The organism is Bacillus sp. EKM420B (genome assembly GCF_011065565.1).
Taxonomy (GTDB): Bacteria; Bacillota; Bacilli; order Bacillales; family Bacillaceae; genus Bacillus; species Bacillus velezensis.
Genome location: NZ_JAAMNX010000008.1, coordinates 1 through 55,529, shown reverse-complemented (window position 1 = coordinate 55,529; position 55,529 = coordinate 1). Strand labels below are relative to the sequence as shown.

Annotated in this window: 73 protein-coding genes, 1 pseudogene and 2 other annotated features (1 of these 76 running past the window's edge); of the genes and pseudogenes, 71 read left to right on the top strand and 3 right to left on the bottom strand. The window is 44.7% G+C overall.

The window, feature by feature from the left end; genetic code table 11:
• The 67 genes and pseudogenes from clpC to G9F48_RS18360 form a co-directional block, all read left to right on the top strand.
• Positions 1-595, top strand: partial view of an ATP-dependent protease ATP-binding subunit ClpC gene (gene clpC, locus G9F48_RS18690; protein ID WP_007410388.1) — the end only. The gene continues 1,838 nt to the left of window position 1, outside the view; the window shows 595 of its 2,433 coding nt (coding positions 1,839-2,433); the start codon falls outside the window, past its left edge; the stop codon is at positions 593-595.
• 93 nt (positions 596-688) lie between these two features.
• The gene (gene radA, locus G9F48_RS18685; protein ID WP_014304212.1) at positions 689-2,068 is read left to right on the top strand and encodes a DNA repair protein RadA; all 1,380 of its coding nucleotides are present in this window, start codon (positions 689-691) and stop codon (positions 2,066-2,068) included.
• A 3-nt stretch (positions 2,069-2,071) separates the two neighbouring features.
• The gene (gene disA / locus G9F48_RS18680; RefSeq protein WP_003156401.1) at positions 2,072-3,154 is read left to right on the top strand and encodes a DNA integrity scanning diadenylate cyclase DisA; all 1,083 of its coding nucleotides are present in this window, start codon (positions 2,072-2,074) and stop codon (positions 3,152-3,154) included.
• Positions 3,155-3,267: 113 nt separating this feature from the next.
• Positions 3,268-4,368, top strand: a complete 1,101-nt coding sequence (locus G9F48_RS18675; RefSeq protein ID WP_003156403.1) for a PIN/TRAM domain-containing protein — start codon at positions 3,268-3,270, stop codon at positions 4,366-4,368.
• 12 nt (positions 4,369-4,380) lie between these two features.
• Positions 4,381-5,079 carry a 2-C-methyl-D-erythritol 4-phosphate cytidylyltransferase gene (gene ispD, locus G9F48_RS18670; protein ID WP_015239038.1) on the top strand — a complete coding sequence of 233 codons (699 nt, stop codon included), beginning with the start codon at positions 4,381-4,383 and terminating at the stop codon, positions 5,077-5,079.
• Positions 5,072-5,548 (top strand): 2-C-methyl-D-erythritol 2,4-cyclodiphosphate synthase, encoded by a 477-nt coding sequence (ispF, locus tag G9F48_RS18665; protein ID WP_003156407.1) that lies wholly within the window; start codon positions 5,072-5,074, stop codon positions 5,546-5,548. The genes ispD and ispF overlap by 8 nt, the downstream gene beginning before the upstream one ends.
• A gap of 91 nt (positions 5,549-5,639) precedes the next feature.
• Positions 5,640-7,091 carry a glutamate--tRNA ligase gene (gltX, locus tag G9F48_RS18660; protein ID WP_015388783.1) on the top strand — a complete coding sequence of 484 codons (1,452 nt, stop codon included), beginning with the start codon at positions 5,640-5,642 and terminating at the stop codon, positions 7,089-7,091.
• 2 nt (positions 7,092-7,093) lie between these two features.
• Positions 7,094-7,327, top strand: a binding site (T-box leader).
• A gap of 75 nt (positions 7,328-7,402) precedes the next feature.
• Positions 7,403-8,056 carry a serine O-acetyltransferase gene (gene cysE, locus G9F48_RS18655; RefSeq protein ID WP_003156410.1) on the top strand — a complete coding sequence of 218 codons (654 nt, stop codon included), beginning with the start codon at positions 7,403-7,405 and terminating at the stop codon, positions 8,054-8,056.
• Entirely contained in the window at positions 8,053-9,453 is a 1,401-nt protein-coding gene (gene cysS / locus G9F48_RS18650) for a cysteine--tRNA ligase (RefSeq protein ID WP_003156411.1), read from the top strand. Before cysE ends, cysS begins: the two co-directional genes overlap by 4 nt.
• A 4-nt stretch (positions 9,454-9,457) precedes the next feature.
• Positions 9,458-9,889, top strand: coding sequence for a Mini-ribonuclease 3 (locus tag G9F48_RS18645; RefSeq protein ID WP_003156412.1), 432 nt, complete (start codon positions 9,458-9,460; stop codon positions 9,887-9,889).
• A complete protein-coding gene (rlmB, locus tag G9F48_RS18640; RefSeq protein WP_003156413.1) occupies positions 9,873-10,622 on the top strand; it encodes a 23S rRNA (guanosine(2251)-2'-O)-methyltransferase RlmB in 750 nt (249 codons plus the stop codon). Before G9F48_RS18645 ends, rlmB begins: the two co-directional genes overlap by 17 nt.
• Before the next feature lie 6 nt (positions 10,623-10,628).
• A complete protein-coding gene (rae1, locus tag G9F48_RS18635; protein ID WP_003156414.1) occupies positions 10,629-11,141 on the top strand; it encodes a ribosome-dependent mRNA decay endonuclease Rae1/YacP in 513 nt (170 codons plus the stop codon).
• A gap of 62 nt (positions 11,142-11,203) precedes the next feature.
• Positions 11,204-11,860 carry an RNA polymerase sporulation sigma factor SigH gene (gene sigH, locus G9F48_RS18630; protein ID WP_003156415.1) on the top strand — a complete coding sequence of 219 codons (657 nt, stop codon included), beginning with the start codon at positions 11,204-11,206 and terminating at the stop codon, positions 11,858-11,860.
• A gap of 85 nt (positions 11,861-11,945) precedes the next feature.
• Positions 11,946-12,095 carry a 50S ribosomal protein L33 gene (gene rpmG / locus G9F48_RS18625; RefSeq protein WP_003156421.1) on the top strand — a complete coding sequence of 50 codons (150 nt, stop codon included), beginning with the start codon at positions 11,946-11,948 and terminating at the stop codon, positions 12,093-12,095.
• A gap of 32 nt (positions 12,096-12,127) precedes the next feature.
• The gene (secE, locus tag G9F48_RS18620; protein WP_003156422.1) at positions 12,128-12,307 is read left to right on the top strand and encodes a preprotein translocase subunit SecE; all 180 of its coding nucleotides are present in this window, start codon (positions 12,128-12,130) and stop codon (positions 12,305-12,307) included.
• A gap of 164 nt (positions 12,308-12,471) precedes the next feature.
• On the top strand, positions 12,472-13,005 hold the full coding sequence (gene nusG, locus G9F48_RS18615; RefSeq protein WP_003156423.1) for a transcription termination/antitermination protein NusG: 534 nt from the start codon (positions 12,472-12,474) through the stop codon (positions 13,003-13,005).
• 167 nt (positions 13,006-13,172) lie between these two features.
• Entirely contained in the window at positions 13,173-13,598 is a 426-nt protein-coding gene (gene rplK, locus G9F48_RS18610) for a 50S ribosomal protein L11 (protein ID WP_003156430.1), read from the top strand.
• Between the two features lie 94 nt (positions 13,599-13,692).
• Entirely contained in the window at positions 13,693-14,391 is a 699-nt protein-coding gene (gene rplA, locus G9F48_RS18605) for a 50S ribosomal protein L1 (RefSeq protein ID WP_003156431.1), read from the top strand.
• Positions 14,392-14,439: 48 nt separating this feature from the next.
• Positions 14,440-14,582, top strand: a sequence feature (ribosomal protein L10 leader region).
• 63 nt (positions 14,583-14,645) lie between these two features.
• A complete protein-coding gene (gene rplJ, locus G9F48_RS18600) occupies positions 14,646-15,146 on the top strand; it encodes a 50S ribosomal protein L10 (RefSeq protein ID WP_003156433.1) in 501 nt (166 codons plus the stop codon).
• 41 nt (positions 15,147-15,187) lie between these two features.
• A complete protein-coding gene (gene rplL, locus G9F48_RS18595; protein ID WP_003156436.1) occupies positions 15,188-15,559 on the top strand; it encodes a 50S ribosomal protein L7/L12 in 372 nt (123 codons plus the stop codon).
• 91 nt (positions 15,560-15,650) lie between these two features.
• The gene (locus tag G9F48_RS18590) at positions 15,651-16,256 is read left to right on the top strand and encodes a class I SAM-dependent methyltransferase (protein ID WP_165409943.1); all 606 of its coding nucleotides are present in this window, start codon (positions 15,651-15,653) and stop codon (positions 16,254-16,256) included.
• 244 nt (positions 16,257-16,500) lie between these two features.
• On the top strand, positions 16,501-20,082 hold the full coding sequence (gene rpoB / locus G9F48_RS18585) for a DNA-directed RNA polymerase subunit beta (protein WP_003156440.1): 3,582 nt from the start codon (positions 16,501-16,503) through the stop codon (positions 20,080-20,082).
• 62 nt (positions 20,083-20,144) lie between these two features.
• Entirely contained in the window at positions 20,145-23,744 is a 3,600-nt protein-coding gene (gene rpoC / locus G9F48_RS18580; RefSeq protein WP_007410398.1) for a DNA-directed RNA polymerase subunit beta', read from the top strand.
• A 168-nt stretch (positions 23,745-23,912) separates the two neighbouring features.
• A complete protein-coding gene (locus G9F48_RS18575; RefSeq protein WP_003156443.1) occupies positions 23,913-24,161 on the top strand; it encodes a 50S ribosomal protein L7ae-like protein in 249 nt (82 codons plus the stop codon).
• A gap of 115 nt (positions 24,162-24,276) precedes the next feature.
• The gene (gene rpsL / locus G9F48_RS18570; protein ID WP_003156445.1) at positions 24,277-24,693 is read left to right on the top strand and encodes a 30S ribosomal protein S12; all 417 of its coding nucleotides are present in this window, start codon (positions 24,277-24,279) and stop codon (positions 24,691-24,693) included.
• A gap of 40 nt (positions 24,694-24,733) precedes the next feature.
• Positions 24,734-25,204, top strand: coding sequence for a 30S ribosomal protein S7 (gene rpsG, locus G9F48_RS18565; protein WP_003156447.1), 471 nt, complete (start codon positions 24,734-24,736; stop codon positions 25,202-25,204).
• Between the two features lie 52 nt (positions 25,205-25,256).
• On the top strand, positions 25,257-27,335 hold the full coding sequence (gene fusA, locus G9F48_RS18560) for an elongation factor G (protein WP_007410399.1): 2,079 nt from the start codon (positions 25,257-25,259) through the stop codon (positions 27,333-27,335).
• Positions 27,336-27,454: 119 nt separating this feature from the next.
• Positions 27,455-28,645: an elongation factor Tu gene (tuf, locus tag G9F48_RS18555; protein ID WP_003156451.1), complete on the top strand. Its 1,191-nt coding sequence runs from the start codon at positions 27,455-27,457 to the stop codon at positions 28,643-28,645.
• Between the two features lie 103 nt (positions 28,646-28,748).
• Positions 28,749-29,714 (top strand): alpha/beta fold hydrolase, encoded by a 966-nt coding sequence (locus G9F48_RS18550; protein WP_165409942.1) that lies wholly within the window; start codon positions 28,749-28,751, stop codon positions 29,712-29,714.
• 248 nt (positions 29,715-29,962) lie between these two features.
• Positions 29,963-30,271 carry a 30S ribosomal protein S10 gene (gene rpsJ, locus G9F48_RS18545; protein WP_003156464.1) on the top strand — a complete coding sequence of 103 codons (309 nt, stop codon included), beginning with the start codon at positions 29,963-29,965 and terminating at the stop codon, positions 30,269-30,271.
• Positions 30,272-30,310: 39 nt separating this feature from the next.
• Positions 30,311-30,940 carry a 50S ribosomal protein L3 gene (gene rplC, locus G9F48_RS18540; RefSeq protein ID WP_003156465.1) on the top strand — a complete coding sequence of 210 codons (630 nt, stop codon included), beginning with the start codon at positions 30,311-30,313 and terminating at the stop codon, positions 30,938-30,940.
• Between the two features lie 27 nt (positions 30,941-30,967).
• Complete coding sequence (gene rplD / locus G9F48_RS18535) at positions 30,968-31,591, top strand: 50S ribosomal protein L4 (RefSeq protein ID WP_003156466.1); 624 nt, start codon at positions 30,968-30,970, stop codon at positions 31,589-31,591.
• Positions 31,591-31,878, top strand: coding sequence for a 50S ribosomal protein L23 (rplW, locus tag G9F48_RS18530; RefSeq protein ID WP_003156467.1), 288 nt, complete (start codon positions 31,591-31,593; stop codon positions 31,876-31,878). The genes rplD and rplW overlap by 1 nt, the downstream gene beginning before the upstream one ends.
• A 31-nt stretch (positions 31,879-31,909) precedes the next feature.
• Entirely contained in the window at positions 31,910-32,743 is an 834-nt protein-coding gene (gene rplB, locus G9F48_RS18525) for a 50S ribosomal protein L2 (protein WP_003156470.1), read from the top strand.
• 57 nt (positions 32,744-32,800) lie between these two features.
• Positions 32,801-33,079 carry a 30S ribosomal protein S19 gene (gene rpsS, locus G9F48_RS18520; RefSeq protein WP_003156472.1) on the top strand — a complete coding sequence of 93 codons (279 nt, stop codon included), beginning with the start codon at positions 32,801-32,803 and terminating at the stop codon, positions 33,077-33,079.
• Positions 33,080-33,095: 16 nt separating this feature from the next.
• Positions 33,096-33,437, top strand: a complete 342-nt coding sequence (rplV, locus tag G9F48_RS18515; protein WP_003156475.1) for a 50S ribosomal protein L22 — start codon at positions 33,096-33,098, stop codon at positions 33,435-33,437.
• 3 nt (positions 33,438-33,440) lie between these two features.
• The gene (gene rpsC / locus G9F48_RS18510; RefSeq protein WP_003156476.1) at positions 33,441-34,097 is read left to right on the top strand and encodes a 30S ribosomal protein S3; all 657 of its coding nucleotides are present in this window, start codon (positions 33,441-33,443) and stop codon (positions 34,095-34,097) included.
• Position 34,098: 1 nt separating this feature from the next.
• Positions 34,099-34,533 (top strand): 50S ribosomal protein L16, encoded by a 435-nt coding sequence (rplP, locus tag G9F48_RS18505; protein WP_003156478.1) that lies wholly within the window; start codon positions 34,099-34,101, stop codon positions 34,531-34,533.
• The gene (gene rpmC, locus G9F48_RS18500; protein WP_003156482.1) at positions 34,523-34,723 is read left to right on the top strand and encodes a 50S ribosomal protein L29; all 201 of its coding nucleotides are present in this window, start codon (positions 34,523-34,525) and stop codon (positions 34,721-34,723) included. Before rplP ends, rpmC begins: the two co-directional genes overlap by 11 nt.
• 22 nt (positions 34,724-34,745) lie before the next feature.
• On the top strand, positions 34,746-35,009 hold the full coding sequence (gene rpsQ, locus G9F48_RS18495; RefSeq protein WP_003156484.1) for a 30S ribosomal protein S17: 264 nt from the start codon (positions 34,746-34,748) through the stop codon (positions 35,007-35,009).
• A gap of 40 nt (positions 35,010-35,049) precedes the next feature.
• Positions 35,050-35,418 carry a 50S ribosomal protein L14 gene (gene rplN / locus G9F48_RS18490; RefSeq protein WP_007410404.1) on the top strand — a complete coding sequence of 123 codons (369 nt, stop codon included), beginning with the start codon at positions 35,050-35,052 and terminating at the stop codon, positions 35,416-35,418.
• Between the two features lie 36 nt (positions 35,419-35,454).
• Complete coding sequence (gene rplX, locus G9F48_RS18485; RefSeq protein WP_003156486.1) at positions 35,455-35,766, top strand: 50S ribosomal protein L24; 312 nt, start codon at positions 35,455-35,457, stop codon at positions 35,764-35,766.
• A 26-nt stretch (positions 35,767-35,792) separates the two neighbouring features.
• Positions 35,793-36,332 (top strand): 50S ribosomal protein L5, encoded by a 540-nt coding sequence (gene rplE / locus G9F48_RS18480; RefSeq protein ID WP_003156487.1) that lies wholly within the window; start codon positions 35,793-35,795, stop codon positions 36,330-36,332.
• A 22-nt stretch (positions 36,333-36,354) separates the two neighbouring features.
• Positions 36,355-36,540 carry a 30S ribosomal protein S14 gene (gene rpsN, locus G9F48_RS18475; RefSeq protein WP_003156488.1) on the top strand — a complete coding sequence of 62 codons (186 nt, stop codon included), beginning with the start codon at positions 36,355-36,357 and terminating at the stop codon, positions 36,538-36,540.
• A gap of 31 nt (positions 36,541-36,571) precedes the next feature.
• Positions 36,572-36,970: a 30S ribosomal protein S8 gene (rpsH, locus tag G9F48_RS18470; protein WP_003156489.1), complete on the top strand. Its 399-nt coding sequence runs from the start codon at positions 36,572-36,574 to the stop codon at positions 36,968-36,970.
• 30 nt (positions 36,971-37,000) lie between these two features.
• Positions 37,001-37,540, top strand: a complete 540-nt coding sequence (gene rplF, locus G9F48_RS18465; RefSeq protein ID WP_003156490.1) for a 50S ribosomal protein L6 — start codon at positions 37,001-37,003, stop codon at positions 37,538-37,540.
• 34 nt (positions 37,541-37,574) lie between these two features.
• Entirely contained in the window at positions 37,575-37,937 is a 363-nt protein-coding gene (gene rplR / locus G9F48_RS18460; protein ID WP_003156492.1) for a 50S ribosomal protein L18, read from the top strand.
• Between the two features lie 24 nt (positions 37,938-37,961).
• Positions 37,962-38,462 (top strand): 30S ribosomal protein S5, encoded by a 501-nt coding sequence (gene rpsE, locus G9F48_RS18455; protein ID WP_003328273.1) that lies wholly within the window; start codon positions 37,962-37,964, stop codon positions 38,460-38,462.
• A 13-nt stretch (positions 38,463-38,475) separates the two neighbouring features.
• A complete protein-coding gene (gene rpmD / locus G9F48_RS18450) occupies positions 38,476-38,655 on the top strand; it encodes a 50S ribosomal protein L30 (protein ID WP_003156497.1) in 180 nt (59 codons plus the stop codon).
• A gap of 30 nt (positions 38,656-38,685) precedes the next feature.
• Positions 38,686-39,126, top strand: coding sequence for a 50S ribosomal protein L15 (gene rplO, locus G9F48_RS18445; RefSeq protein ID WP_003156499.1), 441 nt, complete (start codon positions 38,686-38,688; stop codon positions 39,124-39,126).
• A 1-nt stretch (position 39,127) separates the two neighbouring features.
• Entirely contained in the window at positions 39,128-40,423 is a 1,296-nt protein-coding gene (gene secY, locus G9F48_RS18440; protein WP_003156501.1) for a preprotein translocase subunit SecY, read from the top strand.
• A gap of 51 nt (positions 40,424-40,474) precedes the next feature.
• Positions 40,475-41,128 carry an adenylate kinase gene (locus tag G9F48_RS18435; RefSeq protein WP_007410407.1) on the top strand — a complete coding sequence of 218 codons (654 nt, stop codon included), beginning with the start codon at positions 40,475-40,477 and terminating at the stop codon, positions 41,126-41,128.
• Positions 41,125-41,871, top strand: a complete 747-nt coding sequence (map, locus tag G9F48_RS18430; RefSeq protein ID WP_003156505.1) for a type I methionyl aminopeptidase — start codon at positions 41,125-41,127, stop codon at positions 41,869-41,871. The genes G9F48_RS18435 and map overlap by 4 nt, the downstream gene beginning before the upstream one ends.
• A gap of 64 nt (positions 41,872-41,935) precedes the next feature.
• Positions 41,936-42,218, top strand: a pseudogene (locus G9F48_RS19865) (KOW domain-containing RNA-binding protein).
• A complete protein-coding gene (infA, locus tag G9F48_RS18420) occupies positions 42,196-42,414 on the top strand; it encodes a translation initiation factor IF-1 (protein WP_003156508.1) in 219 nt (72 codons plus the stop codon). The pseudogene G9F48_RS19865 and the gene infA overlap by 23 nt, the downstream one beginning before the upstream one ends.
• 33 nt (positions 42,415-42,447) lie before the next feature.
• Positions 42,448-42,561 (top strand): 50S ribosomal protein L36, encoded by a 114-nt coding sequence (gene rpmJ / locus G9F48_RS18415; protein WP_003156543.1) that lies wholly within the window; start codon positions 42,448-42,450, stop codon positions 42,559-42,561.
• Positions 42,562-42,583: 22 nt separating this feature from the next.
• Positions 42,584-42,949 carry a 30S ribosomal protein S13 gene (rpsM, locus tag G9F48_RS18410; RefSeq protein ID WP_003156545.1) on the top strand — a complete coding sequence of 122 codons (366 nt, stop codon included), beginning with the start codon at positions 42,584-42,586 and terminating at the stop codon, positions 42,947-42,949.
• A gap of 20 nt (positions 42,950-42,969) precedes the next feature.
• Positions 42,970-43,365, top strand: a complete 396-nt coding sequence (gene rpsK / locus G9F48_RS18405; protein WP_003156547.1) for a 30S ribosomal protein S11 — start codon at positions 42,970-42,972, stop codon at positions 43,363-43,365.
• Between the two features lie 176 nt (positions 43,366-43,541).
• Positions 43,542-44,486, top strand: coding sequence for a DNA-directed RNA polymerase subunit alpha (locus G9F48_RS18400; protein ID WP_003156549.1), 945 nt, complete (start codon positions 43,542-43,544; stop codon positions 44,484-44,486).
• Positions 44,487-44,563: 77 nt separating this feature from the next.
• Positions 44,564-44,926, top strand: coding sequence for a 50S ribosomal protein L17 (gene rplQ / locus G9F48_RS18395; protein WP_003156550.1), 363 nt, complete (start codon positions 44,564-44,566; stop codon positions 44,924-44,926).
• Positions 44,927-45,057: 131 nt separating this feature from the next.
• On the top strand, positions 45,058-45,903 hold the full coding sequence (locus G9F48_RS18390) for an energy-coupling factor ABC transporter ATP-binding protein (protein ID WP_156736123.1): 846 nt from the start codon (positions 45,058-45,060) through the stop codon (positions 45,901-45,903).
• The gene (locus G9F48_RS18385; protein WP_165409941.1) at positions 45,879-46,748 is read left to right on the top strand and encodes an energy-coupling factor ABC transporter ATP-binding protein; all 870 of its coding nucleotides are present in this window, start codon (positions 45,879-45,881) and stop codon (positions 46,746-46,748) included. Before G9F48_RS18390 ends, G9F48_RS18385 begins: the two co-directional genes overlap by 25 nt.
• Positions 46,745-47,542: an energy-coupling factor transporter transmembrane component T family protein gene (locus G9F48_RS18380; protein WP_014304219.1), complete on the top strand. Its 798-nt coding sequence runs from the start codon at positions 46,745-46,747 to the stop codon at positions 47,540-47,542. The genes G9F48_RS18385 and G9F48_RS18380 overlap by 4 nt, the downstream gene beginning before the upstream one ends.
• A gap of 12 nt (positions 47,543-47,554) precedes the next feature.
• Positions 47,555-48,298, top strand: coding sequence for a tRNA pseudouridine(38-40) synthase TruA (gene truA, locus G9F48_RS18375; RefSeq protein ID WP_071392197.1), 744 nt, complete (start codon positions 47,555-47,557; stop codon positions 48,296-48,298).
• A 159-nt stretch (positions 48,299-48,457) separates the two neighbouring features.
• Positions 48,458-48,895: a 50S ribosomal protein L13 gene (gene rplM / locus G9F48_RS18370; protein ID WP_003156556.1), complete on the top strand. Its 438-nt coding sequence runs from the start codon at positions 48,458-48,460 to the stop codon at positions 48,893-48,895.
• Between the two features lie 20 nt (positions 48,896-48,915).
• Positions 48,916-49,308 carry a 30S ribosomal protein S9 gene (gene rpsI / locus G9F48_RS18365; protein WP_003225846.1) on the top strand — a complete coding sequence of 131 codons (393 nt, stop codon included), beginning with the start codon at positions 48,916-48,918 and terminating at the stop codon, positions 49,306-49,308.
• 138 nt (positions 49,309-49,446) lie between these two features.
• Entirely contained in the window at positions 49,447-50,214 is a 768-nt protein-coding gene (locus G9F48_RS18360) for a class I SAM-dependent methyltransferase (protein ID WP_146276005.1), read from the top strand.
• Positions 50,215-50,227: 13 nt separating this feature from the next.
• On the opposite strand, the gene G9F48_RS18355 is transcribed toward G9F48_RS18360, so the two are convergent.
• Positions 50,228-50,701 (bottom strand): DinB family protein, encoded by a 474-nt coding sequence (locus G9F48_RS18355; RefSeq protein WP_015388778.1) that lies wholly within the window; start codon positions 50,699-50,701, stop codon positions 50,228-50,230.
• A 130-nt stretch (positions 50,702-50,831) separates the two neighbouring features.
• On the opposite strand from G9F48_RS18355, the gene G9F48_RS18350 reads away from it, so the two are divergent.
• From G9F48_RS18350 to G9F48_RS18340, 3 genes are all read left to right on the top strand, one after another.
• On the top strand, positions 50,832-51,275 hold the full coding sequence (locus G9F48_RS18350; RefSeq protein WP_165409940.1) for a DUF2521 family protein: 444 nt from the start codon (positions 50,832-50,834) through the stop codon (positions 51,273-51,275).
• Positions 51,276-51,335: 60 nt separating this feature from the next.
• Entirely contained in the window at positions 51,336-52,049 is a 714-nt protein-coding gene (cwlD, locus tag G9F48_RS18345; protein WP_070081277.1) for an N-acetylmuramoyl-L-alanine amidase CwlD, read from the top strand.
• Between the two features lie 79 nt (positions 52,050-52,128).
• On the top strand, positions 52,129-53,181 hold the full coding sequence (locus G9F48_RS18340) for an Mrp/NBP35 family ATP-binding protein (protein ID WP_003156567.1): 1,053 nt from the start codon (positions 52,129-52,131) through the stop codon (positions 53,179-53,181).
• A 32-nt stretch (positions 53,182-53,213) separates the two neighbouring features.
• Here the strand turns inward: G9F48_RS18340 and gerD are convergent, their stop codons facing one another.
• Positions 53,214-53,771: a spore germination lipoprotein GerD gene (gerD, locus tag G9F48_RS18335; protein ID WP_007615280.1), complete on the bottom strand. Its 558-nt coding sequence runs from the start codon at positions 53,769-53,771 to the stop codon at positions 53,214-53,216.
• Positions 53,772-53,878: 107 nt separating this feature from the next.
• Here gerD and kbaA point away from each other — a divergent pair, with 107 nt between their 5' ends.
• Positions 53,879-54,475: a KinB-signaling pathway activation protein gene (gene kbaA, locus G9F48_RS18330; protein ID WP_165409939.1), complete on the top strand. Its 597-nt coding sequence runs from the start codon at positions 53,879-53,881 to the stop codon at positions 54,473-54,475.
• On the opposite strand, the gene pdaB is transcribed toward kbaA, so the two are convergent.
• Positions 54,476-55,240, bottom strand: a complete 765-nt coding sequence (gene pdaB / locus G9F48_RS18325) for a polysaccharide deacetylase family sporulation protein PdaB (protein WP_015388776.1) — start codon at positions 55,238-55,240, stop codon at positions 54,476-54,478.
• Positions 55,241-55,529 lie beyond the last annotated feature (289 nt).

Genomic DNA, 55,529 nt, shown 5'->3' with positions numbered 1-55,529 from the left:
CGTATTGCTTGATGAAATTGAAAAAGCGCACCCTGATGTGTTTAACATTCTCCTGCAAGTGCTTGAAGACGGACGCTTGACTGATTCAAAAGGACGCACTGTGGATTTCCGCAACACGATCCTGATTATGACGTCAAACGTCGGGGCGAGCGAGCTGAAGCGCAACAAATATGTGGGCTTCAATGTCCAGGATGAATCACAAAACCATAAAGATATGAAAGACAAAGTCATGGGAGAGCTGAAGCGTGCCTTCAGACCTGAGTTTATCAACCGGATTGACGAAATTATCGTCTTCCACTCCCTTGAGAAAAAACATCTTACAGACATCGTGTCGCTTATGTCTGATCAGTTAACAAAACGTCTGAAAGAACAAGATCTCTCTATCGAGCTGACGGATGCTGCAAAAGCAAAAGTAGCAGAAGAGGGCGTCGATTTGGAATACGGCGCACGTCCGTTAAGAAGAGCGATTCAAAAGCATGTGGAGGACCGGTTATCAGAAGAACTCCTCAGAGGCAATATTGATAAAGGGCAGCACATTGTTCTTGATGTTGAGGACGGCGAATTTGTCGTAAAAACAACTGCTAAAACGAACTAATATAGTGACAAACATGAGGCATACGTAAGCGAGTGTATGCCTCACTTTGTTATATAGAGAAATATTCGATAAGGAAGAGGTCTTACAACATATATGGCTAAATCAAAAACAAAATTCATCTGCCACTCATGCGGTTATGAATCCGCAAAGTGGATGGGAAAGTGCCCGGGCTGCGGGGCTTGGAATACAATGGTGGAAGAAACCATAAAAAAAGCGCCGGCGAATCGGCGGGCGGCTTTCTCCCACTCCGTTCAAACCGTCCAGAAACCATCACCCATTACATCAATTGAAACATCAGAAGAACCCCGCGTTCAAACAAAGCTCGAAGAATTCAACAGAGTGCTTGGCGGCGGCGTTGTGAAAGGCTCGCTAGTATTGATCGGCGGCGATCCCGGGATCGGAAAATCAACGCTCCTTCTCCAAGTATCCGCACAATTAGCAGATACGGCCGGCAGCGTGCTTTACATTTCAGGGGAAGAATCCGTGAAGCAAACGAAGCTGCGCGCCGACAGACTTGGAATCAACAGCCAAATGTTACATGTTTTATCTGAAACCGATATGGAGTATATTTCGTCTGCTATACAAGAGATGAAACCCGCATTTGTTGTCGTAGACTCCATTCAGACCGTTTACCAAAGTGATATCACCTCGGCTCCCGGCAGTGTATCACAAGTAAGAGAGTGTACGGCCGAATTGATGAAAATTGCGAAAACAAACGGCATACCTATTTTTATCGTCGGACACGTCACAAAAGAAGGATCGATCGCAGGGCCGAGATTGCTTGAGCACATGGTCGATACCGTTCTATACTTTGAAGGAGAGCGGCACCATACATTCCGTATTTTGCGGGCCGTAAAAAACCGTTTCGGCTCAACAAATGAAATGGGCATCTTTGAAATGCGGGAAGAGGGGCTTACGGAAGTGCTGAACCCTTCTGAAATTTTCTTGGAAGAGCGTTCTGCCGGGGCATCGGGCTCGAGTATCGTTGCGTCAATGGAAGGAACGAGACCGATCCTGGTTGAAATCCAGGCGCTCATATCACCGACCAGTTTTGGAAACCCGCGCCGTATGGCTACAGGCATTGACCACAACAGGGTATCGTTAATTATGGCTGTGCTTGAGAAGCGGGTGGGTCTTTTGCTTCAAAATCAAGATGCATATTTAAAAGTCGCCGGCGGGGTCAAACTGGATGAACCGGCGATTGATTTGGCAGTAGCCGTCAGCATTGCCTCAAGCTTCAGAGATACACCGCCGAATCCCGCAGATTGCTTTATCGGTGAAGTGGGACTGACAGGAGAAGTCCGCAGGGTGTCAAGAATCGAACAGCGCGTAAAAGAAGCGGCAAAACTCGGCTTCAAGCGCATGATCATACCTGAGGCGAATGCAGACGGGTGGACAATACCAAAAGGGATTGAGGTTGTCGGAGTAGCAAATGTTGCAGAAGCGCTTCGTACTTCATTAGGAGGATCATAATAGATGGAAAAAGAGAAAAAAGGGGCGAAACAAGAGCTTGACCTGTCTGCAATTCTGCAGTTCGTTGCACCGGGCACCCCGCTCAGAGCCGGGATAGAGAATGTACTTCGGGCAAATACAGGCGGCCTGATTGTTGTCGGATACAATGATAAGGTAAAGCAAGTCGTGGATGGCGGTTTTCATATTAATACATCATTTGCGCCCGCTCACTTATACGAGCTGGCCAAAATGGACGGTGCCATTATTTTAAGTGATTCCGGCCAGAAAATTCTTTATGCGAATACGCAGCTTATGCCGGAGGCGACCATTTCTTCTTCAGAAACGGGAATGAGGCACCGTACGGCGGAACGGGTGGCGAAGCAGACCGGCTGTCTCGTCATCGCCATTTCTGAGCGCAGAAATGTCATTACGTTATATCAGGACAGCATGAAGTACACACTAAAGGACATAGGTTTTATTTTAACAAAGGCAAATCAGGCGATTCAAACGCTCGAGAAGTATAAAACCATTTTAGACAAAACGATTACGGCTTTAAACGCATTAGAGTTTGAGGAGCTTGTGACATTCAGTGACGTGCTGTCTGTCATGCATCGGTATGAAATGGTGCTCCGAATAAAAAATGAAATCAATATGTATATTAAAGAACTCGGAACGGAAGGCCACTTAATCCGTCTGCAGGTGATTGAACTGATTACGGACATGGAAGAAGAGGCGGCACTTTTCATCAAAGACTATGTCAAAGAAAAAATCAAAGATCCGTTCGTGCTGTTAAAAGAGCTTCAGGATATGTCCAGCTATGATCTGCTTGATGATTCCATTCTGTTTAAACTGCTTGGATATCCGGCTTCTACGAATCTTGATGATTATGTGCTCCCGAGAGGCTACAGGCTGCTGAACAAAATTCCGCGTCTGCCGATGCCGATTGTTGAAAATGTGGTTGAGGCGTTCGGGTTTTTGCCAAGCATAACGGAAGCCACTGTAGAAGAGCTTGATGATGTCGAGGGTATCGGCGAAGTGCGCGCCCAAAAAATCAAAAAAGGCTTAAAACGCCTTCAGGAAAAACACTATATAGATAGACAGCTTTAAGTATCGCTTAAACCTGTCGGAATCTGGGTATATTATTGTTAGTTTTTGTTTATTCTGAATTTGTAGGCTCTGACAGTCTGCTGAAAAAATGTTACTTAAAAGGAGGTGGAGGTATGTTAAAACGAATAGTTCAGGCGTTCTTCATTATTGTGGGCGGCGTTGTCGGTATCTTTTTAATACCTGAATTGTTTGTGCTGTCAAATATACAGGACATACCTTTAATAACAAACGCATATACGTCTGCTGCAATTGGTGCTATTATCTTTTTTCTCATCAGTATATGGACGACAGAATATGTGATTAATTGGGTAAAATGGATTGAAGATTCTTTGCTGAGAGCTCCGGTGCCGGATCTGTTATTCGGGAGTCTCGGATTGGTTTTTGGACTTATCATCGCATATCTCATTGTAAACGTGATTCCGCTGGACAATATTCCGTACCGTATATTCAGCACCATCATTCCGGTCTTTCTGGCTTTCTTTCTCGGTTATCTGGGCTTCCAAGTCGGATTTAAGAAAAAGGATGAACTGATCAGTCTTTTCTCCATTTCTGCCAGAATGCAGAAGAAAAAGGGAAGTGCTGATGAGGAGCAGGAAGAACAGGATAAAAGGCTGAAAATCTTGGATACAAGTGTTATTATTGATGGGAGAATTGCAGATATTTGTCAGACGGGCTTTTTAGAAGGCGTCATTGTCATTCCTCAATTTGTGCTGGAGGAATTACAGCATATCGCTGATTCTTCAGATGTTTTAAAACGTAACAGAGGACGCCGCGGACTGGATATCTTGAATCGCATTCAAAAGGAACTGGATATTACGGTTGAAATTTATGAAGGCGACTTCGAAGACATTCAGGAGGTTGACAGCAAGCTTGTCAAACTTGCGAAGCTGACATCCGGTGTCGTTGTGACGAATGATTTTAATTTAAATAAAGTATGCGAGCTTCAAAAGGTTGCGGTACTGAATATTAATGACCTTGCAAACGCGGTGAAGCCGGTTGTGCTTCCGGGCGAAGAGATGAATGTGCAGGTGATTAAGGACGGGAAAGAGCATAATCAAGGTGTGGCTTACTTGGATGACGGCACGATGATTGTTGTGGAAGAAGGCCGCAATTATATAGGGAAACATATTGATGTGCTCGTAACCAGCGTACTGCAGACAGCGGCGGGACGAATGATTTTTGCCAAGCCCAAGCTGCTTGAGAAAGCTCTTTAAGAGGGAGTTCATATGGAGTATGTTGTCGTTATTCCGGCTGCCGGACAAGGAAAAAGGATGAAGGCCGGGAAAAATAAGCTGTTCATCAGCTTAAAAGGTGCGCCTGTTATTATACACACACTGCGGGTTTTTGAAAGCCACGCACCCTGTCAGAAAATAATCCTGGTGATAAATGAGAGTGAACGGGAAGATTTTCGCCAGCTGCTGGCCCAATTTCCGATTCAGACGGAAATTGAGCTTGTTACCGGAGGTGCGGAGCGTCAGCACAGTGTATACGAAGGACTGAAAGTGATTGATAAGGAATCGGTCGTCCTTGTTCATGACGGAGCGCGCCCGTTTGTCACACATCAGCATATCGATAAGCTCGTTGAAACAGCAGAGGAGGCAGGAGCGGCTGTCCTGGCTGTTCCTGTGAAAGACACGATAAAACGGGCGGAAGGCTCCCGGGTTGCGGAGACCTTTGACCGTTCAAGCTTGTGGGCCGTTCAAACGCCGCAAGCTTTTCGTCTTTCTTTATTGAAGACGGCGCATATGGAAGCGGAAAACAAAGGCTTCTTAGGTACGGATGACGCCAGCCTCGTCGAGCGTCTTGATGGATATCAGGTGAGTATCGTTGAAGGCAGCTATACCAATATTAAGCTGACAACGCCGGATGACCTGATATTTGCGGAAGCAATCATGAAAGCGGAAAGTGGGAATCATAATGTTTAGAATCGGACAAGGATTTGATGTGCATCAATTAACGGAAGGCCGTCCGCTCATCATCGGCGGAATTGAAATTCCTTATGAAAAGGGACTGCTCGGACATTCAGATGCTGATGTATTGCTGCATACAGTCGCAGACGCGTGTCTCGGAGCGGCAGGTGAAGGAGATATCGGCAAACATTTCCCGGATACTGATCCGGAATTCAAGGATGCGGATTCTTTTAAGCTGCTTCAGCATGTCTGGAACATTGTAAAAGAAAAAGGGTACGTACTCGGAAATATAGACTGCACGATTATTGCGCAAAAGCCGAAAATGGCGCCGCATATTGATGCTATGAGAAAACGGATAGCGGAAGGCCTTGAGGCGGACGTCTCTCAAGTAAACGTAAAAGCGACGACGACCGAAAAGCTCGGGTTTACCGGAAGAGCCGAAGGAATTGCCGCTCAGGCAACCGTTCTGATCCAAAAAGCCTGATCATTGTTTTGATGCCGGGTCTATTTGGTGGTAGAATAGATACATATATTCGGCTAGAGGCTACAGACGAGATGAAAGGAAGTATTTGAACATGGGAAATGAAGTACGCGTTCGTTATGCACCGAGTCCGACCGGACATTTGCATATCGGGAACGCCAGAACGGCGCTTTTTAACTATTTATTTGCCCGCAGCCAAGGCGGAAAGTTTATTATCCGGATTGAGGATACGGACAAAAAGAGAAATATTGAAGGCGGAGAGCAAAGTCAGCTCAACTATTTGAAATGGCTCGGCATGGACTGGGATGAAAGTGTGGATGTCGGCGGAGAATACGGCCCGTACCGCCAGTCTGAGCGTAACGACATTTACAAAGAGTACTATGAAGAGCTTCTTGAAAAAGGGCTTGCTTATAAATGTTTCTGTACGGAAGAAGAACTTGAAAAAGAACGTGAAGAGCAAATCGCCCGCGGGGAAATGCCGCGCTATTCCGGCAAACACAGAAACCTGACTCAGGAAGAGCAGGAGCAGTTTTTAGCCGAAGGCAGACAGCCGAGTATCCGTTTCCGCGTGCCGGAAGGGAAAATCATCGCATTTAACGATATCGTAAAAGGCGAGATTTCTTTTGAATCAGACGGCATCGGCGACTTTGTCATCGTCAAAAAAGACGGAACACCGACGTATAACTTTGCTGTCGCGATTGACGATTACTTAATGAAAATGACGCACGTGCTCCGCGGTGAGGATCACATTTCAAATACACCGAAACAGATCATGATTTTCCAGGCATTCGGCTGGGATATTCCTGTCTTCGGACATATGACGCTTATCGTAAACGAAAGCCGCAAAAAATTAAGTAAACGAGATGAATCAATTATCCAGTTTATTGAGCAGTATGATGAGCTGGGTTACCTGCCTGAAGCGCTGTTTAACTTTATCGGACTTCTCGGCTGGTCTCCCGTCGGTGAAGAAGAGCTTTTCACAAGAGAACAATTCATTGAAATTTTTGATGTAAATCGTTTGTCTAAGTCACCGGCTCTGTTTGATATGCATAAACTGAAATGGGTCAACAACCAATACGTCAAAGCGCTGGATCTTGATCAAGTGGTTGAGCTGACCCTGCCGCACCTGCAAAAAGCAGGAAAAGTCGGCACTGAGCTTTCTGCCGAAGAACAGGAATGGGTTCGTAAATTAATCTCTCTTTACCATGAGCAATTGAGCTACGGCGCTGAAATTGTCGAGCTGACTGATTTGTTCTTTAAAGATGAGATCGAGTATAATCAAGAGGCAAAAGCCGTTCTGGAAGAAGAACAGGTGCCTGAAGTGCTCAGCGTATTTGCTGCGAAGCTTGAAGAGCTTGAAGAATTTACGCCTGAGCTGATCAAAGCCTCAATCAAAGCTGTTCAGAAAGAAACAGGCCATAAAGGCAAAAAGCTGTTCATGCCGATTCGTGTAGCGGTTACCGGTCAGACACACGGTCCGGAGCTTCCGCAGGCCATTGAGCTGATCGGCAGAGAAACAGCCGTCAGACGCCTGAAAAGCATTTAAATATACGATTGTTGACAGGGAAGAGTATAAAACAATGACCATTACAGAAAGAATCTTCGTCGGCTGAGAGAGATTCATGCGTCATGTTTTAGAAGTGCGCCCTTAAGACCTTTGAAGAACATTTCTGCGGAAATCAGTATTTAAAGGCGGCCGCCGCCGTTACCGGCTTTTAAGTTGGGAAAACAGTGACTTGTTTTTCAAACAGAGTGGAACCGCGCGGTAAAAGCGTCTCTGTCATGTTTACATGCAGAGGCGCTTTTTTTATAGGCGGAAAAACAGACTGGAGCGGGGAGAGAATGGGGGGGAAGCATGTGTTTTTTAAAATGCTAAAAGAAGACATAGATACAGTGTTCGATCAAGATCCGGCAGCAAGAAGCTATTTCGAAGTTGTTTTAACTTATTCTGGTTTACATGCTATATGGGCGCATCGGATTGCACATGCTTTATATAAACGGAGATTTTTCTTCCTGGCGCGCCTGATATCACAGATTGCCCGTTTCTTTACCGGAATTGAAATCCATCCCGGCGCGACCATCGGGAGAAGGTTTTTCATTGATCACGGTATGGGGGTCGTCATAGGGGAAACATGTGAAATCGGCAATAACGTGACGGTATTCCAAGGTGTCACTCTTGGGGGGACGGGAAAAGAAAAGGGAAAGCGGCATCCGACCATAAAAGATGATGCTTTAATTGCAACCGGAGCGAAGGTGCTCGGCTCTATTACGGTCGGGCAGGGTTCTAAAGTAGGGGCCGGCTCCGTTGTGCTTCGTGATGTTCCCGACTTTTCGACCGTTGTCGGCATACCGGGGAAAGTCGTCATTCAGAACGGAAGAAAAATCAAACGCGATCTCAATCACCAAGACTTGCCCGATCCGGTTGCTGACCGGTTTAGAGCATTGGAGCAGCAGATTTTTGAACTGCAGGCTGAACTGGAAGATAAAAAAGAAAGGATCAACCAAAAATGACCATTACACTTTATAATACATTGACACGGAAAAAGGAAACATTCGTTCCTCTTGAGGAAGGCAAAGTAAAAATGTACGTGTGCGGACCGACTGTATACAACTATATTCATATCGGAAACGCCCGTCCGGCGATTGTGTATGATACCGTACGCAACTATTTGGAGTATAAAGGATACGATGTTCAATACGTATCGAATTTCACCGATGTTGACGACAAACTGATTAAGGCGGCCAACGAGCTCGGCGAGGACGTCCCGACCGTTTCTGAACGGTTCATTAAAGCGTATTTTGAAGACGTGGGCGCCCTCGGATGCCGGAAAGCGGATCTTCACCCCAGGGTCATGGAAAACATGGACGCCATTATTGAATTTGTCAGCGAGCTGATTAAAAAAGGTTACGCTTATGAATCAGAAGGCGACGTCTATTTCAAAACAAGGGCCTTCGAAGGCTACGGCAAGCTATCTCAGCAATCAATTGATGAACTCAGATCAGGCGCGCGTATCCGTGTCGGCGAGAAGAAAGAGGATGCGCTGGACTTTGCGCTTTGGAAAGCTGCTAAGGACGGAGAAATTTCATGGGATAGCCCTTGGGGAAAAGGCCGCCCGGGCTGGCATATTGAATGCTCCGCAATGGTGAAAAAGTATTTGGGTGACGAAATCGATATTCACGCCGGCGGTCAGGACCTGACATTCCCGCACCATGAAAACGAAATCGCTCAATCTGAAGCATTAACAGGCAAGACATTCGCAAAATACTGGCTTCATAACGGGTATATCAATATCGATAATGAGAAAATGTCAAAATCGCTCGGCAACTTTGTTTTGGTGCACGATATCATTAAGCAATATGACCCGCAGCTTTTGAGATTTTTCATGCTGTCCGTTCATTACCGCCACCCGATCAACTATTCGGAAGAGCTGCTTGAGAAAACAAAAAACGCGTTTAACCGCCTGAAGACGGCATACAGTAATTTAAACCATCGTTTGATTAGCAGCACGAATCTGACTGACAATGATGAGGAATGGCTCGCTAAAATCGAAGAGCACCGCACTGCGTTTGAAGAAGCAATGGATGATGATTTTAATACGGCGAATGCGATTTCCGTTTGGTTTGATCTGGCGAAGCTCGCCAATTACTACATGCAGGAAGACAATACGGCGGATCACGTGATTAAAGCCTTTATCAGCATGTTTGACAGAATCGGATCTGTTCTCGGACTTACGCTCGGCGAAGAAGAGCTTGTCGACGAAGAGATTGAAGAGTTGATTGAGAAGAGAAATGAAGCCCGCCGCAATCGCGATTTTGCTTTGTCAGACCAGATTCGCGATCAGCTGAAAAGCATGAATATCATTCTTGAAGATACGGCCCAGGGAACTCGCTGGAAGCGGGGAGAGTAAGCGGATGCTTCAATTTGAACAAATCAAAGATTCAAAGCAGTTAAACGGTCTTGCGCTCGCTTATATGGGTGATGCCATTTTTGAAATATACGTCCGGCATCACCTGCTTAAGCAGGGCTTTACGAAACCGAATGACCTTCATAAGAAGGCGAGCCGGATTGTATCGGCAAAATCACAGGCAGACATATTGTTCCGCCTTCAGGACGAATCCTTTTTCACGGAGGAAGAGGAAGCCGTGCTGAGAAGAGGCAGAAACGCGAAATCAGGGACGACGCCTAAAAACACAGATGTACAGACGTACCGCCATAGTACAGCTTTTGAGGCTTTACTCGGATACCTTTTTCTTGAGAAAAGAGAAGAAAGACTGAATCAGCTGATTGCTGAGGCTATACAAGTCGGGACGTCAGGGAGGAAAACAAATGAGTCAGCAACATGATTACGTCATAGGAAAAAACGCTGTGATTGAGACGTTAAAGTCAGATCGCAAGCTGTATAAGTTATGGATGGCGGAAAACACAGTAAAAGGACAGGCGCAGCAAGTTATGGAGCTTGCCAAGAAGCGCGGCGTCACCATTCAATTTGTACCGAGGAAAAAACTCGATCAGATGGTGGAAGGGCAGCATCAGGGTGTTGTCGCCCAGGTGGCGGCATATGAATATGCACAATTAGACGAATTATATAAAAGAGCGGAAGAGAGAAACGAACAGCCTTTCTTTCTCATATTGGACGAGCTGGAAGACCCTCATAATCTCGGTTCCATCATGAGAACGGCTGACGCTGTCGGTGCACACGGCATTGTGATTCCGAAACGCAGAGCGGTCGGACTGACGTCGACGGTCGCAAAAGCTTCGACCGGTGCGATTGAACACATTCCCGTCGTGAAGGTGACCAACCTTGCCCGGACACTTGATGAAATGAAGGAGCGGGGGATTTGGGTCGTCGGAACGGATGCATCCGCCCGGGAAGACTACCGCTCTATGGACGGCAAGATGCCTTTGGCGCTCGTTATCGGAAGCGAAGGCAGAGGAATGGGCCGGCTTGTGAAAGAGAAATGTGATTTTCTCATTAAACTTCCGATGGCCGGAAAAGTCACGTCTCTGAATGCGTCGGTAGCGGCCGGCCTTCTCATGTATGAAGTCTACCGGAAGCGCAATCCTTTAGGGGAATGAAGACAGATGGACATCCTGTTAGTAGACGGATACAACATGATTGGAGCTTGGCCGCAGCTAAAGGATTTAAAAGCGAACAGTTTTGAAGAAGCGAGAGATGTACTGATCCAGAAGATGGCGGAATATCAGTCCTACACGGGAATCAGAGTCATTGTGGTGTTTGACGCACATCTGGTAAAAGGCATAGAGAAAAAACAAACGAATCACAGAGTCGAAGTGATTTTTACACGGGAGAATGAGACGGCGGATGAGCGGATCGAGAAGCTTGCCCAGGCGCTGAATAATATTGCGACACAGATTCATGTCGCAACCTCCGATTATACGGAGCAGTGGGCGATTTTCGGACAAGGGGCTCTCCGCAAATCCGCCCGGGAGCTCCTGAGGGAAGTGGATACGATAGAACGGCGGATTCAAAGGCGGGTTTCAAAGATCACTTCTGAAAAACCACCGGGGAAAATCGAGCTTTCCGAAGAGGTTTTGAAAACGTTTGAAAAGTGGCGCCGAGGCGGTCTGGATTAGGTTGACGCTTTTTCGCCCATTAATGTATAATATTTCTATCTACGTGCGCCGGGGGGATCGCAGTGAATCTACAGAACAGCAAGGGAAAGTTCAACAAAGTGCAATTTTGCCAGTTGGAGGACGAGCAGGTCATTGAAAAGGTTCATGTTGGGGATAGTGATGCGTTAGATTACTTGATTACGAAGTACCGTAATTTTGTACGGGCGAAAGCAAGGTCTTATTTTTTAATAGGGGCCGACAGAGAAGATATTGTGCAGGAAGGGATGATAGGCTTATATAAGTCTATCCGAGACTTTAGAGAGGACAAGCTTACTTCATTTAAAGCTTTTGCAGAATTATGCATTACCCGCCAGATTATTACCGCAATAAAGACAGCTACCCGTCAGAAACACATTCCTTTAAATTCCTATGTTTCTTTAGACAAACCTATTTTTGATGAAGAATCTGACAGAACACTGCTTGATGTCATTTCAGGCGCTAAAACGTTAAATCCTGAAGAGATGATTATTAATCAGGAAGAATTTGATGATATCGAAATGAAAATGGGAGAACTGCTGAGCGATCTGGAGAGAAAGGTGCTTGTTCTGTACTTGGACGGAAGAAGTTACCAGGAAATTTCAGATGACTTAAACCGACACGTAAAATCAATCGATAATGCCCTGCAGCGCGTGAAGCGCAAGCTTGAAAAGTATTTGGAAATAAGAGAAATCAGTCTGTAGCAGGTTTCTGTGTCATATTGACAGAATTTTTCTGACTGTGCTATTTTATTAAGATAAATGATTGTTTAGGAAAAGGTGTAACGACATGAGAAAAAAGATTACGCTGGCATGCAAAACATGCGGAAATCGTAATTATACGACAATGAAAAGCTCTGCATCAGCGGCTGAGCGGTTAGAAGTTAAGAAGTACTGCAGCACTTGCAATTCACATACAGCTCATTTAGAAACAAAATAGTGTTCGCTTTTTAAATTGTGGAGGTCTTTTACATGCGCATGATGAGTTTCTTTAAAGATGTTGGCAAAGAAATGAAAAAGGTTAGCTGGCCTAAAGGCAAAGAGTTAACGCGCTATACGATCACGGTAATTTCAACGGTTATCTTTTTTGTTATCTTTTTTGCCCTCCTTGATACAGGAATTTCTCAATTAATTCGTTTAATAGTTGAATAATGATCAGCAATACGTGCTATAATAGATCATAATATCGTTTGCCAAAACCCGTTCAGCGGGTTTTTTATTGTGTTGAAAAAAGGATTCATAGGCTCTGAGCCTATTTTTTGTTTTACACTTCATTTTTAAATGCGGGGAGGGAAGGACTGCAGAGTCCTGATAGAATGGAAAAGAATTGGTATGTTGTTCATACGTATTCCGGTTATGAAAACAAAGTAAAAGCGAACCTTGAAAAACGTGTGGAATCAATGGGAATGCAGGATAAAATTTTCCGCGTTGTCGTCCCTGAAGAAGAAGAGACTGATATTAAGAACGGCAAGAAAAAAGTAGTCAAAAAGAAAGTGTTCCCGGGTTATGTGCTTGTTGAAATCGTCATGACTGATGATTCCTGGTATGTGGTCCGCAACACGCCGGGCGTTACCGGATTCGTCGGATCAGCCGGTTCAGGCTCAAAGCCGACTCCGCTTCTTCCTGGCGAAGCGGAAACCATCTTAAAACGCATGGGCATGGATGAGCGGAAAACCGACATTGATTTTGAATTGAATGAGACAGTCAAAGTCATAGACGGACCTTTCGCCAACTTTACAGGATCAATTGAAGAGATTGATTATGATAAGAGCAAAGTGAAAGTATTCGTTAACATGTTCGGCCGTGAAACGCCGGTTGAGCTGGAATTTACCCAGATCGACAAATTGTAATGTGAAAAAACTTGAAATTGCTATATATTAATGATAATATAGCAAAGGTACGTCTTGGACTAATCCAAGGCAGCTAGCTTGATATTTCGTCATTCATATAAAGAATGAAACCTTGAGTGGGAGGGTTTACCCTATTACCACATCACGGACTTAAGGAGGTGTGTCTCGTGGCTAAAAAAGTAGTAAAAGTTGTAAAATTGCAAATTCCTGCTGGAAAAGCTAACCCAGCGCCGCCAGTTGGACCTGCACTAGGTCAAGCCGGTGTAAATATCATGGGATTCTGTAAGGAGTTTAACGCTCGTACAGCTGACCAAGCTGGTTTAATCATTCCTGTTGAAATTTCGGTTTACGAAGACCGTTCATTTACATTTATTACAAAAACTCCGCCTGCTGCAGTATTGCTTAAAAAAGCAGCTGGAATTGAGTCTGGTTCTGGTGAACCAAACCGTAATAAAGTGGCAACCGTTAAGCGCGATAAGGTTCGCGAAATCGCTGAAACGAAAATGCCTGACTTAAACGCAGCAGACGTTGAAGCGGCAATGCGCATGGTTGAAGGTACTGCCCGCAGTATGGGTATCGTTATCGAGGATTAATTTGTTTCTTGTCGGGTTGCGAGTTTTCACAAGTTCGCAACCCTTATTCGTGGGAGGTTATTCCGCTATAACCACATAAGGAGGAAATTTTAAAATGGCTAAAAAAGGTAAAAAGTACGTTGAAGCTGCGAAGCTTGTAGACCGTGCGAAAGCTTACGACGTCGCTGAAGCAGTGGCGCTTACTAAAAAAACAAACACAGCTAAATTCGACGCTACAGTTGAAGTTGCTTTTCGTTTAGGGGTTGACCCTCGTAAAAACGATCAGCAAATCCGCGGTGCAGTTGTACTTCCTAACGGAACTGGTAAAACTCAGCGCGTGCTTGTATTCGCTAAAGGCGAAAAAGCAAAAGAAGCTGAAGCTGCCGGTGCAGACTACGTCGGCGATTCTGATTACATCGCGAAAATCCAGCAAGGCTGGTTCGAATTCGATGTAATCGTTGCGACTCCTGACATGATGGGTGAAGTCGGTAAAATCGGCCGTGTGCTTGGACCAAAAGGTCTTATGCCAAACCCTAAAACAGGAACTGTTACATTCGAAGTAGAAAAAGCAATCGGCGAAATCAAAGCTGGTAAAGTAGAATACCGCGTTGACAAAGCTGGTAACATCCATGTTCCGATCGGAAAAGTTTCTTTCGAGGATGAAAAACTTGTTGAGAACTTCACAACAATGTATGATACAATCCTGAAAGCAAAACCGGCTGCGGCTAAAGGTGTTTACGTGAAAAACGTTGCCGTTACTTCTACTATGGGCCCTGGTGTCAAAGTAGACGCTTCTACTTTCAACGTAAAATAATATTTGACTTTAGATCAGCATTCTGATATGATTCAAAATGTTGTAAAATATAATATGTCATTTATACCGTAGACAGCAGGGGCCGATGAGGCTTAATATCCTGCCGAGGTGTATATATATCACAGCTATTACGTTACGTATGCTTGTATATACAGCCTCCATGTCCACATGGAGGCTTTTTATATGAAATCGTCGTCACAGTCGTGATCACCTAGCGGTATAAGTGTTACACAAAATCTACAGGAGGTGTAACCATGAGCAGCGCAATTGATACAAAAAAAGTTGTTGTTGAAGAGATTGCTTCTAAACTGAAAGAAAGCAAATCAACGATCATCGTTGACTACCGCGGACTTAACGTTTCTGAAGTAACTGAACTCCGTAAACAGCTTCGCGAAGCTAACGTAGAGTTCAAAGTGTACAAAAACACAATGACTCGCCGTGCGGTTGAACAAGCTGAACTTGATGGTTTGAATGATGTCTTAACTGGACCGAATGCGATCGCATTCAGTACTGAAGATGTTGTCGCTCCGGCAAAAGTTCTTAACGAGTTCGCGAAAAATCACGAAGCTCTGGAAATCAAAGCGGGCGTTATCGAAGGAAAAGTATCTTCTGTTGAAGAAGTGAAAGCTCTTGCTGAACTTCCTTCACGCGATGGCTTACTTTCTATGTTGCTTAGCGTACTTCAAGCTCCAGTTCGCAACCTTGCACTTGCAGCTAAAGCAGTTGCAGACCAAAAGGAAGAACAAGGCGCTTAATCTGATTTTACCCTAAAATAAAACAAATGGAGGAATTTCAAATGGCTTTAAATATCGAAGAAATCATTGCTTCCGTTAAAGAAGCAACTGTACTTGAATTGAACGACCTAGTAAAAGCAATCGAAGAAGAATTTGGCGTAACTGCTGCTGCTCCTGTAGCTGTAGCTGGCGGAGCTGCTGCTGGCGGCGCTGCTGAAGAGCAAAGCGAATTCGACCTTATCCTTGCTGGTGCAGGTTCTCAGAAAATCAAAGTTATCAAAGTTGTTCGTGAAATCACTGGTCTTGGCTTGAAAGAAGCTAAAGAACTTGTTGACAACACTCCAAAACCACTTAAAGAAGGTATTGCGAAAGAAGAAGCTGAAGAGCTTAAAGCTAAACTTGAAGAAGTTGGCGCTTCTGTAGAAGTTAAGTAATCTTCACTTGCCTGTAGGGGAAGCTCGCTTTTATGAGGCGGGCTTTTTCTTTGCTTTTCTTTAAGTGCAATTAAAAAAGGAGGTTCTAATAATGAGTGAACACTATTATTCAGAAAAACCTTCAGTTAAAAGCGATAAACAGACATGGTCATTTACACTGCGGAACAGATCTTATACATTCACAAGTGACAGCGGCGTTTTCTCGAAAAAGGAAGTTGATTTCGGTTCGCGTGTCTTAATTGAAGCGTTTGAAGAGCCGGAGATCGATGGTGACTTCCTGGATGCAGGCTGCGGTTACGGCCCGATCGGTCTGTCGCTCGCCGGTGTATTTACAGACCGGACCGTGCACATGATTGACGTGAATGAAAGAGCCGTAGAGCTGTCAAATGAAAATGCAGAAAAAAACGGAATAAAAAACGTTCGGATTTATCAGAGTGATTTATTTTCAAATATTGATTCTGCTCAAACATTTGCTTCTATTATTACAAACCCCCCAATCCGCGCCGGAAAAAAAGTTGTCCATGCCATTTTTGAAAAAAGCGCTGAGCATTTAAGGGCTTCAGGTGAATTGTGGATCGTTATACAGAAAAAACAGGGCGGGCCTTCTGCCATTGAAAAACTGAAGGAGCTTTTTGACGAAGTTTCTGTGGTTCAAAAAAAGAAAGGCTATTATATCATAAAAGCAAAAAAAGTTTGACTTGAATTTTCAGCTATGTTAATATTGTAAAATGCCAATGTATATATTTTGCATGATATGCTCAAATAATCATAGTGCATGTATAAATTATACAAACATGGAAATGCTAATAAAATCGGTATTTGTTTTTGGATGTGGTTTTCTTAATTAGAAACCCTTTTTTCTTTTGTCTTGTAAAAGTATTTCTTTATCGTAAGAGATGCTTATTACACATATAATACGCATGATTTGAGGGGTGAATCAGTTGACAGGTCAACTAGTTCAGTATGGACGACACCGCCAGCGCAGAAGCTATGCTCGCATTAGCGAAGTGTTAGAATTACCAAATCTCATTGAAATTCAAACCTCTTCTTATCAGTGGTTTCTTGATGAGGGTCTTAGAGAGATGTTTCAAGACATATCACCAATTGAGGATTTCACTGGTAACCTCTCTCTAGAGTTCATTGACTACAGTTTAGGAGATCCTAAGTATCCCGTTGAAGAGTCAAAAGAACGTGATGTGACTTACTCAGCTCCGCTAAGAGTGAAGGTTCGTTTAATTAACAAAGAAACTGGAGAGGTAAAAGACCAGGATGTCTTCATGGGTGATTTCCCTATTATGACAGATACCGGTACTTTTATCATCAACGGTGCAGAACGTGTTATCGTATCTCAGCTTGTTCGGTCTCCAAGTGTATATTTCAGTGGTAAAGTAGACAAAAACGGTAAAAAAGGTTTTACCGCGACTGTCATTCCAAACCGTGGCGCATGGTTAGAATACGAAACTGATGCGAAAGATGTTGTGTATGTCCGCATTGATCGCACACGTAAGTTGCCGGTTACGGTTCTTTTGCGTGCTCTCGGCTTCGGTTCCGACCAAGAGATTCTCGATCTCATTGGTGAGAACGAATATCTCCGCAATACACTGGATAAGGACAACACCGAAAACAGTGACAAAGCGCTTCTTGAAATCTATGAGCGCCTTCGTCCCGGAGAGCCGCCTACAGTAGAAAACGCAAAAAGCTTGCTGGATTCCCGTTTCTTCGATCCGAAGCGATACGACCTTGCGAATGTAGGACGCTATAAAATTAATAAAAAGCTTCATATCAAGAACCGCCTGTTTAACCAGCGCCTTGCAGAAACACTGGTGGATCCGGAAACCGGTGAAATTCTCGCTGAAAAAGGGCAGATTCTTGACAGAAGAACACTTGATAAAGTATTGCCATACTTAGAAAATGGAATCGGCTTCAGAAAACTTTATCCTAACGGCGGCGTTGTCGAGGATGAAGTGATGCTTCAATCCATTAAAATCTATGCTCCTACTGATGCAGAAGGAGAGCAGACGATCAATGTGATCGGCAATGCTTACATCGAAGAGGCGATTAAAAACATTACGCCTGCTGATATTATTTCTTCTATCAGCTACTTCTTCAACCTCCTGCACGGAGTGGGCGACACTGATGATATCGACCATCTCGGAAACCGCCGTCTGCGTTCTGTAGGTGAGCTCCTGCAAAACCAATTCCGTATCGGTTTAAGCCGGATGGAACGTGTCGTACGTGAAAGAATGTCTATTCAAGACACGAATACAATTACGCCGCAGCAGCTGATTAACATCAGACCTGTTATTGCGTCTATTAAAGAGTTCTTCGGAAGCTCACAGCTTTCTCAATTCATGGATCAGACGAACCCGCTTGCTGAATTGACGCACAAACGCCGTCTGTCAGCTCTCGGACCGGGAGGTTTGACACGTGAGCGCGCAGGGATGGAAGTACGTGACGTTCACTACTCTCACTACGGCCGTATGTGTCCGATTGAAACGCCTGAGGGCCCTAACATCGGTTTGATCAACTCATTGTCATCATTTGCGAAAGTAAACCGCTTTGGTTTCATTGAGACGCCATACCGCCGCGTTGATCCTGAAACAGGAAAAGTAACGCCTAGAATCGACTACCTGACTGCTGATGAAGAGGATAACTATGTCGTAGCCCAAGCGAATGCTAAGCTGAGCGATGACGGCTCTTTCTTGGATGACAGCATCGTAGCGCGTTTCAGAGGGGAAAACACCGTTGTAGCCCGCAACCGCGTGGATTACATGGACGTATCTCCTAAACAGGTTGTTTCTGCTGCGACAGCATGTATTCCGTTCTTGGAAAACGATGACTCGAACCGCGCCCTCATGGGAGCGAACATGCAGCGTCAGGCTGTGCCTTTGATGCAGCCGGAAGCGCCGATCGTCGGAACGGGTATGGAATACGTATCCGGTAAAGACTCCGGTGCAGCCGTTATTTGTAAACACCCTGGTATCGTAGAACGGGTGGAAGCGAAAAACGTATGGGTGCGCCGCTATGAAGAAATTGACGGTCAAAAAGTAAAAGGCAACCTGGATAAGTACAGCTTGCTGAAATTCGTCCGCTCCAACCAAGGTACGTGCTACAACCAGCGTCCGATTGTAAGTGTCGGCGATGAAGTAGTCAAAGGAGAAATCCTTGCTGACGGACCTTCAATGGAGCTTGGTGAACTTGCTCTCGGCCGCAACGTAATGGTCGGCTTCATGACATGGGACGGTTACAACTATGAGGATGCCATCATCATGAGTGAACGCCTTGTGAAAGATGATGTATACACATCTATTCACATTGAAGAATATGAATCAGAAGCACGTGATACAAAGCTTGGGCCGGAAGAGATCACCCGCGATATTCCAAACGTAGGGGAAGACGCGCTTCGCAACCTTGATGACCGCGGAATTATCCGTATCGGTGCGGAAGTCAACGACGGAGACCTTCTCGTAGGTAAAGTAACGCCTAAAGGTGTAACTGAGCTTACGGCTGAAGAACGCCTTCTTCATGCGATCTTTGGAGAAAAAGCGCGTGAAGTCCGTGATACTTCTCTCCGTGTGCCTCACGGCGGCGGCGGAATTATCCACGACGTAAAAGTCTTCAACCGTGAAGACGGCGACGAACTTCCTCCGGGAGTGAACCAGCTTGTACGCGTATATATCGTTCAGAAACGTAAGATTTCTGAAGGTGATAAAATGGCCGGACGTCACGGAAACAAAGGGGTTATCTCGAAGATTCTTCCTGAAGAAGATATGCCTTACCTTCCTGACGGCACGCCGATCGATATCATGCTTAACCCGCTGGGTGTACCATCACGTATGAATATCGGTCAGGTATTAGAACTTCACATGGGTATGGCTGCCCGCTACCTCGGCATTCACATCGCGTCACCTGTATTTGACGGCGCGCGTGAAGAAGATGTGTGGGAAACACTTGAAGAAGCAGGCATGTCAAGAGACGCTAAAACAGTTCTTTATGACGGCCGTACGGGAGAACCGTTCGACAACCGTGTATCAGTCGGAATCATGTACATGATCAAACTGGCGCACATGGTTGATGATAAACTTCATGCCCGTTCTACAGGTCCTTACTCACTTGTTACGCAGCAGCCTCTCGGCGGTAAAGCCCAATTCGGCGGACAGCGTTTCGGTGAGATGGAGGTATGGGCGCTTGAAGCTTACGGCGCAGCTTACACGCTTCAAGAAATCCTGACTGTGAAGTCCGATGACGTGGTCGGACGTGTGAAAACATATGAAGCCATCGTCAAAGGCGACAATGTTCCAGAGCCTGGTGTTCCGGAATCATTCAAAGTATTGATCAAAGAGCTTCAAAGCTTAGGTATGGACGTAAAAATCCTCTCAGGCGATGAAGAAGAAATAGAAATGAGAGATCTAGAAGACGAGGAAGATGCGAAACAGGCTGACGGCCTTGCATTATCAGGTGATGAAGCGCCGGAAGAAACAGCATCTCCAGACGTTGAACGTGACGCAGTAACGAAAGAATAGTCTCTGATTGATAAAGGCAAGTGACATCGGTTAATCCGAAGATAAAAAGGGAGGTAGGCCCCTTGCTAGATGTGAACAATTTTGAGTATATGAACATCGGTCTTGCTTCACCGGATAAAATCCGTTCATGGTCTTTTGGTGAAGTGAAAAAGCCTGAAACGATAAACTATCGTACGTTGAAACCTGAAAAGGACGGCCTGTTCTGCGAACGCATTTTCGGACCGACTAAGGACTGGGAATGTCATTGCGGCAAGTACAAGCGGGTTCGTTATAAAGGCGTAGTTTGTGACCGTTGCGGAGTTGAAGTAACGCGGGCTAAAGTCCGTCGTGAGAGAATGGGGCATATTGAACTGGCTGCCCCGGTTTCTCACATTTGGTATTTCAAAGGTATTCCGAGCCGTATGGGTCTTGTATTGGATATGTCACCGCGTGCGCTGGAAGAAGTTATTTACTTTGCTTCTTACGTCGTAACTGACCCGGCCAATACACCGCTCGAAAAGAAACAGCTTTTATCTGAAAAGGAATACCGTGCGTATCTGGATAAGTACGGAAACAAATTCCAAGCCTCTATGGGTGCGGAAGCCATTAATAAACTTCTGCAGGACATCGACCTTGTCAAAGAAGTTGATATGTTAAAAGAAGAGCTGAAGACTTCTCAAGGACAGCGCCGTACACGTGCGATCAAACGCCTTGAAGTGCTTGAAGCCTTCCGTAATTCAGGAAACAAGCCGTCTTGGATGATCCTCGACGTGCTTCCGGTTATTCCGCCTGAATTAAGACCGATGGTTCAGCTTGACGGCGGACGTTTCGCAACGTCTGACCTGAACGACCTTTACCGTCGTGTCATCAACCGTAATAACCGTTTAAAACGTCTGTTAGACCTCGGCGCGCCAAGCATCATCGTTCAGAACGAAAAACGTATGCTTCAGGAAGCAGTCGACGCTCTGATTGACAACGGACGCCGCGGCCGTCCGGTTACCGGACCGGGTAACCGTCCGCTTAAATCTCTTTCTCATATGCTGAAAGGGAAACAAGGGCGTTTCCGTCAGAACCTTCTCGGTAAACGTGTAGACTACTCAGGCCGTTCCGTTATCGTCGTAGGCCCGCACCTGAAAATGTATCAGTGCGGTTTGCCGAAGGAAATGGCGCTTGAGCTCTTCAAGCCTTTCGTCATGAAAGAGCTTGTTGAAAAAGGCCTTGCTCACAACATCAAGAGCGCAAAACGCAAAATCGAACGCGTGCAGCCTGAAGTATGGGATGTACTTGAATCTGTCATTAAGGAGCATCCGGTCTTACTGAACCGTGCCCCTACTCTTCACAGATTAGGTATCCAGGCTTTCGAACCGACGCTTGTTGAAGGACGCGCCATCCGTCTTCACCCGTTAGTATGTACAGCTTATAACGCTGACTTTGACGGTGACCAAATGGCGGTTCACGTACCTTTATCAGCTGAGGCTCAAGCTGAGGCGCGCATTCTGATGCTTGCGGCCCAAAACATCTTGAACCCTAAAGATGGTAAACCGGTTGTTACGCCGTCTCAGGATATGGTATTAGGAAACTACTACCTGACGCTTGAGCGCGCCGGAGCAGTCGGCGAGGGTATGGTTTTCAAAAATACGGACGAAGCGCTTCTTGCTTATCAAAACGGTTATGTTCACCTTCATACGAGAGTAGCTGTTGCAGCGAACTCCCTTAAGAATGTGACATTTACTGAAGAACAGCGTTCAAAATTGTTAATTACAACTGTCGGTAAGCTCGTCTTCAATGAAATTCTTCCGGAATCATTCCCTTACATGAATGAACCAACGAAGAGCAACATTGAAGAGAAGACACCTGACCGTTTCTTCTTAGATAAAGGTGCTGACGTAAAAGCTGTGATTGCTGAGCAGCCGATCAACGCACCGTTTAAAAAAGGCATTTTGGGTAAAATCATCGCGGAAATCTTTAAACGATTCCATATCACGGAAACGTCTAAAATGCTTGACCGCATGAAAAACCTCGGTTTCAGATATTCAACGAAAGCCGGCATCACAGTAGGGGTTTCTGATATCGTCGTTCTCGATGATAAACAGGAAATCCTTGAAGAAGCACAAAGCAAAGTGGATAATGTTCTGAAACAGTTCAGACGCGGTTTAATCACCGAAGAAGAACGTTATGAAAGAGTCATTTCAATTTGGAGTTCAGCGAAAGATGTTATCCAAGGCAAACTGATGAAATCATTAGACGAAGTCAACCCGATCTACATGATGAGTGACTCAGGAGCCCGTGGTAACGCATCTAACTTTACGCAGCTTGCGGGTATGCGCGGTCTGATGGCCAACCCGGCTGGACGAATCATTGAATTGCCAATTAAATCAAGTTTCCGTGAAGGTCTGACGGTATTGGAGTACTTTATCTCCACTCACGGTGCGCGTAAAGGTCTTGCCGATACCGCCCTGAAAACAGCTGACTCAGGTTACCTTACACGCCGTCTTGTTGATGTTGCGCAGGATGTTATCATTCGTGAAACAGATTGCGGAACTGACCGCGGTATTCTTGCAAAACCGCTTAAAGAAGGTACGGAAATCATCGAGCGTCTGGAAGAGCGTCTGATCGGACGTTTCGCCAGAAAACAGATCAAACATCCTGAAACGGGTGCTGTGCTCATTAACGAAAACGAATTGATCGATGAAGATAAAGCGCTGGAAATCGTTGAAGCCGGAATCGAAGAAGTGTGGATCCGTTCTGCGTTCACATGTAACACTCCTCATGGTGTATGTAAACGATGCTACGGACGAAACCTTGCAACCGGAACTGATGTTGAAGTCGGCGAAGCAGTAGGTATTATCGCCGCTCAATCTATCGGTGAGCCTGGAACACAGTTAACGATGCGTACGTTCCACACAGGCGGGGTTGCCGGAGACGATATCACACAAGGTCTTCCGCGTATCCAAGAGCTTTTCGAAGCGCGTAATCCTAAAGGTCAAGCGACGATTTCTGAGATTGACGGTACAATTGCCGAAATCAATGAAGTCCGCGACAAACAGCAGGAGATTGTTGTTCAAGGCGCTGTTGAGACCCGTTCATACACGGCACCTTACAACTCGCGCCTGAAAGTGGCTGAGGGTGATCAGATTACCCGCGGTCAAGTGCTGACAGAAGGTTCAATCGATCCGAAAGAACTTCTTAAAGTCACTGACCTGACAACGGTTCAGGAATATCTTCTGCATGAGGTTCAGAAGGTTTACCGTATGCAGGGGGTTGAAATCGGCGATAAACACGTAGAAGTAATGGTTCGCCAGATGCTTCGCAAAGTCCGTGTAATCGATGCCGGAGATACTGATGTTCTTCCTGGCACATTGCTTGATATTCACCAATTCACAGAAGCGAACAAAAAAGTGCTGCTTGAAGGCAACCGGCCTGCTACAGGGCGTCCTGTCCTTCTCGGTATCACAAAAGCTTCACTCGAGACAGATTCATTCTTGTCTGCCGCATCATTCCAAGAAACAACACGCGTTCTTACGGATGCAGCGATTAAAGGCAAGCGCGATGAGCTTCTCGGCCTGAAAGAAAATGTTATCATCGGTAAACTGGTTCCGGCCGGTACCGGTATGATGAATTACAGAAAAGTAAAACCTGTTTCAAACGTTCAGCCTTCGGAAGATATGGTTCCGGCTGAATAATAGAAACTGCTGCAGGAAAGGCTGTTTCGACAGCTTTTCCTCAGTATTACAATTATTCTGGCGGGGGACTGCACTAAAAAATGTCATACGTTGTTGACATCCGTCCCGCAGAGTGATAATATAACCAAGGTGCTCGAAATAAAACCTGTTACTTTGGAGGATATGTTTATGTCTTATGATAAAGTATCACAGGCCAAATCAATTATTATTGGTACGAAGCAAACAGTGAAAGCTCTAAAACGAGGTTCAGTGAAGGAAGTCGTCGTGGCAAAAGACGCGGATTCAGTTCTTACGGCTGGCGTTATCCAGCTTGCAAAGAACCAAAATACCGCTGTCTGTATGGTGGATTCCATGAAAAAGCTCGGCAAAGCCTGCGGAATTGAAGTGGGAGCAGCAGCTGTTGCCATTATGTTATAGCGTACTTTTTGTTTTTATATAAGATATCAATCTTGTGTAAAGACATTGTTTTTTGCCTAATGATGAACCACCTGGGTATGTGGGTTATAAAACGTAATGAAGGGAGGAACACAACATGCCTACAATTAATCAGCTAATTCGCAAGGGACGCGTGAGCAAAGTTGAAAACTCTAAGTCACCTGCACTAAACAAAGGATACAACAGCTTTAAAAAAGAGCACACTAACGTATCTTCTCCACAAAAACGCGGGGTATGTACTCGTGTGGGTACAATGACACCGAAAAAACCGAACTCAGCACTTCGTAAATATGCTCGTGTTCGTTTGACTAACGGAATCGAGGTTACTGCCTACATTCCTGGTATCGGTCACAACCTGCAAGAGCACAGCGTTGTACTGATCCGCGGCGGACGTGTAAAAGACTTACCGGGGGTACGCTACCACATCGTTCGTGGCGCGCTTGATACTGCCGGAGTTGAAAACCGTGCGCAAGGCCGTTCTAAATACGGTACGAAACGTCCTAAAGCAAAGTAATAATAATAAATCATTAAAACTATGAAGGGAGGATATTCAGATGCCACGTAAAGGTCCTGTAGCAAAAAGAGATGTTTTACCTGATCCGCTTTACAACTCTAAGCTGGTATCCCGCCTGATCAACAAAATGATGATCGACGGTAAAAAAGGTAAATCTCAAACAATCCTATACAAGTCATTCGATATCATTAAAGAACGCACTGGCAATGATGCAATGGAGGTTTTCGAACAAGCATTGAAAAACATCATGCCTGTACTTGAAGTAAAAGCACGCCGTGTAGGTGGAGCTAACTACCAAGTGCCTGTAGAAGTTCGTCCTGAACGCCGTACAACTCTTGGTCTTCGCTGGTTGGTTAACTATGCGCGTCTTCGCGGAGAAAAAACAATGGAAGAGCGCCTGGCTAACGAAATTCTTGATGCAGCTAACAACACTGGTGCTGCCGTTAAGAAACGTGAAGACACTCACAAGATGGCAGAAGCGAACAAAGCATTTGCTCACTACCGCTGGTAGGATTTATATAATCAAAATAATAATTCCCTAATAAGGAAGGAGAAATTACCCAATGGCAAGAGAGTTCTCCTTAGAAAAAACTCGTAATATCGGGATCATGGCTCACATCGATGCCGGTAAAACGACTACTACAGAACGGATCTTGTTCTACACAGGCCGTATCCATAAAATTGGCGAAACTCACGAAGGTGCTTCGCAAATGGACTGGATGGAGCAGGAACAAGAACGCGGTATCACAATCACTTCTGCAGCAACGACTGCACAGTGGAAAGGTTACCGTGTAAACATCATCGATACACCGGGACACGTAGACTTCACAGTTGAAGTTGAACGTTCACTCCGTGTACTTGATGGTGCGGTTGCCGTACTTGATGCTCAATCAGGTGTTGAGCCTCAGACAGAAACAGTATGGCGCCAAGCAACAACTTACGGAGTACCCCGCGTTGTATTTGTCAACAAAATGGACAAAATCGGCGCAGACTTCCTTTACTCTGTAGGCACTTTAAGAGACCGTCTTCAAGCTAACGCTCACGCAATTCAATTGCCGATCGGCGCTGAAGACAACTTCGAAGGTATCATCGACTTAGTAGAAAACGTTGCGTATTTCTACGAAGATGACCTTGGAACTCGTTCAGATGCGAAAGAAATCCCTGAAGAGTACAAAGAGCAAGCTGAAGAGCTTCGCAGCAGCCTGATTGAAGCTGTAGCTGAGCTTGATGAAGAGCTTATGGAAAAGTACCTTGAAGGTGAAGAAATCACTATCCCTGAACTGAAAGCTGCTATCCGTAAAGGTACACTGAATGTTGAATTCTACCCTGTACTTGTTGGTTCTGCTTTCAAAAACAAAGGTGTTCAGCTTGTACTTGATGCTGTTCTTGACTACCTTCCTGCGCCAACTGATGTTGCTGCAATCAAAGGTGTACGTCCTGACACAGATGAAGAGATCGTTCGTCATTCTTCTGATGAAGAGCCGTTCTCTGCACTTGCATTTAAAGTTATGACTGACCCTTATGTCGGTAAGCTGACATTCTTCCGCGTATATTCCGGTACACTTGATTCCGGTTCATATGTAAAGAACTCTACAAAAGGCAAGCGTGAGCGCGTAGGACGTATCCTTCAAATGCACGCTAACAGCCGTGAAGAGATCTCTACTGTTTACGCTGGAGACATCGCAGCTGCTGTAGGTCTAAAAGATACTTCTACTGGAGATACTCTATGTGATGAAAAGGATCTTGTAATCCTTGAATCAATGGAATTCCCAGAGCCTGTTATCGACGTAGCGATTGAGCCTAAATCAAAAGCTGACCAAGATAAAATGGGTATCGCTTTAGCGAAACTTGCTGAAGAAGATCCTACATTCCGTACACAAACAAACCCTGAAACGGGTCAAACAATCATCTCTGGTATGGGTGAGCTTCACCTTGATATCATTGTTGATCGTATGAAGCGTGAGTTCAAAGTTGAAGCTAACGTTGGTGCTCCTCAAGTTGCGTACCGTGAGACATTCCGTACCGGTGCAAAAGTTGAAGGTAAATTCGTACGTCAATCAGGCGGACGCGGTCAGTTCGGTCACGTTTGGATCGAATTTGAACCGAACGAAGAAGGCGCTGGCTTTGAATTCGAAAACGCAATCGTCGGTGGTGTTGTTCCTCGTGAATACATCCCAGCCGTACAAGCAGGTCTTGAAGACTCTCTTGAAAATGGTGTCCTAGCCGGATTCCCGCTAATCGACATCAAGGCGAAACTTTTTGATGGATCTTACCATGATGTTGACTCAAACGAAATGGCGTTTAAAGTCGCTGCTTCTATGGCATTGAAAAATGCAGTCAGCAAATGTAACCCAGTTCTTCTTGAACCAATCATGAAAGTTGAAGTTGTTATTCCTGAAGAATACATGGGAGACATCATGGGTGATGTTACTTCTCGTCGCGGACGCGTAGAAGGTATGGAAGCTCGCGGTAACGCTCAAGTTGTGCGTGCGATGGTACCTCTTGCTGAAATGTTCGGTTACGCTACTGCCCTTCGTTCTAACACGCAAGGACGCGGTACGTTCACAATGTTCATGGATCACTACGAAGAAGTGCCGAAGAGCATCGCTGAAGAAATTATCAAAAAAAATAAAGGCGAATAATTGATTTTGCCACTTAACTCAAGTATAACTACTATTGTAAGATGAGGAAGTGAGAGCTTGCTTTCACTTTCTATCACTCTATACATTACTAATTAAAAGCTCTTAAGGAGGATTTTAGAATGGCTAAAGAAAAATTCGACCGTTCCAAATCACATGCCAATATCGGTACAATTGGACACGTTGACCATGGTAAAACAACATTAACTGCTGCTATCTCAACAGTACTTCATAAGAAATCTGGTAAAGGTACAGCTATGGCGTACGATCAAATTGATGGTGCTCCAGAAGAACGTGAGCGCGGTATCACAATCTCTACTGCACACGTTGAGTACGAAACTGACACTCGTCACTATGCACACGTTGACTGCCCAGGACACGCTGACTATGTTAAAAACATGATCACTGGTGCTGCGCAAATGGACGGAGCTATCCTTGTAGTATCTGCTGCTGATGGCCCAATGCCGCAAACTCGTGAGCACATCCTTCTTTCTAAAAACGTTGGTGTACCATACATCGTAGTATTCCTTAACAAATGCGACATGGTAGACGACGAAGAGCTTCTTGAGCTTGTTGAAATGGAAGTTCGCGATCTTCTTAGCGAATACGACTTCCCTGGTGATGATGTACCAGTTGTTAAAGGTTCTGCTCTTAAAGCTCTTGAAGGCGATGCTGAGTACGAAGAAAAAATTCTTGAACTTATGGCTGCAGTTGATGAGTACATCCCAACTCCAGAACGCGACACTGAAAAACCATTCATGATGCCAGTTGAGGACGTATTCTCAATCACTGGTCGTGGTACAGTTGCTACTGGCCGTGTAGAACGCGGACAAGTTAAAGTCGGTGACGAAGTTGAAATCATCGGTCTTCAAGAAGAAAACAGCAAAACAACTGTTACAGGTGTTGAAATGTTCCGTAAGCTTCTTGACTACGCTGAAGCTGGAGACAACATCGGTGCACTTCTTCGCGGTGTAGCTCGTGAAGACATCCAACGTGGACAAGTACTTGCTAAACCAGGTACAATCACTCCACACAGCAAATTCAAAGCTGAAGTTTACGTTCTTTCTAAAGAAGAGGGTGGACGTCATACTCCATTCTTCTCTAACTACCGTCCTCAGTTCTACTTCCGTACAACTGACGTAACTGGTATCATCAATCTTCCAGAAGGCGTAGAAATGGTTATGCCTGGAGATAACACTGAAATGATCGTTGAACTTATCTCTACAATCGCTATCGAAGAAGGAACTCGTTTCTCTATTCGTGAAGGCGGACGTACAGTTGGTTCAGGCGTTGTTTCTACAATCACTGAGTAATCGACTCGTTCATTAATACGGGGTCCCTTATGGGGCCTCGTTTTTTTGTTTCCCTGCTGATTCCATGTATAATAGAACGTATACAAATTTTAGGAGAAGACCGATGGACGATAACTTCAAGAAAACCAATCGTATTTCAATGCTTCAGCAATTGCTGATTAATGGCAGTGAACAAACCATTATGATTAATGGTGATGACAGGAGTAATCCGCTGCTTTTGTTTTTGCACGGCGGTCCCGGCACGCCTCAAATCGGCTATGCGAGAAAATACCAGAATAAGCTGGAAAAGCATTTCACCGTTGTGAACTGGGATCAGAGAGGGGCGGGTCTTTCTTATTCAAAGGAAATTCCGGGTTCATCTATGACTTTGGATCAGCTGACAGCTGACACCATTCATCTGACCGAACGCTTATGCAAGCAATTCAGCAGGCAAAAAATATATATCGCCGGCTATTCGTGGGGTTCAGTTCTGGCGCTTCAAGTTCTTCAAGAGAGACCTGATTTGTATTATGGGTATATCGGTATCAGTCAGGTGGTTAATATTCAAAAGGAAGAAACGGAAGCCTACCGGATGATGATGAAATGGAGCAGGCAACGCAAACATTTCCTGTTGGAAAAGACGCTGAGCTTTATCGGAGCACCTCCATGGGAGAAACAGCTGCAGCGAACGTTGTTTCTGCTTTGTATCGAGATGAGGGGAGGAGGCTTTACCCATCATCCGATCGGCGCTCTTAAAGCAGGGGGGCGAATGCTGTTTGGTGAACCGTACGGTGTGAGGGGGAGCTTCTTAGCCGCGCGGGGACAAATGTTCAGCCTGAAACACCTATGGGAGGATCTCATTTCCTTTGATGCAGGGGAATCAGTTTCTTCTATTGTAATACCGTGCTGTTTTATGTCAGGGAGATATGATTTGACGGTTCCGGGGACGACGTCTTATGAATATTATCAGAAGGTTGATACGCCGTATAAAGAATGGCATTGGTTTGAGAACTCAGCCCATTCGCCTCACTTGGAGGAACCGGATCGCTTTGCCGAAGTTGTCAGCCGGTTCGCATCGTTCCATCTCTGAAAGAAAACAGTCATATCCTTGATTAATCATGGTATCACCTGTATAATAATCAAAGTGTGAAAACCACAAGGTTCTTTAAATAAACCTTGCAACATGCGTCTATTTTCTGTATAATAGTGTATGTTGGTCTTTGACTGCGATGAAGTGAGAGGTTGCTGACACACCCGGCCGCTTTGCCATGGCAAGGTGATCAGGTTTTTCTCACGGAGAACTGTCTAACGTGATGTAGGCGAAAAGGAGGGAAAATAATGGCAAAACAAAAAATTCGTATTCGTTTAAAAGCATATGATCATAGAATCCTTGATCAATCTGCAGAGAAGATTGTTGAAACGGCAAAACGTTCTGGTGCCAGCGTATCTGGTCCGATTCCGTTGCCAACTGAAAAATCAGTTTACACAATCCTTCGTGCGGTGCACAAATACAAAGATTCTCGTGAGCAATTTGAAATGCGTACACATAAACGTTTAATCGACATTGTGAACCCAACACCACAAACTGTTGATGCTCTCATGCGATTAGACTTACCATCTGGTGTCGATATCGAAATCAAACTTTAATTCTAAAATATAGAATGATCTTAATAGGAGGTGTGACGAATGACCAAAGGAATCTTAGGAAGAAAAATTGGTATGACGCAAGTATTCGCAGAGAACGGTGATCTTATCCCGGTAACTGTTATTGAAGCAGCTCCAAACGTTGTTCTTCAAAAGAAAACAGCTGAAAATGATGGCTATGAAGCGATCCAGCTTGGTTTTGACGATAAGCGCGAAAAGCTTTCAAACAAACCGGAAAAAGGACACGTTGCAAAAGCGGAAACTGCTCCTAAGCGCTTCGTTAAAGAATTACGCGGCGTGGATATGGATGCGTATGAAATTGGTCAGGAAGTCAAGGTTGAAATTTTCTCTGCAGGAGAAATCGTAGATGTAACAGGAGTATCTAAAGGTAAAGGTTTCCAAGGTGCAATCAAGCGCCACGGACAATCTCGCGGACCTATGTCTCACGGTTCACGCTACCACCGTCGTCCTGGTTCAATGGGACCTGTAGATCCTAACCGTGTATTCAAAGGTAAACTATTACCTGGACGCATGGGCGGAGATCAAATCACTGTCCAAAACCTTGAAGTCGTAAAAGTAGATGCTGAGCGCAATCTTCTTTTGATTAAAGGTAACGTACCTGGTGCGAGAAAAGCTTTAATCACTGTTAAAAGTGCTGTTAAATCTAAATAAGTCTCTTAGGAAAGGAGGAAATTGATCATGCCAAAAGTAGCATTATACAACCAAAACGGTTCTACTGCTGGTGATATCGAATTAAACGCTTCTGTATTTGGAATTGAGCCAAATGAGAGCGTAGTATTCGACGCTATTCTTATGCAAAGAGCTTCCTTACGTCAAGGATCTCACAAAGTAAAAAATCGTTCTGAAGTACGCGGCGGAGGTCGCAAACCATGGCGTCAAAAAGGTACAGGTCGTGCCCGTCAAGGTTCAATCCGTTCACCGCAATGGCGCGGAGGTGGTGTCGTATTCGGCCCAACACCACGCAGCTATTCTTACAAATTACCTAAAAAAGTTCGCCGCTTGGCAATCAAATCAGTATTGTCTTCTAAAGTGAACGACAACAACATTATTGTTCTTGAAGATCTTACTCTTGATACGGTTAAAACAAAAGAAATGGCAGCTGTCCTTAAAGGATTATCTGTTGAGAAAAAAGCTTTAATCGTAACTGCGGATGCAAACGAAGCAGTATCTCTTTCTGCACGCAACATCCCTGGAGTTACAGTTGTTCAAGCTAACGGAATCAACGTGTTAGACGTTGTCAACCACGAGAAGCTTCTGATTACAAAAGCTGCGGTTGAAAAAGTAGAGGAGGTGCTTGCATAATGAAAGATCCTCGTGATGTTCTTAAGCGCCCCGTCATTACTGAACGTTCTGCTGATTTAATGACTGAAAAGAAATATACTTTTGAAGTTGATGTAAGAGCTAATAAAACAGAAGTGAAAGATGCAGTTGAAAGTATCTTTGGAGTGAAAGTTGACAAAGTCAACATCATGAACTACAAAGGGAAATCAAAACGTGTCGGCCGCTATACTGGTATGACTAGCCGTCGCAGAAAAGCGATCGTAAAACTTACTGCAGACAGCAAAGAAATCGAAATTTTTGAAGCTTAATTATCTGTAAAAAGAAGGAGGGAAATTCAAAATGGCGATTAAAAAGTATAAACCGACCTCTAACGGACGTCGTGGCATGACAACTTCAGATTTTGCTGAAATCACGACTGACCAGCCGGAAAAATCCTTGCTTGCGCCCCTTCACAAAAAAGGCGGACGTAACAACCAAGGTAAATTGACTGTACGTCACCAAGGTGGCGGACACAAACGCCAATACCGTGTTATCGACTTCAAACGCGATAAAGATGGTATACCTGGACGCGTTGCTACAGTTGAGTACGATCCAAACCGTTCAGCTAACATTGCACTAATCAACTATGTAGACGGAGAAAAACGTTACATTCTTGCACCAAAAGGAATTCAAGTAGGTACTGAAATCATGTCCGGCCCTGAAGCTGACATCAAAGTAGGTAACGCACTTCCGCTTATCAACATCCCTGTTGGTACAGTTGTGCATAACATTGAATTAAAACCTGGTAAAGGCGGACAGCTTGTACGTTCAGCTGGTACATCTGCTCAGGTTCTTGGTAAAGAAGGCAAATACGTTCTTGTACGTCTTAACTCTGGTGAAGTTCGCATGATCCTTTCTGCTTGCCGCGCTTCTATCGGTCAAGTAGGTAACGAGCAGCACGAACTTATCAACGTTGGTAAAGCAGGACGCTCTCGCTGGAAAGGCATCCGCCCTACAGTCCGCGGTTCTGTAATGAACCCTAACGATCACCCGCACGGTGGTGGTGAAGGTCGCGCGCCAATCGGACGTAAATCACCAATGTCTCCTTGGGGCAAACCGACTCTTGGATTCAAGACACGTAAGAAAAAGAACAAATCTGATAAATTTATCGTACGTCGTCGTAAAAATAAATAACGGGGTTGTCTACGGTTCATTTCGGACCGTAGTGCAATCACGAAGGGAGGTTCCAAAATGGCTCGCAGCTTGAAAAAAGGACCATTTGTCGATGGACACTTGATGACAAAAATCGAGAAATTAAATGAAACGGACAAGAAACAAGTTGTAAAAACTTGGTCTCGCCGTTCAACTATTTTCCCACAATTTATCGGTCACACTATCGCAGTATATGACGGACGTAAACACGTGCCTGTATTCATTTCTGAAGACATGGTAGGCCACAAGTTGGGCGAATTCGCACCGACTCGTACTTACAAAGGCCACGCCAGTGACGATAAAAAAACAAGACGCTAAGAGAGGAGGCTTTTAAATGCAAGCTAAAGCTGTTGCAAGAACAGTCCGTATTGCTCCTCGTAAAGCACGTCTAGTAATGGACCTGATTCGAGGTAAGCAAGTAGGCGAAGCAGTATCTATCTTGAACCTAACTCCGAGAGCTGCTTCTCCGATCATCGAAAAAGTTTTAAAATCTGCTATCGCAAATGCTGAGCACAACTACGAGATGGACGCTAACAATCTGGTTATTTCTCAGGCATTTGTTGACGAAGGCCCAACGTTAAAAAGATTCCGCCCGCGTGCTATGGGACGTGCGAGCCAAATCAACAAACGTACGAGCCACATTACAATCGTTGTATCAGAAAAGAAGGAGGGATAAGTAGTGGGTCAAAAGGTAAATCCAGTCGGTCTTCGTATCGGAGTCATTCGTGATTGGGAATCTAAGTGGTACGCTGGTAAAGATTACGCTGACTTCCTGCACGAAGATTTAAAAATTCGTGAATTCATTAGCAAACGCCTTTCTGACGCTTCTGTTTCTAAAGTAGAAATCGAGCGTGCAGCAAACCGCGTTAACATTACGATCCACACTGCTAAGCCTGGTATGGTAATCGGTAAAGGCGGATCTGAAGTTGAAGCACTTCGTAAAGCCCTTAACAGCCTTACTGGCAAGCGTGTACACATTAACATTCTTGAAATCAAAAGAGCAGATCTTGATGCTCAGCTTGTAGCTGACAACATCGCTCGTCAACTAGAAAACCGTATTTCTTTCCGCCGTGCGCAGAAACAACAAATCCAACGCACTATGCGTGCTGGAGCACAAGGTGTGAAAACAATGGTTTCCGGCCGTCTTGGCGGAGCTGATATCGCTCGTTCTGAATACTACAGTGAAGGAACTGTTCCATTGCACACTTTACGTGCTGACATCGACTATGCAACATCTGAAGCTGACACAACTTACGGTAAGCTTGGTGTAAAAGTCTGGATCTATCGTGGAGAGGTTCTTCCTACTAAGAAGAAAACTGAGGAAGGAGGAAAATAATATGTTATTACCAAAACGCGTTAAATATCGCAGAGAGCATCGCGGAAAAATGCGCGGTCGCGCTAAAGGCGGTACTGAAGTACATTTTGGTGAGTACGGTATCCAGGCTCTTGAAGCTTCTTGGATCACGAACCGCCAAATCGAAGCTGCACGTATTGCGATGACTCGTTACATGAAACGTGGCGGTAAAGTTTGGATTAAAATTTTCCCTTCAAAACCTTACACTGCTAAACCGCTTGAGGTACGGATGGGTTCCGGTAAAGGGGCTCCTGAAGGCTGGGTAGCTGTTGTAAAACCGGGCAAAGTTTTATTTGAAATTTCTGGTGTGTCTGAAGAGGTAGCTCGTGAAGCTCTTCGCCTTGCATCTCACAAATTGCCAATTAAAACGAAGTTCGTAAAACGTGAAGAAATTGGTGGTGAATCAAATGAAAGCTAATGAAATTCGTGACCTTACCACTGCTGAAATTGAACAAAAAGTAAAGTCTCTTAAAGAAGAACTTTTCAATCTTCGCTTTCAATTAGCGACAGGACAACTTGAAAATACTGCTCGCATTCGTGAAGTGCGCAAAGCTATCGCGCGCATGAAAACTGTGATTCGTGAAAGAGAAATTGCTGCCAACAAATAATCACTGAGGGGAGGTCGTGAGCATGAGCGAACGTAACCAACGCAAAGTTTACCAAGGCCGTGTTGTTTCTGACAAAATGGATAAAACCATCACTGTTGTTGTTGAAACATACAAAAAGGATCCTATTTACGGTAAACGCGTAAAATACTCAAAGAAATTCAAAGCACATGATGAAAATAACCAAGCTAAAATCGGAGACATCGTAAAGATCATGGAAACTCGTCCATTATCTGCAACTAAGCGTTTTCGTCTAGTAGAAGTTGTCGAAGAAGCTGTTATTATCTAATAAAGTTCGGAATTCTTTTTCCGAAGGGAGGTAACAAATAATGATTCAACAAGAGACTCGTTTAAAAGTTGCTGACAACTCCGGTGCGCGTGAGGTACTTACTATTAAAGTTCTTGGCGGTTCTGGACGTAAAACGGCTAACATTGGTGATGTAATTGTTTGCACGGTTAAACAAGCAACACCAGGAGGCGTTGTCAAAAAAGGTGAAGTCGTAAGAGCTGTTATCGTTCGCACAAAAAGCGGAGCACGCAGAACTGACGGATCATACATCAGCTTCGATGAGAATGCATGTGTTATCATCCGTGACGACAAGAGCCCGCGTGGAACTCGTATCTTCGGACCGGTTGCCCGTGAATTACGTGAAAACAACTTCATGAAAATTGTTTCTCTGGCTCCAGAAGTTATCTAATGAAATAAATGCCTTACTCAAGGAGGTGCGATCAGGATGCATGTGAAAAAAGGCGATAAAGTAATGGTTATCTCTGGTAAAGATAAAGGCAAACAAGGTACGATCCTTGCTGCTTTCCCTAAAAAGGACCGCGTTCTAGTTGAGGGCGTAAACATGGTGAAGAAGCACTCTAAACCAACTCAAGCAAACCCTCAAGGCGGTATTTCTAATCAAGAGGCGCCAATTCATGTATCAAACGTTATGCCGCTCGATCCTAAAACAGGTGAAGTGACTCGCGTAGGATACAAAGTGGAAGATGGCAAAAAAGTTCGTGTTGCAAAAAAATCTGGGCAAGTCTTAGATAAATAGTATTTAAAGGAAGGGAGGTCTATCTCATGAACCGCCTTAAAGAAAAGTACAATAAAGAAATTTCACCTGCTTTAATGACGAAGTTCAACTACGACTCTGTTATGCAGGTGCCAAAAATCGAAAAAATCGTAATCAACATGGGTGTCGGTGATGCTGTTCAAAACGCAAAAGCAATCGACAGTGCTGTTGAAGAATTAACGTTTATCGCAGGTCAAAAACCTGTCGTTACTCGTGCGAAGAAATCAATTGCTGGATTCCGTCTTCGTGAGGGAATGCCTATCGGTGCGAAAGTAACTCTTCGCGGAGAGCGCATGTATGATTTCCTTGATAAACTTATTTCTGTATCTTTACCGCGTGTACGTGACTTCCGCGGGATTTCTAAGAAATCTTTCGACGGTCGCGGAAACTACACTCTTGGTATCAAAGAACAGTTAATCTTCCCTGAAATTGACTACGATAAAGTAACAAAGGTTCGCGGAATGGACATCGTTATCGTAACGACTGCTAACTCTGACGAAGAGGCTCGTGAGCTATTAACTCAAGTAGGTATGCCGTTCCAGAAATAATCAATGAAAGGGAGGCGAAATCGTGGCTAAAAAGTCAATGATTGCGAAACAACAACGTACACCAAAGTTTAAAGTGCAAGAGTACACTCGCTGTGAACGCTGCGGACGTCCGCACTCAGTCATTCGTAAATTTAAACTTTGCCGTATTTGTTTCCGTGAGCTTGCATATAAAGGACAAATTCCTGGCGTGAAAAAAGCCAGCTGGTAATCCCCAAGAATGGGAAGGAGGTAATTATATAATGGTTATGACAGATCCAATTGCAGATATGCTGACTCGTATTCGCAATGCAAACATGGTACGTCATGAGAAGCTTGAAATTCCTGCTTCTAAATTGAAAAGAGAAATTGCTGACATTTTAAAGCGTGAAGGTTTCATTCGTGACGTTGAGTTCGTAGAAGACAGCAAACAAGGTATCATCCGCGTTTTCTTGAAATACGGACAAAACAACGAGCGCGTTATCACTGGTCTTAAAAGAATCAGCAAACCAGGTTTGCGTGTATACGCTAAATCAAATGAAGTACCTCGCGTACTTAACGGTCTTGGAATCGCGATTATTTCTACATCACAAGGTGTTTTAACGGACAAAGAAGCCCGTGCAAAACAAGCTGGTGGAGAAGTTCTAGCATACGTTTGGTAAGAAGTTTAACAAGAATGGAGGTGTTTTAGTATGTCTCGTGTAGGTAAAAAACTGCTTGAGATCCCTTCTGGAGTTACAGTAACGCTGAACGAAGGCAACACTGTAGCTGTAAAAGGACCAAAAGGAGAATTAACTCGTACTTTCCATCCTGATATGGAAATCAAAATTGAGGACAACGTGCTTACAGTTACTCGTCCTTCTGATCACAAAGAGCACCGTGCGCTGCATGGTACGACTCGCAGTCTGCTTGGAAACATGGTTGAAGGCGTATCTAAAGGATTTGAAAGAGGTTTGGAATTAGTCGGTGTCGGTTATCGTGCGGCTAAATCCGGAAACAAACTTGTTTTAAACGTTGGATACTCTCACCCTGTTGAGATCGTTCCTGAAGAGGGCATCGAAATCGAAGTTCCTTCTCAAACTAAAGTAGTTGTAAAAGGTACAGACAAAGAGCGTGTAGGAGCTATCGCTGCTAACATCCGCGCTGTACGTTCTCCAGAGCCTTACAAAGGTAAAGGAATCCGCTACGAAGGTGAAGTTGTTCGCCGTAAAGAAGGTAAATCTGCTAAGTAAGACCGCTTAAAGTGAAGAAAGGAGTGACCTAAGGATGATTACGAAAACTAGCAAAAATGCTGCTCGTCAAAAAAGACATGCCCGTGTTCGTGCTAAACTTTCAGGCACAGCTGAAAGACCTCGTCTGAATGTGTTCCGTTCAAACAAACACATTTATGCTCAAATCATCGATGATGTAAATGGTGTTACACTTGCTAGTGCCTCTACTCTCGATAAAGATTTGAACGTGGAAAGCACTGGTGACAGCGCTGCTGCTGCTAAAGTCGGTGAACTCGTTGCGAAACGCGCTTCTGAGAAAGGTGTTTCTGACGTAGTATTTGACCGCGGCGGATACTTATACCATGGACGTGTAAAAGCTCTGGCCGATGCAGCTCGTGAAGCCGGACTGAAATTTTAATAAAAAAAGGAGGGACACATGATTATGCGTCGTATTGACCCAAGCAAATTAGAGTTAGAAGAACGCTTAGTTACGGTTAACCGCGTAGCGAAAGTTGTTAAAGGTGGTCGTCGTTTCCGTTTCGCAGCTCTAGTCGTTGTCGGTGACAAAAACGGTCACGTAGGTTTCGGTACTGGTAAAGCACAAGAAGTACCTGAAGCAATCCGCAAAGCTGTTGAAGATGCGAAAAAGAATTTGATTGAAGTACCAATGGTTGGAACTACGATTCCACACGAAATCATCGGACGTTTCGGTGCAGGCAATATCTTGTTGAAACCTGCTTCTGAAGGTACTGGAGTTATCGCTGGAGGCCCTGTACGTGCGGTACTTGAGCTTGCTGGCGTTGCTGATATCCTTTCTAAGTCTTTAGGTTCTAACACACCGATCAACATGATCCGTGCAACACTTCAAGGTTTAAGTGAGCTTAAACGTGCCGAAGACGTTGCGAAGCTTCGTGGAAAATCTGTAGAAGAACTGTTAGGATAAGGAGGGAACATTAATGGCTAAATTAGAAATTACCCTCAAACGCAGTGTAATCGGTCGCCCGGAAGATCAGCGCGTTACTGTAAGAACACTTGGTTTAAAGAAAACAAACCAAACTGTCGTTCATGAAGATAACGCTGCGATCCGCGGTATGATTAATAAAGTATCTCATCTAGTTTCTGTTAAAGAACAATAAAAATAAATTATAGGCTAAGGAGGTGTCCTAATGAAACTTCATGAATTAAAGCCTTCAGAAGGTTCACGTAAAGTACGCAATCGCGTAGGTCGTGGTATTGGTTCTGGTAACGGTAAAACAGCTGGTAAAGGTCACAAAGGTCAAAACGCTCGTTCTGGCGGCGGTGTACGCCCTGGATTCGAGGGGGGACAAATGCCTTTATTCCAACGTCTTCCTAAGCGCGGTTTTACAAACATCAACCGTAAGGAATACGCTATTGTGAACGTAGACAAATTGAACGGTTTTGCGGAAGGAACGGAAGTCACTCCTGAACTTCTTCTTGAGACTGGTGTTATTAGCAAACTTAATGCAGGAGTAAAGATTCTTGGCAACGGTAAATTAGAGAAAAAATTAACTGTAAAAGCCAATAAATTCTCTGCTTCTGCGAAAGAAGCTGTTGAAGCTGCTGGCGGTACAGCTGAGGTGATCTAACTTGTTTAAGACAATCTCCAACTTTATGCGTGTGAGTGATATTCGGAATAAAATCATTTTTACATTACTCATGCTTATCGTCTTTCGCATAGGTGCGTTTATCCCTGTGCCATATGTAAATGCTCAGGCGTTGCAGACACAAAGTTCGATGGGGGTTTTTGATCTCCTTAACACATTTGGCGGCGGTGCGCTTTATCAGTTCTCCATTTTTGCGATGGGAATTACGCCTTACATCACTGCTTCCATCATCATTCAGCTGCTTCAGATGGATGTTGTGCCGAAGTTTACCGAGTGGTCTAAGCAAGGTGAAGTCGGCCGCCGTAAATTAGCTCAGTTCACGAGATATTTTACGATTGTGCTTGGTTTTATCCAGGCATTAGGTATGTCTTACGGGTTTAACAACCTGGCAAACGGTATGCTGATTGAAAAATCCGGCATATCGACATATCTGATTATTGCTTTAGTACTCACTGGAGGAACTGCTTTTTTAATGTGGCTGGGAGAACAAATTACTTCCAATGGAGTAGGTAACGGAATTTCGATCATCATCTTCGCGGGGATTGTGGCTAGTATTCCGAAAACTGTTGGGCAGATTTATGAGACTCAATTTGTCGGCAGCAGCGATCAGCTGTTTATTCATATTGTAAAAATCGCTTTACTGGTGATTGCGATTTTGGCCGTTATTGTTGGTGTTATTTTCATTCAGCAGGCCGTACGCAAAATCGCGATTCAATATGCAAAAGGGCAAGGTCGTTCACCTGTTGGCGGAGGCCAGTCAACTCACCTTCCGCTTAAAGTGAATCCGGCAGGGGTTATTCCGGTAATCTTTGCGGTTGCGTTCCTTATTACGCCGCGTACTATCGCGTCATTTTTTGGAGAAAACGATGTGACAAAGTGGATTCAAGCCAACTTTGACAATACACATCCGGTGGGCATGACGGTTTATGTCGCATTAATTATCGCCTTTACGTACTTCTATGCTTTTGTGCAGGTAAACCCTGAACAAATGGCTGATAACCTTAAAAAACAGGGTGGCTATATCCCGGGGGTTCGTCCAGGGAAAATGACTCAAGATAGAATTACGAGCATTTTGTATCGACTTACGTTTGTGGGTTCTATATTCTTAGCCGTGATTTCCATTCTTCCTATCTTTTTCATTCAATTCGCTGGATTGCCTCAAAGTGCACAGATTGGCGGAACATCATTGTTAATTGTCGTCGGGGTAGCCTTGGAGACAATGAAGCAGCTGGAGAGCCAGTTAGTGAAACGTAATTACCGAGGATTTATGAAAAATTAGAGGACTGGTTTTAACCATTCCTCTTAATAAGAGAGGACGGGGGAAATCCGAATGAACTTAGTCTTAATGGGACTTCCTGGAGCCGGTAAAGGCACACAGGGAGAACGAATTGTTGAGGATTATGGGATACCTCATATCTCAACGGGAGATATGTTCCGTGCTGCTATGAAAGAAGAAACACCACTCGGACTCGAAGCAAAGTCTTATATTGATAAAGGCGAGCTCGTACCGGACGAAGTCACAATCGGCATTGTCAAAGAAAGACTCGGCAAAGATGATTGTGAAAGAGGTTTTCTTCTGGACGGATTTCCGCGAACAGTCGCTCAGGCTGAAGCTCTTGAAAACATTCTTGAGGAATACGGCAAGCCGATTGATTATGTCATTAACATTAAAGTAGACAAAGACTCTTTAATGGAACGTTTGACTGGACGCAGAATTTGCAGTGTTTGCGGCACAACCTATCATTTGGTTTTCAATCCGCCGAAAACGCCGGGTGTTTGTGATAAAGACGGAGGAGACCTTTATCAACGGGCAGATGATAATGAGGAAACCGTCTCAAAACGGCTTGAGGTCAACATGAAGCAGACTCAGCCTTTACTCGATTTTTATTCTGAGAAAGGGTATCTTGTCAACGTCAATGGCCAGCAGGACATTAACGACGTGTACAAAGATGTGAAAGAGCTTCTTGGAGGATTGAGCAAATGATTATCTGTAAGACCCCTCGTGAGCTTAGCATCATGCGGGAAGCAGGGCGAATCGTGGCTTTGACTCATGAAGAGATGAAAAAGCACATTAAACCAGGAATCTCGACAAAAGAATTGGATCAAATTGCCGAACGTTTTATTGAGAAGCAGGGTGCAATCCCATCTTTTAAGGGGTATAATGGGTTTCGCGGGAGCATCTGTGTATCAGTTAATGAAGAACTCGTTCACGGAATTCCCGGTAAAAGGGTTTTGCGTGACGGTGACATTATCAGCATTGATATCGGTGCTAAATTAAATGGTTATCATGGTGACTCTGCTTGGACATATCCGGTAGGAAACATCAGTGATGATGATAAACGACTGCTGGAAGTGACAGAGGAGTCTTTATATAAAGGCTTGAAGGAAGCAAAACCAGGTGAACGTTTGTCGAATATTTCCCACGCAATACAAACGTATGTCGAAAATGAGCAGTTTTCAGTTGTTAGGGAGTATGTCGGACATGGTGTTGGTCAAGACTTGCATGAGGATCCGCAAATTCCTCATTACGGTCCGCCAAACAAAGGACCTAGGCTGAAGCCTGGTATGGTTCTCGCTATAGAACCGATGGTTAACGCTGGCAGCCGATATGTGAAAACATTGGCTGATAACTGGACGGTTGTAACGGTAGATGGGAAAAAGTGTGCTCATTTTGAACATACGATTGCGATTACGGAAACGGGTTTTGATATACTGACAAAAGTCTAGATGATGAAATGAATTCCATGACACATGTTTTTCATTCCGCACCTGGGCAGATTGTAGGTTTACAATTGGTCGGAAGAAAAACCGGCTAGCTGCTGTCATAGGAATGAAGATTCATCATCGTGTACTAAAGCAGACGGAGAAAAGCGTACATTTCATTCTCCTTAGAAAAAGAATATCAATCATTCACCCTTTATGATTGCGTATCTCCGGAAGTTCAGAACAGTATAAACGAAACAGGGCGTGTGACAAACGGATAACTGAGATTTTCTCTTTTGAAATTTGTCAGAGAGCAAGTTACTGATTTGAAGAAGGGAGAACACTTGAATGGCGAAAGACGATGTAATTGAAGTGGAAGGTACGATTGTCGAAACACTGCCAAACGCGATGTTCAAAGTTGAACTCGAAAATGGCCATACGGTTTTGGCTCACGTATCTGGTAAAATCCGCATGCACTTCATTCGCATTTTACCTGGAGACAAAGTTACGGTAGAATTATCTCCATATGACTTAACTCGTGGCAGGATTACGTACCGTTACAAATAAAGCACTCCGGAAACTGAAGGAGGTTGGAAACACATGAAAGTGAGACCATCAGTTAAACCAATCTGCGAGAAATGTAAAGTTATTCGCAGAAAAGGAAAAGTAATGGTGATCTGTGAAAATCCAAAGCATAAACAAAAACAAGGATAATTAATAAGGAGGTGCCCAGAGAATGGCTCGTATTGCTGGTGTAGATATCCCACGTGACAAACGTGTTGTTATTTCTTTAACATATGTCTTCGGAATTGGCCGCACAACGGCTCAGCAAGTCTTGAAAGAGGCTGGTGTTTCTGAAGATACTCGTGTGCGTGATCTTACTGAAGAAGAACTTGGTAAAATCCGTGATGTTATTGACAAACTGAAAGTAGAAGGTGACCTTCGCCGTGAAGTTTCTCTTAACATCAAGCGTCTGATCGAAATCGGAAGCTACCGCGGAATCCGCCATCGCAGAGGTTTGCCTGTTCGCGGACAAAACTCTAAAAACAATGCGCGTACTCGTAAAGGTCCGCGTCGTACTGTAGCTAACAAGAAAAAATAAGTAAGGGAGGTACCTAAACAATGGCTGCTGCTCGTAAACAAAACACGCGTAAACGTCGCGTGAAAAAGAATATTGAGTCAGGAATCGCTCATATTCGTTCAACTTTCAACAACACGATCGTTACGATCACTGATACTCATGGTAATGCTATTTCTTGGTCAAGTGCCGGAGCTCTAGGATTCAGAGGTTCTCGTAAATCGACTCCTTTTGCTGCGCAAATGGCTGCTGAAACAGCTGCTAAAGGTTCAATCGAACACGGACTTAAAACTCTTGAAGTAACTGTTAAAGGACCAGGTTCTGGCCGTGAAGCTGCAATCCGTGCTTTACAAGCTGCCGGACTTGAAGTTACAGCTATCAGAGACGTAACTCCTGTTCCTCATAATGGATGCCGTCCACCAAAACGTCGCCGCGTGTAATTTGTTTGTATAGATTTTGTGTCCCTGTCAATAATGGGTTATGATACAGTTATTTATGAAACGAATGCACCGACTCGTTGCCTGAGCACATACGGGACTAAACAATGGGGAATTTCGGATGGAATCTCATATGATTCTATTCGAGGTTTCGACGTTTTGAAGGAGGGTTTTAAGTAATGATCGAGATTGAAAAACCAAAAATCGAAACGGTTGAAATCAGCGACGATGCCAAATTTGGTAAGTTTGTCGTAGAGCCGCTTGAGCGTGGATATGGTACAACTCTGGGTAACTCCTTACGTCGTATCCTCTTATCCTCACTCCCTGGTGCCGCTGTAACATCGATCCAGATAGATGGTGTACTGCACGAATTCTCGACAATCGAAGGCGTTGTGGAAGATGTTACAACGATAATCTTGCACATTAAAAAGCTTGCATTGAAAATCTACTCTGATGAAGAGAAGACGCTTGAAATTGATGTACAGGGCGAAGGAACTGTCACAGCAGCTGATATTACACACGACAGCGATGTTGAAATCCTTAATCCGGATCTTCATATCGCGACTCTTGGTGAGAATGCGAGTTTCCGAGTTCGCCTTACTGCACAAAGAGGACGTGGGTATACACCTGCTGATTCGAACAAAAGAGACGATCAGCCAATCGGCGTGATTCCGATCGATTCAATCTTTACGCCAGTTTCTCGTTTATCTTATCAGGTAGAAAACACTCGTGTAGGCCAGGTTGCAAACTATGACAAACTTACACTTGATGTTTGGACTGACGGAAGCACTGGACCGAAGGAAGCAATTGCTCTCGGTTCAAAGATTTTAACTGAACACCTTAATATATTCGTCGGTTTAACTGACGAAGCTCAGCATGCTGAAATCATGGTTGAAAAAGAAGAGGACCAAAAAGAAAAAGTTCTTGAAATGACGATTGAGGAACTTGATCTTTCTGTCCGTTCTTACAACTGCTTGAAGCGTGCGGGCATTAACACGGTTCAAGAACTTGCGAACAAGACGGAAGAAGATATGATGAAAGTTCGCAACCTGGGACGCAAATCACTTGAAGAAGTGAAAGCGAAACTTGAAGAACTTGGACTCGGCCTTCGCAAAGACGATTGATCTAGTTTCCATGTGAACTAGGATTTTCGTGTGTTTTTTAATTAGAAACAGCATTCCATTAAAGGAGGGGACATCACATGTCATACAGAAAACTAGGACGTACGAGTTCACAGCGTAAAGCTATGCTTCGTGATCTTACAACAGATTTGATCATCAACGAAAGAATTGAAACAACTGAAACACGTGCGAAAGAACTTCGCTCTGTTGTTGAAAAGATGATCACTCTTGGTAAGCGCGGTGACTTGCATGCTCGTCGTCAAGCTGCTGCATACATTCGCAACGAGGTTGCTAATGAAGAAAATAACCAAGATGCACTTCAAAAATTATTCTCTGACATTGCAACTCGTTACGAGGAGCGCCAAGGCGGATACACACGTATTATGAAGCTTGGTCCTCGCCGTGGTGACGGTGCACCAATGGCAATCATCGAATTGGTTTAATCACATATTTTTGTGTATCTAAAGAAGGGCGGGACAGTTTCTAACTGGATCTATGCCCTTTTTTTAGATATCAGAACTTTTTATCATGAGACAGAAAAGCAGAGCTATAGCTGAGAGGAGGTCAGGCGCCCGTGGATCAAAAACAGCTTATATCCGTAAAAGACATTCTATTCCGCTACCGCAAAGATGCAGAAAGACCGGCGCTGGACGGTGTGAGTCTGGAGGTATATGAAGGAGAATGGCTTGCTATCGTAGGTCACAACGGTTCAGGGAAGTCGACTTTGGCCAGAGCGCTGAACGGGCTGATTTTGCCTGAGGCCGGAGAAATTGAAGTCGGCGGCATCAAGCTGACTGAGGATACCGTGTGGGATGTGCGGAAAAAAATAGGGATGGTCTTTCAGAATCCCGATAACCAATTTGTCGGAACGACTGTTCGCGATGATGTGGCTTTTGGTTTAGAAAACAATGGTGTTCCGCGCGAAGAAATGATTGAGAGAGTAGATTGGGCTGTCACACAAGTCAATATGCAGGATTTTCTTGATCAAGAGCCGCACCATCTCTCCGGAGGTCAAAAACAAAGAGTGGCGATCGCGGGAATTATTGCCGCGCGTCCTGATATTATGATTTTGGATGAAGCGACATCCATGCTTGACCCGATTGGGAGAGAAGAAGTCCTTGATACTGTCAGACGCTTAAAAGATCAGGGCATGGCCACCGTCATTTCGATAACACATGACCTGGAAGAAGCCGCAAGGGCGGACAGGATCATTGTGATGAACGGCGGCAGGAAATATTCAGAGGGCACGCCTGAAGAGATTTTTAAATTAAATGAAGACTTGGTTCGCATCGGTCTTGATTTGCCTTTCTCATTCCAGCTCAGCCTGCTTTTGAAAGAAAGCGGACTGGCGTTAACGAAAAACCATCTGACTCAGGAAGGGCTGGTGAATGAGCTGTGGACATTAAAATCAAAGATGTAGAACACCGCTATCAAATGAAGACACCGTTTGAACGGCTTGCTCTGTATGATATCAATGCCGTGATAAAAGAGGGCAGCTACGTTGCCGTCATCGGGCATACAGGGTCGGGCAAATCGACGCTCCTGCAGCATTTAAACGGTTTGCTGAAACCGACTAAAGGACAGCTTGAGCTCGGGAGCACGATTCTGGCAGCCGGTAAAAAAAATAAAGACCTTAAGACTTTGCGAAAAAAAGTCGGAATCGTTTTCCAATTTCCCGAACATCAGCTGTTTGAAGAGACTGTGCTGAAGGACATCGCATTCGGACCGATGAATTTCGGTGTAAAAAAAGAAGACGCTGAACGGAAAGCAAAAGAAATGCTGGGGCTTGTGGGCCTTCCAGAAGACATTTTGGATCGTTCACCGTTTGAGCTCAGCGGCGGCCAGATGCGCAGAGTGGCGATTGCCGGCGTTCTCGCGATGGAGCCGGAAGTGCTGGTTTTGGATGAACCGACGGCCGGTCTTGATCCGAGAGGGCGCCAGGACATTATGGACATGTTCTATGCGCTTCATCAGCGGGGAAACCTGACTACCGTTCTCGTCACCCACAGCATGGAGGACGCCGCCCGCTATGCTGACGAAATGATCGTCATGCACAAAGGAACCATTAAAGCGACGGGAAGTCCGCGTGACTTGTTTGTAAAAGGTGAAGAGATAGCCGAAATGGGACTGGATCTTCCTGAGTCGGTGAAGTTTCAGAGACGGCTTGAGAAGGCTCTCGGAGTCAAGTATGAGAAACCCATGCTGACCCTGCAGGATGCCGCCAGTGAAATTAAGGCTTTCTTTCAGGAGGAAAAGGACCAATGATGGACAGCATGATTATCGGAAAGTATGTTCCCGGATCATCGCTTATTCACCGATTGGACCCGCGAACAAAACTTGTCAGCATCTTTCTTTTTGTATGTATCGTTTTTTTGGCAAACAACGTACAGACGTACGCTTTGCTCGGTTTGTTTACATTCGGGGTGATCGCCTTAACACGAGTGCCGTTCAGCTTTTTGCTGAAGGGGCTTAAGCCGATTATCTGGATTGTGGCGTTTACCTTTTTATTACACATTTTCATGACGCATGAAGGATCTGTCATTTTTCAGCTTGGCTGGTTTAAAGTGTATGAGGGCGGACTTATACAGGGGATTTTTATCTCCCTCCGTTTCGTTTACCTTATCTTTATGACGACGCTGCTGACGCTGACAACAACGCCGATTGAAATAACGGATGGAATGGAGCAGCTCCTGAATCCTTTTAAAAAGGTGAAGCTGCCTGTACACGAACTCGCATTGATGATGTCGATATCATTGCGATTTATCCCGACATTAATGGAAGAGACAGATAAAATCATGAAGGCGCAAATGGCGAGGGGTGCGGACTTTACAAGCGGCCCGGTGAAAGACAGAATCAAAGCGGTTGTTCCGCTGCTTGTCCCGCTGTTTGTCAGCGCCTTTAAACGCGCGGAAGAGCTTGCGGTCGCCATGGAGGCGAGAGGCTACCAGGGCGGTGAGGGGAGAACGAAATACAGAAAGCTCGTCTGGACCGGAAAGGATACCGGAGCTATTCTGCTCATCATCGTATTAGCCGTGTTATTGTTTTTCTTAAGAAGTTAGAGGTGCTGCTGAATGAGAGTGAAATGTACCATTGCTTATGACGGGCATTTATTTAACGGATATCAGGTTCAGCCTGGAAAGCGGACCGTTCAAAGTGAATTGGAAAAAGCGCTGGCTGTTATCCACAAAACGGACGGCAGGGTGCCTGTGTACTCATCCGGCCGCACGGACAGCGATGTTCATGCTGCCGGGCAGGTCATTCATTTTGATACGCCGCTGTCCATCCCGGCTGAGAAATGGCCGTTTGCGCTCAATGCCCTGCTGCCTGATGATATTGCCGTCAAAACAGCAGAGATTGCGGATGATGGGTTCCATGCACGATTTAGCGCGGTCCAAAAGGAATATCGCTACTTTGTATATACGGAGAAACACCCGGACGTATTTAAACGACATTACGCTTACCATTTTGCATATCAGCTTAATGTGCAGAAAATGAGGGAAGCTTCAAGGCACCTCATCGGGACACATGATTTCACAAGCTTTTGCGCGGCTGATACCGCGGTTCAGGATAAGGTCAGAACGATTTACGAGCTGGATTGGACTGAGACCGGAGACGGCCTGCAGATGAGGATCACCGGAAACGGTTTTCTCTATAATATGGTCAGAATCATTGCCGGAACGTTATTGGATACAGGAGCTGGAAAATTTTCTCCCGATGATGTAAAAGCAATGCTCAAAGCGAAGGATCGCGAAGCCGCGGGGCGCACCGCACCGGGGCACGGGCTGTATTTATGGAGCGTTTGTTATGACAACTAAACCAGGTGTAACATTTTCTTGACAGAGTCTGCATAAAGTTATAAGATATCATATGGTATGTATTTCAACCCCACGATAAGCCCCGGAACTTATTGTGTTGTGAAATAGAACGTAACAGAAGTTTATGAAAAAATGACAGATCATTTAGGAGGGAATTAAATGCGTACAACACCTATGGCTAACGCAAGTACTATTGAACGCAAGTGGTTAGTTGTTGATGCAGCAGGCAAGACTTTAGGACGTCTTTCTACAGAAGTTGCATCTATCCTTCGCGGGAAACACAAACCGACTTACACACCGCACGTTGATACTGGAGATCATGTGATCATCATCAACGCTGAAAAAATCGAGTTAACTGGTAAAAAGTTAACTGATAAAATCTACTACCGTCACACAATGCACCCAGGCGGTCTGAAATCAAGAACAGCTCTTGAAATGCGTACAAACTACCCTGAGAAAATGCTTGAGCTTGCTATCAAAGGCATGCTTCCAAAAGGTTCTCTAGGTCGTCAAATGTTCAAGAAATTGAATGTATACCGTGGTTCTGAGCATCCACATGAAGCACAAAAACCTGAAGTTTACGAACTTCGCGGTTAATTAAAAAGGAGGTTACCAATTTGGCACAGGTTCAATATTACGGTACTGGCCGTCGTAAAAGTTCTGTAGCGCGTGTGCGCTTAGTTCCAGGAGAAGGTCGTATCGTCGTTAATAATCGTGAAATCAGCGAGCACATTCCATCTCCGGCTCTAATCGAAGATATCAAACAACCATTAACTTTAACTGAAACAGCTGGTACTTATGATGTTTTAGTAAACGTACATGGAGGCGGCTTATCTGGTCAAGCTGGAGCAATCCGTCACGGTATCGCTCGTGCTTTGCTTGAAGCAGATCCAGAATACCGTGCAACACTTAAACGTGCTGGTCTTCTGACTCGTGACGCTCGTATGAAAGAACGTAAAAAATACGGTCTTAAAGGCGCTCGTCGTGCACCTCAGTTCTCAAAACGTTAATCGTTTTGGATGGCAAAAACCACAACTTCTTGGTTGTGGTTTTTTTTGTATTTTTTTCTCATATCGAAGAGGTTATCCGATGTTTTTCTAGAATTGTTTGTTATACTCTATTCATTACCAATAAGGAGCGCAGTTATAATGAATAAGTTAGTCATACATAACAGCAAGGCATGGGATAAAAAAGTCGAAACAGGCAATGAATGGACGGTTGCGGTTGATTCTCATACGATTGGTGAAGCGAAAAAAGGCAATTGGAGCATCAGAATGACCCCCGGAAAAGATGTGCCGGCGGATTGGTTTCCGCCCATAGACGGTCTGAAGGTTCTTTGTCTTGCTTCAGGAGGAGGACAGCAAGGGCCGGTCCTTGCTGCTGCAGGAGCGGACGTCACCATCTTTGACAATTCGGAAAAACAGCTTGCGCAAGACAGAATGGTTGCCGGGCGGGACGATCTTACGCTTCGGACTGTCAAAGGCAGCATGAATGATCTGAGCTGTTTTGATGATGAGACATTTGATTTTATCGTGCACCCGGTATCGAATTGCTTTGTTGATACGGTTCTTCCGGTATGGAAAGAAGCTCATCGCGTATTGAAAAAAGGCGGGTCTTTAGTCTCCGGTTTTGTAAATCCCGTCGTGTTCTTATTTGATATGGATTTAGAGCAGGAAGGCGTACTAAAAGTAAAGTATTCCATTCCGTTTTCGGATGAAAAAGATCTGAGTAAGAAAAAGGTAAAGGAACTTATTGATAATCATGAAGCGCTTGAATTCGGCCATACGCTGGAGGATCAAATTAAAGGTCAGATTGACGCAGGCTTTATGGTTGCCGGTTTTTACGAGGACAAAGGCGGCCTCGTGCTGGATGAATACATTAATACATACTCCGTAACAAGAAGCATTAAAATATAAAAACGGCATCCCGTCAGAGGTGCTGTTTTTTTGCGGCTTTTTCCTGCGGACGGCTGATCACATTAGCCGAAACCGGTTCTATTCCAATTTCTCTGGCCCAAACTGACAGTTGTCCCATATGGTGAATCTCATGCGCAAGGATGTGGCGGAGAATATCTTCTTTAGGAAAGGTTTGGTCCATCCAGTCCGGCTTAACAAGATCCGCCCCTTTGCGGGAGACCGCATGAATAACATCCTCCCGATACTGTTCAGACAGCTTTCTGAGATCCTGAATGCTCGTATAGTCAGACTCAGCGGGTAAAACATCATCTTTACCTAAAATGGCACGAGCCCAGCTGATCTCGACATCAATGATATGAAATAAAGTCCGCAAGATGCTCTCCATTCCGCCCGTCCGGGTTTTCGTCAGTTCCTCCCGGCTCAGCTTTTCACATATCATAAACCACTCGTCACGCACCGTCCAATTGTATTGAAACAGCTTTTTCATCACGTCACCTCAGCTCTTTATTCTTCCAGTTAACATGAAACTCCTTCATTTGGGAGGATTTCCACTATCAACAAAGCATGCTTTTTCCCTTTTCCTTTCAAAATAACAGTAAAAAGGAGCGTGGCTGGCAATGGCAGAAGTATTATCTTTTTCAGACGTGAAACGGCAGAAGGATTTTGAGCTTGAGAAGAGTTTACTAAAGGAGCTGTCACTGACGCAGATCATTCAGTCCGTAAAAGCATGTCTTACCCCTTTGTTTCCCTTTCTTCAAGACGAAAACGGCATTCTGAGTGAAGGATGCATAGATTTTGCCATTGAAGCGTATTTATTAGGCGGCCGGTTCGGCGTCTTTGGCTATTATGGTGAGTCTTTGCAGAGGGCAAACGCCCGTTCGGCTGAAGAAGAGGAAGAACTGACGGCCGATTTTTTTGAATATCTTTGCAATTGGACGCATGAGCAATATTCCTCCGTTGAACAAAAAGAAGTCTATGAAGCGTCCTGCCGGTTTATCAACAGCTGGTGGACGGAAGGATTTCTGCAAAGAGAAAAACAATGTAAGCTCCGCATGAGGTAATCATAATTTCCTCCCTTGTCCCATACTTATTAATAACGGGGACAAGCGGGAGGGAAAGCTATGACAAAAAAGCTGAAATGGCTCGGTTTTTTACTTGGCTTTATCATATTATTGTGTTTATTCCGGTTTCAATTCCATAATGATGATTCCTGGCGGCCGTGGAGCCTGCCGCTGAGCGGGAAAATCATCTATCTCGATCCGGGACACGGCGGGCCGGACGGAGGCGCCACGGGAGGCAGTCACCTTGAAAAGGACATTACTCTCGAAGTGGCCTCCAGGGTCAGAGACTATTTGCAGGAGCAGGGAGCTTTGGTTATTATGACGCGGGAGACGGATACTGATTTAGCTCCTGAAGGGACGAGAGGCTACAGCCGACGCAAAGCGGAAGATCTGAGAAAGCGCGTGGAGATCATCAACCGTTCAGAGGCGGAGCTTTATATCAGCATTCATCTGAACGCCATACCGTCACCGAGATGGAGCGGCGCCCAAAGCTTCTACTATGGAAAATACGAAGAGAATGAAAAAGTGGCAAAATATATACAGGACGAATTGAGAATCAATTTGGAGAATACAACGAGAAAGGCAAAACGGATACACGGCATTTACTTAATGCAGAATGTAACCAAACCGGGCGCGCTGGTGGAAATCGGATTTCTGTCCAATCCCGCGGAAGCGAAAAGGCTCGGCCAGCCTAAATATCAGGACAAAATCGCTTCTTCCGTGTATAAGGGCGTATTGAGATATTTCACAGAGAAAGGAGACCCTCCCGAGTAAGGAGGGTTTTTCGCCGATTCTACGTTTAATATATGGTATAATACCATTTGTAAACGAATACACAAAGGGTGAGGGTTCGATGATAAGAGAAGATGAAGTAAGAAATATAGTCGGAAACATGCGCGAACCTTTTCTTCATAGACCGCTGGGAGAATTGGATGCCATTAAAGAAGTAAAGGTCAAGCCGGAAAAACGGCATGTCAGTGTAAAAATTGCATTGGCAAAAACGGGGACGGCTGAACAGATGGGCATTCAGCAGGAAATCGTATCCGTTTTGAAAGAAGCGGGTGCGGAAACTGTCGGACTGCGGTTTGAAGAGCTGCCGGAAGAAACATTGGCGAAATTCAGCCGGCCTGCTGCTGAAAGCGAAACCCTGCTGAATAGGAAACATCCGCCGGTCTTTCTTGCGGTGGCAAGCGGAAAAGGCGGTGTCGGCAAATCAACGGTTTCCGTCAATCTGGCCATTTCTCTTGCGCGGCTCGGAAAAAAAGTCGGCTTGATCGACGCGGATATATACGGATTCAGCGTGCCGGACATGATGGGTATTACCGTTCGCCCGACAGTAGAAGGAGAAAAACTGCTTCCTGTCGAAAGATTTGGAGTAAAGGTTATGTCGATGGGCTTTTTCGTCGAAGAAAACGCTCCGGTTGTGTGGAGAGGGCCGATGCTGGGCAAGATGCTGAATAACTTCTTCCATGAGGTTGACTGGGGAGAGGTTGACTATATCGTTCTCGACCTGCCGCCCGGCACGGGTGATGTGGCGCTCGATGTACACACGATGCTTCCGAGCTGCAAAGAGATTATCGTATCAACGCCGCACCCTACAGCCGCATTTGTAGCGGCGAGAGCGGGTTCTATGGCGATTAAGACCGATCATGAAGTTGTAGGGGTCATTGAAAATATGGCTTATTATGAAAGTGCAAAAACCGGCGAGAGAGAATATGTGTTCGGTCAAGGCGGGGGAGATAAGCTTGCAGAGGAATTGCAGGTGCCGCTGCTTGGCAGAATTCCTTTAAAACAGCCTGATTGGGACAAGGACCAGTTTGCGCCTTCTGTCTATGACAGAAGTCATCCGATCGGGGAAATTTATATGGGAATCGCCCAGAAAGTCATTGAAAAAACAGCTGAATAAAAAAGGGGCCGGGATCAACACGGCCCGGCCTTTTATTGGCTTTCTTTTTCAGAGCTTGAAGCCGCTTTTTTCAATTCATCCTCGAATTGCTTTTTGAAAAGCGGGCTGGAAAGTGTCTCTGTAATTACATCTTCTAAGTAACTGCGGAACTTTTGGCTTTTCACCAGCTCATAGTATTTTTTATCCATGCCGGGGTCCTGCATGATCTGCATAAAACTTTTCTGATAATCAGGGTCTTTCATCAGTTTTTTTATGATTTTTTCGTGCTCGGGCTGAAGCGTTTTTGCAAAGCTCTCGGCGAACTTTGAGTCTTCAAAGATGGTTTTCCAGAACTCCGCCCCTTTTTTAGAGGTGAGGGTTTTCTCTATTGTGCCTTTAATGGCATTTTGATCAATCACCAATGCCTCATTCATCGCATCATCATTTAATATTTCCTTAATTGCTTTTTTTCCATCATCTGTCTTTAATATATCAACAACCATTTTTTTAGTCTGGTCATAATCCATATCCGCTGCTTGGTCTTTTGGAGCACAAGCTGTTACAGATAATACAACAAAACAGCTTATCAATAGCGTTTTGGCTTTTGACATGCATAAGCTCCTTCCTTACTTGTACTTATTTTTAATATGATTCATCGGAATGGATTTATACATAACAAAATATCGCTGAACGCGATTGTCAGGGGGATGAATAAGAGATGAAAAGCCGCGGGCTTGTTCGATTTTTCTTTTCGATTTTAGCTGTGGGCGCTCTTATTACAAGCGTCGTGGGATTTGCACTGAAGTGGGGGGAGTACAAGGGGTTCTTTCTGAATTTTGAGGCCGGTCAGATTTTCTCCGTTCTGATCTGGTTTATCGGGGTAGGCATGATTTTCAGTGTGATCAGCCAGATGGGATTCTTCGTTTTTCTGACAGTGCACCGGTTTGCCCTTGAAATTCTCAGATCAAACTCGCTTTGGAATCTGCTTCAGCTGTTTATCATTCTGTTTGTCGCTTTTGATTTAATGTACTTCAGATTTTTGTTTTTTGGTGAGCGGGATGACTCGATTACGGGGTTTGTCTGGCTGCCGCTGGCTCTGCTTGCCGTCGGCCTGTTGACGGCGTATATAAAACAAAAGCAGTCCTCAAAAAAAACGTTCGTTTCATCATTATTTTTAATGGTCGTAATTACAGCGCTTGAATGGGTTCCTGCGCTAAGAGTTAATAATGAGGACTGGCTTTATTTGATGCTGATTCCGCTGATGGGCTGCAATGCGTTTCAGCTGTTAATGCTGCCGAAGTTTGCCCAGAGGTAGTTATTTCACTTCTGATGACTTGACGTCAGTATTTGCGATCAGGTCGCCGACTGTCACGTTTTTCAGTCCTTTTTGCTTTAAATTGTGAATGATGGCGGGGAGCGCTTCTTCGGTCTGTGTTGCTGAATCAGAGGCGTGCAGCAGGACAATGTCGCCGCCTTTTATATGACTGTTTACATTTTCAATGATTTTATCAGGACCGGGATTTGTCCAATCCTGCGAGTTAACGCTGTAATGAACCACTGAATAGCGGTACTGCTGTGCAATGGCAAGAACCTTTTTATTAAATTGTCCGGTCGGCGGGCGGAGTAAATGAACATTCTTCACACCCAGCTTTTTAAATGCGGTCTGGGCCCGGAGGATATCTTTTTTTATTTCGTTGTCCTCTAGGTTGGTATAATTCTTATACGCATATCCCATGCTGCCGATTTGATGTCCGTCTTTTACCATACGTTCAACTGTGTCCGGGTGCCGTTCCGCCCAAGAAGCTGACAGAAAAAAAGTGGCGTTTTTAATACCGTTTGCTTTTAGCGCGTTCAGAATCGGAACCGCTTTTTCGTCGCCCCAGCTGATATCGAATGTTAATGCGACTTCGCCCGCTTTCGTTTCCCCTTTTGAAATAGCCTTCGGGCCGCTATCAGTTAAAAATACAGGAAGGGGGACGGCTCTCTGTATATAAAAAAAGCTGGCTGCTGCAAATGCGGCAATGATAATAATAAGCAGCTGTTTTATCCTTCTGATGTGCCACACGTAGAAGTGGTTCACTGATGACGCCTCCTTATCTTGTCCATGCTTGATTACATCGTATGCCGCGGCGGAGATGAATATAACGAAATACGTTTCAAAAAAAACGAAAAAAATACTTGCTAAATTCAGCGGATGCATGGTATATTATTAAACGTCGCTGATGGACAGCAGACAACAACAAAAAGCTTCGGAAACAACTTAAAAAAAGTTGTTGACATAAAAGAAGCTGGGTGGTAAGATAATAAAGCTGCTTCAACAAGCGGTAATGATCTTTGAAAACTAAACAAGACAAAACGTACCTGTTAAT

Coding starts and splice junctions, on each gene's coding strand:
- rae1 (WP_003156414.1), top strand. CDS start 10,629: ATGGACATCCTGTTAGTAGACGGATACAACATGATTGGAGCTTGGCCG.
- rplE (WP_003156487.1), top strand. CDS start 35,793: ATGAACCGCCTTAAAGAAAAGTACAATAAAGAAATTTCACCTGCTTTA.
- rpsG (WP_003156447.1), top strand. CDS start 24,734: ATGCCACGTAAAGGTCCTGTAGCAAAAAGAGATGTTTTACCTGATCCG.
- rplP (WP_003156478.1), top strand. CDS start 34,099: ATGTTATTACCAAAACGCGTTAAATATCGCAGAGAGCATCGCGGAAAA.
- rplW (WP_003156467.1), top strand. CDS start 31,591: ATGAAAGATCCTCGTGATGTTCTTAAGCGCCCCGTCATTACTGAACGT.
- rlmB (WP_003156413.1), top strand. CDS start 9,873: ATGAGTCAGCAACATGATTACGTCATAGGAAAAAACGCTGTGATTGAG.
- rplA (WP_003156431.1), top strand. CDS start 13,693: ATGGCTAAAAAAGGTAAAAAGTACGTTGAAGCTGCGAAGCTTGTAGAC.
- rpsL (WP_003156445.1), top strand. CDS start 24,277: ATGCCTACAATTAATCAGCTAATTCGCAAGGGACGCGTGAGCAAAGTT.
- G9F48_RS18435 (WP_007410407.1), top strand. CDS start 40,475: ATGAACTTAGTCTTAATGGGACTTCCTGGAGCCGGTAAAGGCACACAG.
- rpsS (WP_003156472.1), top strand. CDS start 32,801: ATGGCTCGCAGCTTGAAAAAAGGACCATTTGTCGATGGACACTTGATG.
- disA (WP_003156401.1), top strand. CDS start 2,072: ATGGAAAAAGAGAAAAAAGGGGCGAAACAAGAGCTTGACCTGTCTGCA.
- tuf (WP_003156451.1), top strand. CDS start 27,455: ATGGCTAAAGAAAAATTCGACCGTTCCAAATCACATGCCAATATCGGT.
- rplL (WP_003156436.1), top strand. CDS start 15,188: ATGGCTTTAAATATCGAAGAAATCATTGCTTCCGTTAAAGAAGCAACT.
- rpmC (WP_003156482.1), top strand. CDS start 34,523: ATGAAAGCTAATGAAATTCGTGACCTTACCACTGCTGAAATTGAACAA.
- G9F48_RS18355 (WP_015388778.1), bottom strand. CDS start 50,701: ATGAAAAAGCTGTTTCAATACAATTGGACGGTGCGTGACGAGTGGTTT.
- rplM (WP_003156556.1), top strand. CDS start 48,458: ATGCGTACAACACCTATGGCTAACGCAAGTACTATTGAACGCAAGTGG.
- rplD (WP_003156466.1), top strand. CDS start 30,968: ATGCCAAAAGTAGCATTATACAACCAAAACGGTTCTACTGCTGGTGAT.
- radA (WP_014304212.1), top strand. CDS start 689: ATGGCTAAATCAAAAACAAAATTCATCTGCCACTCATGCGGTTATGAA.
- G9F48_RS18675 (WP_003156403.1), top strand. CDS start 3,268: ATGTTAAAACGAATAGTTCAGGCGTTCTTCATTATTGTGGGCGGCGTT.
- G9F48_RS18645 (WP_003156412.1), top strand. CDS start 9,458: ATGCTTCAATTTGAACAAATCAAAGATTCAAAGCAGTTAAACGGTCTT.
- ispF (WP_003156407.1), top strand. CDS start 5,072: ATGTTTAGAATCGGACAAGGATTTGATGTGCATCAATTAACGGAAGGC.
- gerD (WP_007615280.1), bottom strand. CDS start 53,771: ATGTCAAAAGCCAAAACGCTATTGATAAGCTGTTTTGTTGTATTATCT.
- ispD (WP_015239038.1), top strand. CDS start 4,381: ATGGAGTATGTTGTCGTTATTCCGGCTGCCGGACAAGGAAAAAGGATG.
- rplQ (WP_003156550.1), top strand. CDS start 44,564: ATGTCATACAGAAAACTAGGACGTACGAGTTCACAGCGTAAAGCTATG.
- rplF (WP_003156490.1), top strand. CDS start 37,001: ATGTCTCGTGTAGGTAAAAAACTGCTTGAGATCCCTTCTGGAGTTACA.
- infA (WP_003156508.1), top strand. CDS start 42,196: ATGGCGAAAGACGATGTAATTGAAGTGGAAGGTACGATTGTCGAAACA.
- fusA (WP_007410399.1), top strand. CDS start 25,257: ATGGCAAGAGAGTTCTCCTTAGAAAAAACTCGTAATATCGGGATCATG.
- rpsH (WP_003156489.1), top strand. CDS start 36,572: ATGGTTATGACAGATCCAATTGCAGATATGCTGACTCGTATTCGCAAT.
- rpsJ (WP_003156464.1), top strand. CDS start 29,963: ATGGCAAAACAAAAAATTCGTATTCGTTTAAAAGCATATGATCATAGA.
- gltX (WP_015388783.1), top strand. CDS start 5,640: ATGGGAAATGAAGTACGCGTTCGTTATGCACCGAGTCCGACCGGACAT.
- rpsM (WP_003156545.1), top strand. CDS start 42,584: ATGGCTCGTATTGCTGGTGTAGATATCCCACGTGACAAACGTGTTGTT.
- G9F48_RS18550 (WP_165409942.1), top strand. CDS start 28,749: ATGGACGATAACTTCAAGAAAACCAATCGTATTTCAATGCTTCAGCAA.
- rplV (WP_003156475.1), top strand. CDS start 33,096: ATGCAAGCTAAAGCTGTTGCAAGAACAGTCCGTATTGCTCCTCGTAAA.
- rpmG (WP_003156421.1), top strand. CDS start 11,946: ATGAGAAAAAAGATTACGCTGGCATGCAAAACATGCGGAAATCGTAAT.
- rpmJ (WP_003156543.1), top strand. CDS start 42,448: ATGAAAGTGAGACCATCAGTTAAACCAATCTGCGAGAAATGTAAAGTT.
- G9F48_RS18590 (WP_165409943.1), top strand. CDS start 15,651: ATGAGTGAACACTATTATTCAGAAAAACCTTCAGTTAAAAGCGATAAA.
- G9F48_RS18575 (WP_003156443.1), top strand. CDS start 23,913: ATGTCTTATGATAAAGTATCACAGGCCAAATCAATTATTATTGGTACG.
- secE (WP_003156422.1), top strand. CDS start 12,128: ATGCGCATGATGAGTTTCTTTAAAGATGTTGGCAAAGAAATGAAAAAG.
- rpsK (WP_003156547.1), top strand. CDS start 42,970: ATGGCTGCTGCTCGTAAACAAAACACGCGTAAACGTCGCGTGAAAAAG.
- cwlD (WP_070081277.1), top strand. CDS start 51,336: ATGACAAAAAAGCTGAAATGGCTCGGTTTTTTACTTGGCTTTATCATA.
- G9F48_RS18360 (WP_146276005.1), top strand. CDS start 49,447: ATGAATAAGTTAGTCATACATAACAGCAAGGCATGGGATAAAAAAGTC.
- rpmD (WP_003156497.1), top strand. CDS start 38,476: ATGGCTAAATTAGAAATTACCCTCAAACGCAGTGTAATCGGTCGCCCG.
- G9F48_RS18400 (WP_003156549.1), top strand. CDS start 43,542: ATGATCGAGATTGAAAAACCAAAAATCGAAACGGTTGAAATCAGCGAC.
- rpsQ (WP_003156484.1), top strand. CDS start 34,746: ATGAGCGAACGTAACCAACGCAAAGTTTACCAAGGCCGTGTTGTTTCT.
- rplO (WP_003156499.1), top strand. CDS start 38,686: ATGAAACTTCATGAATTAAAGCCTTCAGAAGGTTCACGTAAAGTACGC.
- kbaA (WP_165409939.1), top strand. CDS start 53,879: ATGAAAAGCCGCGGGCTTGTTCGATTTTTCTTTTCGATTTTAGCTGTG.
- truA (WP_071392197.1), top strand. CDS start 47,555: ATGAGAGTGAAATGTACCATTGCTTATGACGGGCATTTATTTAACGGA.
- G9F48_RS18340 (WP_003156567.1), top strand. CDS start 52,129: ATGATAAGAGAAGATGAAGTAAGAAATATAGTCGGAAACATGCGCGAA.
- rplC (WP_003156465.1), top strand. CDS start 30,311: ATGACCAAAGGAATCTTAGGAAGAAAAATTGGTATGACGCAAGTATTC.
- G9F48_RS18380 (WP_014304219.1), top strand. CDS start 46,745: ATGATGGACAGCATGATTATCGGAAAGTATGTTCCCGGATCATCGCTT.
- cysS (WP_003156411.1), top strand. CDS start 8,053: ATGACCATTACACTTTATAATACATTGACACGGAAAAAGGAAACATTC.
- rplR (WP_003156492.1), top strand. CDS start 37,575: ATGATTACGAAAACTAGCAAAAATGCTGCTCGTCAAAAAAGACATGCC.
- map (WP_003156505.1), top strand. CDS start 41,125: ATGATTATCTGTAAGACCCCTCGTGAGCTTAGCATCATGCGGGAAGCA.
- rplX (WP_003156486.1), top strand. CDS start 35,455: ATGCATGTGAAAAAAGGCGATAAAGTAATGGTTATCTCTGGTAAAGAT.
- nusG (WP_003156423.1), top strand. CDS start 12,472: ATGGAAAAGAATTGGTATGTTGTTCATACGTATTCCGGTTATGAAAAC.
- rplN (WP_007410404.1), top strand. CDS start 35,050: ATGATTCAACAAGAGACTCGTTTAAAAGTTGCTGACAACTCCGGTGCG.
- rpsE (WP_003328273.1), top strand. CDS start 37,962: ATGCGTCGTATTGACCCAAGCAAATTAGAGTTAGAAGAACGCTTAGTT.
- G9F48_RS18350 (WP_165409940.1), top strand. CDS start 50,832: ATGGCAGAAGTATTATCTTTTTCAGACGTGAAACGGCAGAAGGATTTT.
- rplB (WP_003156470.1), top strand. CDS start 31,910: ATGGCGATTAAAAAGTATAAACCGACCTCTAACGGACGTCGTGGCATG.
- rplJ (WP_003156433.1), top strand. CDS start 14,646: ATGAGCAGCGCAATTGATACAAAAAAAGTTGTTGTTGAAGAGATTGCT.